Origin of the sequence: Duganella margarita, from assembly GCF_009857535.1 — a bacterium.
GTDB lineage: Bacteria > Pseudomonadota > Gammaproteobacteria > Burkholderiales > Burkholderiaceae_D > Rugamonas > Rugamonas margarita.
Window position 1 is genome coordinate 400,358 of the sequence record NZ_WWCS01000003.1, and the last position, 55,549, is coordinate 455,906.

Below are 55,549 nucleotides of genomic sequence, written 5' to 3' on the forward strand. Positions count from 1 at the left end.
AGAACCAAGGCGATCCTGGACCCGGCGCGCGCCAGTTCATGCAGCAGACATTGGATGGCAGCGGCTCGGAACTGGCCGACGCACTGCGCTACGTCGACGAGCAAATGCTGGTGGGGATGACGGATGCGCAGAAGCAGGCGATTCGTCCGATCCTCGTGCGTCCGCTGATGCAGACTTTTGCGGTGCTGATCGGCCCTGCGGAGGCGGAGATTAACAAGACGTGGGTGGCGCAGGTGTATGAGCCGTTCCAGAAAACGCTGGCGACCAAGTATCCGTTCGCGCCGGACTCCCGGAGCGAGGCTGCTAATACGGAAATTGCGCAGTTCTTTGGACCGGATGGCGCGGTCGCCAAATTTGCCACCACCACGCTTGGCACGCTGGTGCTGCGTCGGGGCGACGTGCTGGCGCCGCGCACCTGGGCTGACATGGGCATTTCGCTGTCGCCGCAGATGGTGCAGCGCTTCCCCGGCTGGATCGCGCCACTGGCGGCAGCAGGCGTGGCGTCATCGCAGTCCGCCCCGCAGACGATATTCCAGATCCAGCCGATGCCGGCGAGCGGAACGCTGGAATATACCGTGGAAATCGACGGCCAGCAGCTGCGTTACCGGAATACGCCGGCGCAGTGGGCTAACATGGTCCATCCGAGTCCGCAAGGCGCGCCCGGAGCTCGGATCACGGCGGTAGCGATGGACGGACGCAGCGTGGATGTTTTCAATGAGCCGGGGCAGTTTGGATTGAAGCGCATGATCGATACGGCAGCCAAGCAGAAACGCGATGGCGGCGTCTTTGAGCTGCGCTGGAGCAGCGGCGCGATTACCGTGGCGATGGGGCTGAAAATCATCAGCAGCCCGGAAAGCGCCGCCAGCGAGCCGCCGGACCAAGGCTTTCGCGGCATGCGGCTGCCGGAGACCATCGTCGGCGGACCGTCGGCCACCGCCACCACCACTGCGCAGCCGGCGGCTGGCGCTGCAACGGGAGCGATGCAATGAAGCGCGGGGCGCAGACCGCGCGCATCGGCTACTTCGGCAAGCTGTCCACACGCGCAGACTTCATCAAAGCGGCCGACAACCTGGCGTTGGCCAGCCTGCTGGATGGCTGGCTGGCCGAAGTCATGAACCTCCTTAGCGCCGACCCGCGCTGGAAACTCAACTACGATGCCATGCCGCCACTGGACTTCGCCTTCGTCGGCACGCGCAGCCGGCGCGCCGTCGCCGGCCACCTGGCCGCCAGCAGCGACCTGTCAACGCGCCGCTATCCTTTCCTCAGCATGAGCGCCATCGAAGTCGACGACCCGCCGCGCTTTGTCCCCAATAGCCCATTGATACTGGCGCCGCTGTGGGAGGAGCTGCACCTGCTGACTGCCGATGTCATGGACTCACTCGAGCCGGACACCCCCCTGCAAACCCTGGCCGCCACCCGCATAGACATCGACACCACTGACGACCAGCATGCGCAAAGCTTTACCGACTTCCTCGATCGCCACACCATTACGGCGCTGGAAGCCATGCTGGCCACAACCTGCATGCGCCGCACCATACTGGCCATCGGCCTGCTGTTACAGCCGATACGCCGCAGCGGCGCGCAAAGGCTGGATAAAAGCCTGGTGCTGCCACTACCGCAGTCGTCGCGCCAGCGCTACCTGGTCGCCGCCTTCTGGCTGGACTTGATCATCCCTTTCCTGCAGCAAGCCGATTTTGAACTGAGCCTGTTCCTTGCAGACCTGCGCGGAAAACCGTCGCTGATCATCGGTTTCGGCGGCGCCGCACCCGAAACACTGGCCGCCATCATCGATCCTGCAAGCGCGCCCGAACACCAGGTCAGCTTCGATTACGCCGGCTGGGTCGATGAACTGATCGCCGGCGATGCCAGCGTACAAAAGTTCTCCGCTTACCTGGAGCAAGGCCAGCTTTCCTTACGCTCGACGCAAGCGCTTTTCCATGAAACCTTTGTCTGATCAGGAGTCCCACCATGCGTAAATCGATGATGATGACCGCGCTGCTGCTGGCGGTAACTTGCGCCGCAGCGCAAACGCCAGGCCAGATCGTGGTGACCGGCGCCGTGCCGGATGAAGCCAGCAAGGCCGCGCTGCTGGCGCAGGTGCGCGCGTTGTACGGCATGGAGCGCGTAGTCGACCAAGTGAGCATCGCTCAGGTATCGCTGCCGCCCAACTGGAACGGCTATGTGCAAAAGCTGATTAGCCCCAATCTGAAATTGATCAGCAAGGGAGAACTCAAAATCGACGGCACCAACATTACGGTGCGTGGGGAAGTGGCCAACGAGGCGCAACGGCAGCAGATCGCCAGCGACATCGCTACCAGCCTCAATCCCAGCTACACCGTCAACAACGGTCTGCGTGTGAGCGCCGCAGAGCAAAACCTGCTGGACGAAACGCTGGCCAGGCGCATCATAGAGTTCGATAGCGGCAAGGCGACGCTGACGCCGTCGGGGCAAGGCATTCTGGATGACATGGCGGCCGCGCTGCAAAAGGTGAAAGGCAAAAAGGTGGAAGTCATCGGCCACACCGATAACGTCGGCCTGCGCGACAGCAACCTGGCGCTGAGCCAGGCCCGCGCCGAGGCGGTGCGCACCTATCTGGCGGGGAAGGGCATCAGCCAGGACATGGTGATGGTATCCGGCCAGGGGCCGGATCGCCCGGTGGCCGAGAACAACACGGCGGAAGGCCGCTCGCGCAACCGCCGCATCGAATTCCGCGTGGCGCAGTAGATCAAGGCAGCGTGATGGTGACGTAGGCCGGGCGTGGCGCCAGCTTCACCAGATCCGAATACCCAGCGAGCGACTCCTGTGTGCTGTGCGACAGTGACGACTCCAGTCCGATGTAAGCACCCAGGGCAATCACGCCAAACACTGCGGACACCGCCCACATCGGCGTGTTGGAGCGCAGCTTGTGCACGATCTGGTCCGGCCGCTCCGCTTGCGGCGCAAAGCCCTTGCTCTTGCCCTGCATGTGTGCGATTTCATCGCCCAGCCGCGCCGTCAGGTAGGACAGCTTGTCGCTGGCGTCCAGCGCATGCTTGCCGCGAAAGCCGATCAGCAGGCACATATGAAATACCTGCAACGCGGGCAAACGCGCACCGCCGGCGCTGCGCAGCGCTTCCAGCCGGTCGAAGAAGTGCTCACCCGCCAGCTGGTCGCCGAAGATCACCAGTTGCAGCGGGCGGCGCTCCCACGCCAGCCGCATCGGAAATTGCGACGACAGGATGATTTCATCCAGCGCCGCGCAGTAGGCGTATTTGGCGGCATCGATATCCTCGCCTTGCGCACGCATCTTGCGGGCCTCGCGGTCAAACTCGGCGAGATACGCGGTGATGGTGTCGAGGAACGGTGCTTCGCCCGGCGGCACGCTGCCGTTCTTCAGCATGAACAGCAGGTAGAAGCCCTCCTGCAGCAGATCGAGCAGCGTTTGTACATGGCCGTATCCAGGCTGGATCTGTTTGCGCTGACCGCCCATCAGCGTGGGATTGGCGCGGCGTTCGACGGGCGGCGTCATGCTGTTACCGCGATCAGGTTAAGACGCAGGTCGCGTATGCCGGATGGCACGTAGATCGAGATCGACTGCGCTTTGAGCATTTGTTCATATAGCATGCCTTTTCCCTCCAGTGCGAAATAGTAGGTGTCCGGCTGAACCGGAATCGCCGCCGGCACTTGCGGCGCGTGCGTCAACTTCACGCCGGGCATGGCCGACAGCACGCACTTCTCCACATCGTCCGGCGCGCCAACCTTGACGCGCAACGGCACAACCTCCACCAGTTCCAGCGCCGGCAGCGCGGCGCTGACGGCGAGGTACAGCGTGGTGCGCTGGTCGATTTTTCCGGAGTCGAGTTTGCCCAGGTGGTAGCTGGGCTTCTCTTCGGTCAGCGCAATCGAGAAGTATTTGGTGGAGATGACGGTGTCCAGCAGGTCGCGGATGATATGGTCGAGCGCCGCGAAGCATTGCGCCGGATCTTCGTGCAGGTAGCCCGGCAGGTCGATCAGCGAGTACTGTTTGGAGTAGGTCATCAGTGCACCTGCCAGTGCGAGCAGCGATTCGAACAAGCGCTCCGGATGCAGCTCGGGATTTCGCACATAGTGCATCAATGCGGCGGCCGAGGTGCTGACGGTGTGCAGCAGCCAGAAAGAGGACACGTCGCCGGAGCGGAATTCGATCACATTGCGGCTCGGCTCCCGCATATGGCCCTGCAGCGACTGCACTTTGGCCTGCAGCGCGTCCAGTAACCGATCCAGCATGGCTTTCAGCGCCGGCGCGCTGGCCACCGACAAGCCAGGAGGGATGAACGACGGATCTTGCTCAAAGCCGCCGGTCACCACGCGCCGCAGCCGCATCAGCGGCACGCACTCGAAGGCACCCAGCGGTTCCAGGTCGGACATCAGCCGTACCGCGCTGCGCAGGAAGCTGACGTCTGCCTCCACCGCCTGTGTGTACAGGTCTGGCACTTCGCGGCTGGCCTGGCCGTAGCGCGGGCCGGCGTGATGCTCGTCGTGTGACGCCGCATTGCCGCCGTTTGCAGAGAGCGAGGGCAGGGCGGCATACCACGTCACTTCCGGCGCGCTGGCTGGAATGCGGCTCAGGTCCACCGTCTGCGGCAGCGGCGCGCTGGCCGGCGCGTCGACAATCTCGCCATCGCGGAAGATCAGCGACAAGGCCTCCAGCCGCAGCTTGCCGGCCTTGAGCGCGTCGAAGTCCCAGCGGATATCGCGCACGCCCCACAGATACGGATGCAGCGCGCATGCAGTGTGGTAAAGGCGCGCTTCGTGATACTGGTCCTGCTGCTGGAAGTGCTGCGGCCGCAGGAACAGACCTTCGCCCCACAACACCTTGGATGGAATGCTCATGCTGTCTCCCTGCCTTGTCGTCAAACGAGACGTTCATTAGAACGAAAGCGGTGACTCGTCTTTTTGCGACGGCGCAAGCAAAGAGAAAAGAAGACCTCGCTTGAGTAAGCGCAACCGACGCCACGTGCATTTCATGAATACTGGCCATCTTCTCGCACGGTTACGCAAAAGGAGAAACCGATGATCACCTCAAGAACATGGCTGCCCTGCGTCGCCAGCCTGCTGCTACTGACAGCGTGCGCCACGGACGGCGCCCTGGTCCGCACCGATAAACCGCAAGCGCCGCCACTGGATCGCGCACTCGCCGACGCCGATTCCGCGCTCACCGCCGGCCATGTCGACAAGGCGCAAGGCATCCTGAAAAATGCCGCCGCCAGCTACCCGTCCGACAAGACGCCATGGCTGCATATGGCGCAGATTAAATTCGACCGCGCCAATTACGGTGAAGCGATCCTGAATGCACAGGAGGCGCTGCAGCGCGATCCGAACGACAAACTGGGGAACAGCATCATCGCCGTCAGCGGCTTGCGCTTGTCGACGCGGGCGCTGTCGGACCTGAGCCAACAGAATAATCTGAACGGCTCCCTGCGCTCGGAGGCGCAGGATCTGGCCAAGCTGCTGCGCACCAGCCTTGGCGAAGATGTGCTGGTGCCGACGTCGAATGCGGCGCGCAAGACGGCCACGTCCTCGTCGTCGTCGGCATCCGGCAAAAAAGCACCGCCCACCGCCACCGGCAAGAGCGGCAGTCAAACCAACGATCCCTTCGGCGGATTGAAATAAGGAGCTTGTATGGCTAAAGGTGACAGCATTCAAAAGCGCTTGACCAAGGTGCGCCCGCCGCGCGTGCAAATGACCTATGACGTGGAAATCGGCGACGCGATGGAAAACAAGGAGCTGCCGTTTGTGGTTGGCGTGGTCGGCGACTTTGGCGGCAATTCGGAAGTGGAGAAGAAGCGCCTCAAAGACCGCAAGTTCGTCAGCATCGACAGCGACAACTTCGACGAGGTACTGGGCGGTGTGGCGCCGGTGGCCCGCTTCCAGGTGCCCAATCAGCTGAAGGACGACGACACCAGCCTGAATGTCGAACTGCGTTTCAAGGCGATGGACGACTTCCGTCCGGAAGCCGTGGTGCGCCAGGTGGAGCCGCTGGCCAAGCTGCTGGAGGCGCGCACCAAGCTGGCCGATTTGCGCAACAAGCTGGCCGGCAACGACAAGCTGGAAGACATCCTGAGCGAGGTGCTGAATAACACCGGCAAGCTGGCCAGCCTCAAATCGAACAAGGGAGGCTGACATGTCCGCTCAACTCAACCAGGAAGCGCAGGCCGCGCCGCTGGCCGAAGGCGACAGTCTGCTGGACCAGATTGTCGAACAAAGCAAGGTCGCCAAGTCCAGCGTGGAGCACGACCGCGCCAAGGACATCATCACAGAGCTGGTCGACCAGGTGCTTGACGGCGCGGTCGTGGTCTCCAACAATCTGTCGGCGACGCTGGACGCGCGCGTGGCGGAATTGGATCGCCTGATCTCCACGCAGCTGAGCGCCATCATGCACGCCCCGGCGTTCCAGAAGCTGGAGCAAAGCTGGACCGGCCTGCATTATCTGGTGAAGAACTCCGCCAGCAGCTCGGGCCTGAAGATCCGCATGCTTAACGCCACCAAGCGTGAGCTGGTGAAGGACTTCCAGTCCGCGCTGGAATTCGACCAGAGCACCATGTTCAAGAAGGTCTACGAAGAAGAATTCGGCACCTTCGGCGGCGCGCCGTACGCCGCGCTGCTGGGCGACTTTGAAATCTCGCGCCAGCCGGAGGATATGTACTTCATCGAGCAGATGTCGCACGTGGCGGCGGCTTCGCACGCGCCGTTCATCAGCGCCGCCTCGCCCGAGCTGTTTGGGCTGGAAAGCTACGGCGACCTGGCGCGGCCGCGCGATCTGTCAAAGGTGTTCGACACCGTGGAATACGCCAAGTGGAAGGCCTTCCGGGAATCCGAGGACTCGCGCTATGTGGGCCTGACGCTGCCGCGTTTCCTCGGCCGCCTGCCCTTCAACCCTGTCGATGGCACCACGGTGGAAGGCTTCAATTTTGTGGAGGAAGTGGACGGCACCGATCACCAGAAATACTTGTGGTGTAACGCCGCCTATGCTTTCGGCGCCAAGCTGACCAAGGCCTTCGGCGATTTCGGCTGGTGCGCGGCGATCCGCGGCGTGGAGGGCGGTGGCCTGGTGGATGACCTGCCCACGCATACCTTCAAGACCGACGAGGGCGAGGTCGCGCTCAAGTGTCCGACCGAAGTAGCCATCACCGACCGCCGCGAGAAGGAACTGAGTGACCTCGGCTTCATTTCGCTGGTTCACTGCAAGAACACCTCGTACGCCGCTTTCTTCGGCGCGCAGTCGGCGCAGAAGGCCAAGAAGTACAGCAGCGAGGCGGCCAACGCCAACGCCGTGCTGTCGTCGCAGCTGCAATACATCTTTGCCGTCTCGCGCATCGCGCACTATATGAAGGCCATGATGCGCGATAAAGTCGGCAGCTTTGCCGCCGCCTCGAATGTCGAGGACTTCCTCAACCGCTGGCTGATGAAGTACGTGCTGCTGGACGATAACGCCAGCCAGGAACAGAAGGCGCAGTTCCCGTTGCGCGAAGCATCGGTGCAGGTGCACGAAGTGGCCGGGCGGCCGGGCGTGTACCGCGCGGTGTCCTTCCTGCGCCCGCACTTCCAGCTCGACGAACTTTCCGTTTCCCTCCGTCTGGTCGCGGAGCTGCCGCAATCGACCAACCACTAACCCCAACAACCTAGAGGAGCATGCAATGGCAATCGACGTTTATCTGTACATTGATGGCATCAAGGGCGAGTCCAATGACGACCGCCACAAGGACTGGATCGAGTGCAAATCGGTCAGCTTCGGCGTGGAGCAGCCCAAGTCCGCCACCGCCTCCACCGGCGGCGGCCACACGGCGGAGCGCTGCGAGCATCGCGACATCGTCCTCTCGAAGCTGGCCGATTTGTCCTCGCCCATCCTGCTGCAAACCTGCTCGGCCGGCCGCACCATTCCCAAGGCCCGGTTTGAATTCATGCGCGCCGACGCCCAGGGTGAGCGGGTCAAATACTTCGAGATCGAAATCGAGAATGTGCTGATCGGCGCCGTCGCGCCATCGGTGGAAGAAGGCGACATCCTGTCCGAGGACGTGGCGCTCAAATTCTCCAAGATCAAGTGGAAGTACACGCAGCAGAAAATCAGCGGCGGCGCCGGCGGCAATACCTCCGGCGGCTGGGATCTCTCCGCCAATCGCATCGTCTAAGGCTCCCCCCGCGCCCGCGACGGGCAAAATGGCGACTCGTCGCGGCGCGCTTTTTCGGCCAGGCCTCCCGGCCTGGCTTCTTTTCGAAAGCATCCGATGAATGGCTTTGCTCCCGGCCTGCTTGACCGTCTGCTCGGCGATCACGACCGCCCGATGACGCTGGAGCAGTACAAGGACAGTGTGGCGCGCGATCTGGAAGATCTGCTCAACACGCGCTGCGCGCTGCCGGATGAACTGATGCGCGCCTACCCTGAATGCACACGCTCCATCGCCAACTATGGTCTGGTGGATTTTGCCGGCATGTGCCTGAACAGCGCCGAGGACCGGGCCCGCATCTGCGCCGCACTGAAGGCCGCCATCGAGCGGCACGAACCACGGCTGCGCAATGTGCAGGCGCGGCTGGAGCGTGAATCCGGCGCCATCAACCGCGTCAGTTTTGCCATCTTCGGCACGCTGGCCGGATTGCCCATCACCGAAGCAGTCAGCTTTGACGCGGTGCTGCAACCGTCATCGCTGCATTACTCCATCAATCGCAGCGCACGCGGAGGCCGGACATGAATCTCAACCTGAAAACGCTGATCGGCAAACTGAATGACACCACCCGTTTGGCCGCCACCCGCGCTGCCAGCATCTGCGTGGCGCTCGGGCAGTACGAGGTGGAAGTTGAACATCTGTTTCTGGCGCTGCTGGAACAGGAGCGCAGCGATGTGGTGCTGATTGCGCGCCGCTGCGACGTCAACATCGAGGCGCTGGAAGCCGACCTGCATCAGGAAATCAGCCAGTTCAAGACGGGCAGCACGCGCACGCCGGTGTTTTCGCGCCATCTGCCGCTGCTGCTGGAAAACGCGTGGCTGATCGCATCGCTGGCGACGCCGCCGGCGCCGATCCGCAGCGCGCACCTGCTGGTGGCGCTGCTGACCGAACCGGAACTGGAACAGCTGGCGCAGCGCGCCTCGCAGCAGTTTGCCAACATACCCATCGACGAAGTCAAACATCAACTGGAGAAGTACACGCATGGCTCGCAGGAAGAGACGACCGCAGCCCCCGATACCGCGGCCGAACCGCTTGCCGGCATACCGCAAGCCGGCAGTCCGCGTACGCCCGCGCTGGACCAGTACACCACCAGCCTGACGCGCCAGGCGCGCGACGGCAAGCTCGATCCCGTTATCGGGCGGGAGACAGAGATTCGGCAGGTGGTGGACATCCTGCTGCGTCGCCGGCAGAACAATCCCATCCTGACTGGCGAAGCCGGTGTTGGCAAGACCGCCGTGGTGGAAGGACTGGCGCTGCGCGTGGCTGCTGGCGACGTGCCCGCATCACTGAAAGCTGTTGAGATCCGCGTTTTGGATATGGGCCTGTTGCAGGCCGGCGCCAGCGTCAAGGGCGAGTTTGAAAACCGCCTGAAAAATGTCATTGACGAAGTGAAGCAAAGCCCGCATGCCATCATCCTGTTCATCGACGAGGCGCACACGATGATCGGCGCCGGCGGCACGGCCGGCCAGAACGACGCCGCCAACCTGCTCAAGCCCGCGCTGGCGCGTGGCGAGTTGCGGACCATCGCCGCCACCACATGGAGCGAGTACAAGAAATACTTCGAGAAGGACGCCGCCCTGGCACGTCGCTTCCAGGTGGTGAAGGTGGAAGAGCCGGACGAGAACATTGCCAGCGCCATGCTGCGGGCGATGGCGCCGCTGATGGAGCAGCACTTCGCTATCCGCATCCGCGACGAGGCGGTGACCGAGGCGGTGCGGCTATCGCACCGCTATATCAGCGGCCGCCAGTTACCCGACAAGGCAGTCAGCGTGCTGGATACCGCCTGCGCCCGCGTGGCGTTGGCGCAAAGCGGCACGCCGGCCTTGCTGGAAGACGCCGCGCGCCAGATGGATCGCATCGCTGCTGAAATCTCCGCCTTGCAGCGCGAGGAAGCGGGCGGGGCGCAGCACCAGCGCGTGCAACAACGCTTGCAGCAGCTACAGGCGGAGCATGCGGCGCTGCAGGAAGAGCATGCACGTCACGCCGAACGCTGGCAGCGCGAACAATCCATCGTCGCCGCCATTACGCGTCAGCGGGCGGCCGACGGCAGCGCGGCGGAAGTGCGGGCGCTGAAAGAAGAACTGCATGCGCTGCAAGGCGAAACGCCGATGGTGCCGCTGGAAGTGGATGGCGTCACGGTAGCGGCCATCGTCTCCGGCTGGACCGGTATCCCGCTGGGTAAAATGGTCAGGGACGAAATCAACACCGTGCTGCGGCTACAGGATGCGCTGCAATCCCGCATCCTCGGCCAACCGCACGCCATGGCTGCCGTGGCGCAGCGCGTGCGCACCGCGCGCGCTAATCTTGATGATCCCAATAAGCCGAAAGGCGTGTTCCTGTTCGTCGGCCCATCCGGAGTGGGCAAGACCGAAACCGCGTTGGCGCTCGCCGATCTGCTGTACGGCGGGGAACGAAAACTCCTGACCATCAATATGAGCGAATACCAGGAAGCGCATAGCGTCTCCGGCCTCAAAGGTTCGCCGCCCGGCTATGTGGGCTACGGCCAAGGCGGCGTGCTGACCGAAGCGGTGCGCCGCAATCCCTACAGCGTGGTGCTGCTGGATGAAATCGAAAAAGCGCATCCCGACGTTCTCGAACTATTCTTCCAGGTGTTCGATAAAGGCGTGATGGACGATGCCGAAGGCCGCGAGATCGACTTCCGCAACACCATCATCATCGCCACCGCCAATGCGGGATCGGCCACCATCATGCAGGCTTGCCTGAACCAGGAGACGCCGCCGCAGCCGGAGCAATTGGAAGCGCTGCTGCGTCCACAACTGGTCAAACACTTCAAGCCAGCCTTCCTCGGCCGCGTGAAGGTGGTGCCGTATTACCCGATTCCCGATGCGGTGCTGAGCGGGATCATCATCCTCAAGCTGGCGCGCATCGCCCGGCGCATCCGCGCGCATCACCATGCCGAATTTACCTACGATGCTTCGCTGGTGAACGCCGTGCTGGCGCGCTGCACCGAAGTCGATTCCGGCGCGCGCAATGTGGACCACATCCTTAACGGCACGCTGCTGCCGGAGATCGCGCAGGCGGTGCTGGAGAAGATGGCGCAGGAAGAAGCCATCACCCAGATCAGGGTCGGCGCCAGCAGCAAGGGCCAGTTCAAATACACCGTCAAATAGGAGGCGACCATGTTGAACGTAGCGCAACTGCTGCAACCAGTCAGCGCTGAACAGCGCTGCGGCCAGGACCTGTCGTTCAGCAAGGAGGTCGACGAGATCGCGCAAGCGCGCCAGTACGACGATCCCTCGCTGGACCAGGGCGAATGGGCCACCACGCTGAAGGAAGCAGACTGGCCGCTGGTGGCCGCGCGCTGCGCCGACATGATCGCCACCCGCAGCAAGGACTTGCGCCTGGCCGCCTGGCTGGCCGAAGCCCTGGCCAAGACGCGCGGCCTGCGCGGTCTGGGTGACGGCTTCGCGCTGCTGGCCGGCTTATGCGACATGTACTGGACCGATTTGTATCCGTTAGTCGATGACGGCGACTATGATCAGCGCATCGGCAACCTGTTCTGGCTGCTTGCCCGCACCCCGGCTCTGGTACTGGAATGTGCGGCCGAAAAACCCCAGTTAAGCGATGCGGAATACTGCCTTGCCAGCCTGATTGCGCTGGAACGCGTGGTAGATACGCAACTAGGCGCAGACGGCCCCGGCTTTACGCCGGCCAAGGATGCGGTGCAGGCGGTGATCGGCAGCCTGGCGCCGTTTGGCAATGCTGTCATGGTTGCCGACGCTGGCCAAGCCACTCTTGGTAACGCTGTCACACAAACCGACACTGGCTTGCAGAATCGAACACAGGCCTTGCAACAGCTGCGTCTCGTAGCGGATTTCTTTCGCCGCACCGAGCCGCATAGTCCGGTCGCCTACCTGGCCGACCGCGCAGCAAGCTGGGGGGAGATGCCGCTGCATCTGTGGTTGAGAAGCGTTATCAGGGATCCCGCTATCCTGGCCGGAATGGATGAGTTGCTGGCCGTGCCGAAGACCGTCGAATAATGCTGCGGCGCAATGCCGAATATTTCTTTAATGCTACTTATCGCGGAGGATTAGTGCTAGCATGAATTGAACAATCCAGACTTTTAGCGAGGGAGTTGGCTATGAATAATCTCAAGATTGGTACGCGCCTCGGCTTCGGTTTTTCGCTCATTTTGTTACTCCTGGTTGCGATGACTTCGATAGGCATCCTGCGTCTGAGCAGCGCCAGTGACAAGACCGATGAGATGATCAACGTGAAGATCCGCGATGAGCGTCTGACCGCCGAATGGGGCAAGATCATCGAAGTCAACGCCGCCCGCACCACAGGCGCTTTCATGGTGCGCGATCCGGCCGATCAGAAAAAGCTGGAGGCGCTGATGGCCGAATCGTCCGGCCGCGCCACGCAGATCCAGGATCAGATTGGGTCGACCATCGACGATGACCGACTCAAGCCGCTGTTCAAGCAAGTGCTGGACACGCGCAAGGCCTACACCGAATTCCGCAAGGCGGTCTTCGCCGCCAAGAACGCCGGCGACCTGGAAAGGGCCACCAAAATCTATGAAGGCGAGATGACCCAAAGCCGCATCCAGTATCTGGGCGCGCTGAAAAACTTCGTCGATAAGCAGGCTGCGTTGCTGGACGAGTCGGCCGCCGAGATTCAACAGCAATACCGCAGCGGACGCGCGCTGCTCATCATGCTTGGGCTGGCGGCGATTGTGATGGGGGTGGTCGCCGCGTGGTGGATCACGCGCACCATCACGCAGCCGATTAATGCTGCGCTGAAGGTCGCGGAGACGGTATCGTCGGGCGATCTGACCAGCGACATCCAGGTCAACAGCAGCGATGAAACCGGCCAGTTGATGCATGCGCTGAAAACCATGAACACCAATCTGGTGAACATCGTCGGCCAGGTGCGCAATGGCACGGATTTGATCGCGACGGCGTCCACGGAAATCGCCGCCGGCAATCAGGATCTGTCTTCGCGCACCGAGGAGCAAGCCAGCTCGCTGGAGGAAACCGCTTCGTCGATGGAAGAGCTGACGTCCACCGTGCGCTTCAACGCGGAGAACGCGCGACAAGCGAATGAACTGGCGATCAACGCGTCGGAAATCGCCAGTCGTGGCGGCTCGGTAGTGGGCGAAGTGGTGAGCACCATGGGATCGATCAACGATTCGTCGCGCAAGATTGTGGACATTATTTCGGTCATCGATGGCATCGCATTCCAGACCAATATTCTCGCGTTGAACGCGGCAGTGGAAGCGGCGCGCGCGGGTGAGCAGGGACGTGGCTTCGCGGTGGTGGCGTCAGAAGTGCGCAATCTGGCGCAGCGCTCCGCGTCGGCCGCCAAGGACATCAAGAGCCTGATCGACGATTCGGTGCAGAAGGTGCAGATCGGCTCCGAGCTGGTGGACAAGGCCGGCCAGACGATGGAGGAAATCGTCCAGAGCATCAGCCGCGTCACGCAGATCATGACGCAGATTAGCAATGCCAGCGAAGAGCAGAGCATCGGCATCGCGCAGGTCAACGATGCGATCACGCAGATGGATCAGGTGACCCAGCAGAATGCCGCGCTGGTGGAGGAAGCCGCAGCGGCGGCGGAATCGATGCAGGAGCAGTCGGCCAAGCTGGCGGATGTGGTCAGCGTGTTCAAGCTTGATGCGTCGTATGCACCATCGGCGCCGGCCTTGCCGCGCGCGCCGGTGCGTGCTGCTGCACTGCCTCGCCGTACGGCGGCCGTGGCGGCGCCGGTAAAACGCGCCGCGCCGGCGGTGGGCGCTGCATCCGCGCCAGCGCGGGCTGCTCCGCGCAAAGCCGTCACCACCGGCGAGTCGGACTGGGAAGAGTTCTAAGCCGCGATACAATGGCGGGTATGAATACCGCCAGTTCCTTACCAGCCGCGCGGCGCGCCTTATGCGCCGCGTGCCTGCGCCCACAGCAGACCTGCATCTGCCGCTGGGTCACAGTGCTACCCAATCACGTGGAAGTGCTGATCCTTCAACACCCAATGGAAGTCAGCAATGCCAAAGGCAGCGCGCGGCTGCTGCATCTATGTCTGGCCAGCAGCCGCCTGGAAGTCGGAGAGAGCTTCGGTCAGGCGCAACTGCAAGCGCTACTGTCGCCCGAGCGCCGCAACGTGCTGCTGTATCCCAACACGGAAGACGCATCGCTCGGACTTGCCAGGCCGCAGCCGTTTGACGACGCCTGGCTACGCGAGCCGCTGCGATTGGTGGTATTGGACGGCACCTGGCGCAAGAGCCGCAAGATGCTGTATCTGAACCCGCTGCTGCAAACTTTGCCACGCCTGCCGCTGCGCGACACGCCGCCGTCGCACTACCTGATCCGCAAGGCGCATTTGCCAGACCAGCTGTCGACGCTGGAAGCCACCGTCTACGCGCTGGCGCAACTGGAAAACGATATAAACAAATACAATCCGCTGATCGACGCCTTCGATGGCTTTGTCGCGCAGCAGGCCAGTTACGTTACGCGATCAGTTTGAGGCCAGGCGGCAGTGCGTCGCCCAGCATGCGCTTTTCGTCGGCCTGGTCCAGCTGCACCACTTCGCGCACCATGGCGCTCCAGTTGGCCGGCGCGCCAATGCCTTGCAGTCGGCGCAGCACCTCGGCGCGCAGCGTGTCGTTGATGTCGCGCGAACGGTCGCCGGTCATGCGCGCCAGATGGGCGGCTGCAAAGCCGGCCGGCTCCACCTTCTTCCAGTCCAGCGACAGCACCGCGTCCAGCCATTGTTCGACGACCGGCGTTTCCACTACATCGTGTGCGCTGCCGTGGAATGGCTGGCGCGCTCCGACGCGGCTCAGGCCCCACAGGAAGCGGCCTTGCGTGGCTTCGGCCTTGGCCAGGTCGGCCGCGCCGGTGCGGGTTTTATTGGCGGCGGCTTTGCCGGCGGCCCTGCTGGCTTTGTGTAGCTGGTCCAGCATCCACGCGCCGATTTCGGCTTTGTAGTTGCCGGGGATGCGTTCCAGCGAAGCGCCCAGGCGCAGCATATCTTCCTCGCTACCGTTGACCAGCGTGACGGGACGGCGTCCGCGTTCCGCCGCATCGGCCTGCACGTTGAAGGCGAAATCGTCCAGCACGCGTAGTTGCGCTTCCACGCTCAAGCCGCCGGAGACGCGGCGCCACAGCGTCCACCATTCGGCGCAGACCTGGCTGTCCTTGTGATGCTGGATGCCGGTGTCGAACATCGCCCACAGTTTTTCGACGCGCCATTCGTCCAGCGTGTGGCCGAAGCCGGGACGCAGGCAGTAGCCGCTGAGATTGAGCCATGCGCGTTCGTGCTCGGATGAACGGCGGCGACCTTTGGCGCGTTCCAGCAGCGCGTCGAACAGGCGGCGCAGCAGCGGTGTCGGCCAGCTTTCGCGGCTGCCCAGCAGCTGTTCCAGTTGAGCGCGCAACTGCTTCACTTCCTTGATGTCGACTTGCAGCGCGCGGCTGCCGAAGATGCGGTCGATCTTGTCGATGGCGGCGGCCAGGCCTGCGGGCATCGGCGCTTCGTCCGACGGGGCTTCGGTGGTGGCTTCGCCGCGCAGCTGGAACTCCAGCAGCCAGCGTTGCGCATCGTCCCTGGCGACGCAATGGACCTCCAGCGTGCCGACTTCGCTGAGCGAGGTCGCCAGCTGCACCGGGATCTCCTTGCGTGCGTCGGCGCTGCTGCTGTCGCGCAGCACCGTGGCGATGGGCGGCAGTTGGACGTACTCGTCCGGTTGCAGCGTGACCACGTCGCCGGCTTGTGGCGCGTCGGCGGTGGAGGACGCGAGGTGGAAGCGCACCGGCCGGCCGAGGCGCAGCGCGAAGGTGCGGTCGGCCAGCAGGATTTCGCGGTTTTCGGCGGCGCCGCGCGGCAGGATGCAGACGGCGCGGCGTGGCTGGTCAGGATGCGTGGCGTCGTCCAGCAGCAGGAAGTAGCTGCGCGCTGAGCCGCCGCCAATCACCGGTGCCTGCCCCGATTGGCCTAATGCATAGGCCACGCCGCCACGGGCGACCGCGACGTCGGGATTGTCGTTGTGCAGGATGCGCAGTGGCTGTTGGCGCCAGCCGGCCAGTGTGGCTTCCAGCCGGCGTGCCAGCGCGTCGGCGCGGAACACGCCGCCGTTGAGCAGCAGCGTGTCCGGGATCGGCACCGTGGTGCTGTCGGCGGGCAGGCCGAGGGCTTCGCGCGTGGCGCCGGCATGTTGGCGCAGGAAGTCGGCTAGGTGGCGCGTGATGGCGGCATCGCTGGCGTAGGGCAGGCCGAATTCCACGATGGCGCCGCGTCCGCGCTTGGCTGGTGCCTGTTGTTCGTTGAGGGGGAAGAAGCCGTCCACCACCAGCGCAGAAACTTCCTCGCGCGTCAGGTCGGCGGAGCGGGAGCCGCCGATCAGCTTCGCACCGGCGCCCAGCAGCGTGACGGTGGTGCGCTCCGGCGCGTCGGCCGCCAACAGCAGCTCCTTGGCCGCGCGGCAGCGTTCCGCCAGTTGCGACAGGCGGCTGGCGGACAGCTTGGCATGCGGCTGCGCATTGCCGCTTGCTGCCGCGCTGCCGCCCGCTGATGCGCTGGCGCCTGCCGATGCGGCGTTGCTGCCCGCTGCGCCACCGGCCATGCGTGCTTCGACCAGATGGGCAAGGGCGAGGTCCATATTGTCGCCGCCGAGGATCAGGTGATTGCCGACGCCGATGCGGCTGATGGCCGGCTGGCCGTCGACGATGTCGACCTTCATCAGACTGAAGTCCGTGGTGCCGCCGCCAACGTCGCATACCAGCACCAGGCGCGTCTCCGCCAGTTCCTCGGTCAGCGTGGCGCGTTGGCGGAACAGCCAGTCGTAAAACGCTGCCTGCGGTTCTTCCAGTAATCGCAAGGACGACAAGCCGGCCATGCGCGCCGCTGCCAGCGTCAATGCCCGCGCCCCTTCGTCAAACGATGCCGGAATGGTTAAAACAATCTGCTGCCCTTCCAGGGGATGCGCCGGAAAGCGCGCATTCCACGCGCTGCGCAGATGCGCCAGATACGATGCGCTGGTCGCCACCGGCGACACCTTGGTCACATCGGCCTCCGCGCCCCACGGCAGAATCGGCGCCATGCGATCGACCTGCGGATGCGACAACCAGCTCTTGGCGCTAGCCACCAGCCGCCCCGGCACCTGTGACCCCAGCTTGCGCGCCAAACGGCCGATGACCACCTGCGACAATCCGGCTACGTCATCCGCGCGCCATGGCAGCTGCAACTCGCCATCCGCCAACTCGCCGGCAGCAGGGTGATAGCGCAAGGACGGCAGCAACGCCGCCGCACCAACCTCGCCGGGCGCGATCAACTGCTCGATCTCGAACAACTGGATCTGCGCACTGCCGGCTTCCGCAAAGGCCATCACCGTATTGGTGGTGCCCAGGTCGATGCTGACGACGTACTTGCTCATGCTCAGGCGGCGGAACGAACGTCAAACTCCACCTTCCAGCGCTGGCCATCGTTGGCCACGGCGGCCAGTTCCAGCGTGCCCGATTCCGTCGCCATCGCATGCAAGCGGACCTGCACCACATCGCCAGCCTGACGGCCTTCCGGCGACAGATTGGCCTGAATCTCGTTCATCTCGATCAGCTCATCCGGACCCCAGAAGTCCAGCAAATCGCCAATCTGGTCCTGGCGTCGCACCGATGAACCGAAGAAGCGGAACTGCACCGGCTCGCCCACCACCAGTCCAAACTCCTGATTAGGCAATTCGATCTCGCTGCCTTCTTCCATGCCGAATGGCGCCACGCACAGCGCCTGAATCGGCGGTTCCATGCCGGGAATCGCCGGCATAGCCGACTCAATCGCCACGTAATAAGAACGCGCCGTGCCGCCGCGAATGCGCACGCCACTGCCACGTCGCACGTAGCTGTAGTAAGCCGCGCCGCGCGCCACCGCCAGATCCAGATCCGCGCCGCCCAGCATGCGCGCAGGTTCCGCGCCTTCCAGGTACAGCCAGTCGTTGAGGGTGCCCATGATGCGCTGTGCCAGCAGATCCGACTTGAACACGCCGCCGTTGAATAGCACCGCGGTCGGATGCAGGAAGGTCGCATCGGCGTTTTGCTTGCCGGCGTAGCCTTCCAGTTCCGCCGTGGCGCCCAGCTGGCGCGCCAGGAACGCGGCCAGATGGCGCGTGATGCCGGCGTCCTGCGCATACGGCAGGCCAAGCTGCGTCAGGCCCGCGCGGGTGCGCACGGCCGGACGCGCGGCAGCTTCCACTTGCGGGAAGAAGCCATCGAGAATAAACGTCGTCACTTCATCGCGCGTCAACTCGGTGCGGATCGAACCGCCAATCAGCTTGGAGCCACGGCTCGGCACCACGATCGGCCAGGTGGCGATGGTGGCATCGGCCAGCAGCTTTTCCTTGGCGGTGCGGCAGCCGTAGGTGAGTGCGCGCATCTGCCACGCGTCCAGCTGCGTGCCGGCGGCGGCCAGCTTGCGCGCCACCAGATGCGCCAGCGCCAGGTCCATATTGTCGCCGCCCAGCAGAATGTGGTCGCCGACCGCGATGCGGTGCGGTTCCAGCACGCCGTCGCGTTCCAGCACGGCGATCAGCGAAAAGTCGCTGGTGCCGCCGCCCACGTCCACTACCAGGATAATGTCGCCAGGCTTGACTTCCTTGCGCCAGCGGCCTTCGCTGCCTTGAATCCAGCTGTATAGCGCGGCCTGCGGTTCTTCCAGCAGCGTGAGATTAGTGTAGCCGGCGGCGCGTGCCGCGTCGGCGGTCAGTTCGCGCGCGCCCGGATCGAAGGATGCAGGAATCGTCACCGTTACCGCCTGTTCGCCGAACGGCGCATCGGGGTAGGCCTGTTCCCACGCCTTGCGCAGGTGGCTCAGGTAACGGGTTGAGGCTTCCAGCGGCGACACGCGCGTGACTTCTTCCGGCGCGTCGTTCGGCAGCAGCGCGGAGCGGCGGTCGACGCCGGGATGGCTCAACCAGCTCTTGGCGCTCGACACCAGGCGGATCGGCGTGGTGGCGCCACGGCTGCGCGCCATTTCGCCGGCCACGCCGGTGAGTTCTTCGGCGCTTTGCTGCCACGGCAGGTTGTTCTCGCCGGGCGCCAGTTCGTCGGCGTGCGGCAGGTACAGGAAGGACGGCAGCAGCGGCAGTTCTTCGATGGTCCCCGGTGCGGTCAGTTGCGGAATCGCCAGCACGCCGTGCTCGGTCTTTTCGCCTTCGCTGGCTTGCAGATTCACATACGACAGCGCGCTGTGCGTGGTGCCAAGGTCGATGCCGATGGCGTAACGCGGGTCGCTCATAATTCCACCTCCGCCGGCGCCAGGATGGCCGCGTCATGGGCTTCCGCCAGTTTCGGCAGACGTACTTCGGCCGAACGCCAGCCACGGTGGCTCAGCGTGCCGCGGAACGGCGCCTTGCCGACCACGTTGCCGGTCAGGCGCACGGCGGCGGCGTCGAAGCCTTCCGGCAGTTCCACCCGGCTGCCCTCCGCCTCGCTGCGGATCGGCTGGATCGTGAAGTGCTCTTTCAGCACCTTGGCGCAGCCTTCGTGCACCACGCGCGCGGCGGCGCCGATGTCAGCGTCGGAATAGGCGCTCAGGTTTTCCTGGGTGAAGTCGATCAGGCGCGCTTCGCGCTGAAACAGCGACAGCAGTTGCAGGGCGGCGTCCGGCGTGGCGACGCGCAGCGTGACCGGTGCTGGAGCAGGGGCCGGCGCCGGCGCAGGCGCAGGTGGGGCGACCGGTGCGGCCGCTGGTTGCGGCGCATCGTCAATGCGCGCCAGGCGCGCAGCATAGTCGGCGTCGGACAGCGCGCGGAAGAAGGCGCCAATGGCGATGGAAATCCGGCTGAAGAAAGACGGCAGAGGTTGGCTCGAATTATTCATGTTGTGGCTCACTGTAAGGGTGCCGAGCGCTGCGCTGGGCGCGCGCTGGGGCGAAGCCCGGCATGATACCAGCTTGCCCCGGCGCTCCCCAAGGATGCAAGCGGATTTCACTTGATATGGCGGCCGTGAAGGTCTAATATACTGTGTATATATACAGTATTTCGAGCGATGCCATGTCCCATGATGAAAACAACCAGGAGCAGATAATGCTGCCGCCGCCTTCGCTCAAGGCGCAAAAAGGGCGTGGCGCGGTGTCCAATATGCAGGGCCGTTACGAACTCAACGCGCGCGAAGCCTATGACGATGGATGGGAGCGTGAAGAAGAAGAGGAGCGTCCATGGAAAACCCACGTCACCGAGGAAATCTGCAAATCCATCCTCAGCCGCAATGCGTCGCCGGATTTGCCGTTCAGCGTGTCGCTCAATCCGTATCGCGGTTGCGAACATGGCTGTATCTATTGTTTTGCGCGGCCTACGCACAGCTATCTGGGGCTGTCTCCCGGCATGGACTTCGAGAGCAAGATCTTCGCCAAGGTCAATGCGCCGGAAATGCTGCGGCGCGAGCTGGCCAAGCCGGGCTACGAGCCGCAGTCGATCGCGCTCGGCGTCAATACGGACGCCTACCAGCCGTGCGAACGCCAGTACAAGCTGACGCGCCGCGTGCTGGAAGTGCTGCAGGAATGCCAGCATCCGGTGGGCCTGATCACCAAGAATTCACTGATCGAACGCGATATCGACATCCTGTCGGCGATGGCCGCCAGGCAGCAGGCCGGCGTCGCCATTACACTGACCACGCTGGACCCGGCCATCGCCCGCACGCTGGAGCCGCGCGCGGCGGCCCCGGCGCGCCGCCTGCGCACGATACGCACGCTGACCGACGCCGGCATTCCAGTGGCGGTCAGCATCGCGCCGATCATCCCCTTCATTACCGAGCCGGACATCGAGCGGATACTGGAGGCGGTCAAGGAGGCCGGCGCCATCAGCGCGCACTACACGGTGCTGCGGCTGCCGTGGGAAGTGGCGCCGCTGTTCAAGGAATGGCTGCAAGCGCATTTCCCCGAGCGGGCGCAGCGGGTGATGAACCGCGTCCGTGAAATGCGCGGCGGCAAAGACTACGACAGCAACTTTGACACCCGCATGAAGGGCGAGGGCGTGTGGGCTGAACTGATACGCCAGCGCGTCAAGATCGCCTCGGAGCGGCTCGGGCTGACCGGCCACGGCAGCCGCTTCCACCACATGGACGCGTCGCAGTTCACCCGGCCGCTGGTGGTGCCACCGCTGGGCGCGCGCGCCAAGGCGGCGGCCGATGCGGGACAGCTGGATTTATTTTGATTGCAGCGCAGCCAGGTGGCGTTCGATCTCGAATACGTGCTGGTCGTGGCGGCCCAGTTCGCGCAGGGCGCTGGCCAGGTGGTTGAGGTAATCGCTGTTCGGGCCGCTGGGGCCGGCCGCGCCGGCGATATGGGCCGCTATCTCCTGCTCGGAGGCGGCGCCGAGGAAGGCGGTGTTGTCCGGCGTGGCGATGTAGACCAGGCCTTCGACTTCGTTCTGGTCTTCAAAGGTAATGGACAGGGGCAGCCGCAGGTAGCCGTTTTTTTCGCGGTGGTCCAGATGGGTAAACACTTCCGGCGTGATCAGGTAGGCCATGCCGTGGCAGATAGCGCCCGGTTCTTCGATCAGTGTGACCACGCGGCCCGGCGCTTCCGGCGTGCCGCGGTGGTCGTGCGAGCCTTGCCAGAAGCGCCGCGTCCAGCCGGCGATGCTGGCCGGCCGACGTTGCAGGTAGGGGAAGTCCGCCTTGTAAATCAAGGAGCCGTAGCCAAACAGCCAAACGCTGTGATGGCCGTCAAACTTGTCCATCAATTGATTGATGGCGATGGTGTCCGCAGTCATGCCGCTATTATAAAACAGCGGTAGCGCTAACATCCGCGCGCGTGTTAAAGCGCCAGTGCTGCTGGCAGATCGGCCAGTTGGCGTACCACGCGCAGGCGGCGCACGCCCATGAAATCGAAGGCTGCTTTGAGCAGCAATTCGTGTTGACCGACCAGTTCCGCTTCGGTCTGCAAGCCCATCACGGCGCAGCCGGAAGTGACCAGGATCAGGTGAGGATCGGCGAGGCCCTGGCCGGTGGCGGTATGCAGTTCCAGCAGGCGGTCGAGCCAGGCTTTCAGCGTCGACGGCACGGAAAAATTGTGCATGGGGGCGCCCAGCACCACCACGTCGGCTTCCTGGAATTCCTGCAGCAGCGAGGCGCTTTGCAGGGCTTCGGCGCGCAGTTCGGCATTCATCGGAATCTCGGCGTCCCAGCGCTGGCTGATGACTTGCAGCAGTGGTCCGCTGGCGTGCGACAGCGGCGACGCAGCAAGGTCGCGGTACAGGACGGTGGCCTGTTCGTTCGCCGCAGTCAATGCGGTGATGGCCGCCAGCGTGATCTGGCGGGAGGTGGAATTGTCGCCCAAGGCGCAGGAGTCAATGTGCAAAATATTCATCAATGAAGCATACACAGAGAGAAACCGCTTCCACAATAGATTTGTGGCAATTAGCCTTTCCTAATTGAAAGGAATTGTAAGTGTCGTAATATTTGGTGATTAAGACAATGGCCGGTTCCACTCATGTGCAGCGATAAATTCGTGCAGAAAAGCGGCAAAACTCTCGGCCGCCGGCGACAGCGCGCGGGCGTTGCGGCGGTAAATGAAGAAACGCCGGGTTAGCGCCGGCGCCGCCAGCGGCCGCATTTTCAGGCCATAAAGCTGCACCATTTTCTCGGCGTAGGGCAGGCAAACAGTGACGCCCTGGCGCGCATGCACCATCGCCAGCGCGGTGGTCATGAAGGTCACCTCATTGTGCGGACTGAGCGAAAGTTCCCTGAAAGAAACGTGAACATCGCGCAACAGCCGTTCGGTGAACTGGCCTTGCAGTGATATGAAGGGGTAGCGGTTGACGTCGCTCCAGGTGATGCGCTTGCGCTGGTCCAGTTCGTGCCCGTCGGGGTACACCACGACGAAGGGCATTTCAAACAGCGCCTGCGCTTCGATCTCGGCGGTAGCGTCGCGCTCGGGGCCGATGCCGAAGTCGACTTCGCCGCTAAAGACGCGCGCCGACACCTGCTCCAACGGGCAGTCGGTCAGCCGCACCTGCACCTCGGGATGGCGGGCGCGGTAGGCGGCAATCACTTCCGGCATCATGGTGCAGGAGAGCATCTGCGGCGCAGCCACCCGGACCGAACCCTGCTTGAGCGCCTTTCGACTGGCGATGTCGGCCATGGCACGGTCGAGGTCGTGCAGCATCTTGTCGAACAGCGGATAGAGTTCGCGGCCGAGCTCGGAAAGCTGGGTCTTGCGCGTGGTACGCTCGACCACGCGCATGCCCAGCAGCTGCTCCAGCTCCTTGATCTGGCCGCTCAGCGCCGATTGCGTCACGCTCAGATGGTCGGCGGCCAGGGTGAAGCTGCCGGTCTTGGCCAGCGCCACCAGGGCGCGCATTTGTCGCAGGCTGGGATTCATGGGAAATTCTGATAAATGACGTTATAAATACGATTTGCATGATATCTGAATCTGGCATCTAATGCGGACATCAAGATGGAGACAGCTATGAAAATCAAACAGATACACCACGTTGCTTACCGCTGCAAAGACGCCAAAGAAACCGTCGAGTGGTATGTCAAACACCTGAATATGGACTTTGTGCTGGCGATCGCCGAAAACGAAGTGCCATCCACCAAGGCGCCGGACCCATATATGCACGTGTTCCTGGACGCCGGCCACGGCAACGTGCTGGCCTTCTTCGAACTGCCGACCCAGCCGGACATGGGCCGCGACCAGAACACGCCCGCCTGGGTGCAGCACCTGGCGATGGAGGTCGAGAGCATGGATGAACTGCTGGCCGCCAAGGAGCGCCTGGTCGCTGCCGGCATCGACGTCATCGGCCCGGTCAATCACACCATCTTCAAATCGATCTACTTCTTTGATCCGAACGGCCATCGCCTTGAACTGGCCTGCAATACTGCCACGCCGGAAATGATGCAGAAGCTGGACGACGTCAAATGGGCGATGCTGGAAGAGTGGTCGCAAACCAGGAAAGCGCCGGCGCACGCGGCCTGGATGCACGCGCCGGCCGGAGACCACGCATGAAGCTGGCCACGTTAAAGGACGGCAGCCGCGATGGCCGCCTGGTGGTGGTCAGCCGCGACTTGTCGCACTACCAGCATGTGCCGAAGATTGCCGCCACGCTGCAACATGCGCTCGACAATTGGGAACTGGTCGCGCCGCGCCTGCAACAGGTCTATGCCACGCTGAACAGCGGCGAGGCCATCGATGCCAAGCCGTTCGACCAGCAGCAATGCCACTCGCCACTGCCGCGCGCCTATCAATGGGCGGATGGCTCGGCCTACATCAACCACGTTGAGCTGGTGCGCAAGGCGCGCAATGCGGACGTGCCGGCCTCGTTCTACACCGACCCGCTGATGTATCAGGGCGGCTCGGACAGTTTCGTCGGCCCGCGCGATCCGATCTACGCGCTGTCCGAAGCGTGGGGCATCGACCTGGAAGCTGAAGTGGCGGTTATCACCGGCGACGTCCGCATGGGCGCCACGCCGGCGGACGCCGCGCAAGCCATCCGCCTGGTGATGCTGGTCAACGACGTTTCGCTGCGCAACCTGATTCCGAATGAATTGGCGAAAGGCTTCGGCTTCTTCCAGTCCAAGCCGGCCAGCGCCTTCTCGCCGGTGGCGGTTACGCCGGACGAACTCGGCGCGCACTGGGCCGACAGCAAGCTACACCTGCCGCTGCTGGTCGATTTGAACCGCCAGCCATTCGGCAAGCCCAACGCTGGCGAAGATATGACCTTCAACTTCGGCCAACTGGTGGCGCATGCTGCCGCCACGCGCGAGCTGGCGGCCGGCACCATCATCGGCTCCGGCACCGTGTCCAACAAGCAGGGCGGCCTGCACGGATCGAGCATCGCCAACGGCGGCGTCGGCTACTGCTGCCTGGCCGAAGTGCGCATGTACGAAACCATCGAGACCGGCAAGCCGCAAACCGACTTCCTCAAATTCGGCGACAGCGTGCGCATCGAGATGAAAGACGATCAGGGCGCAAGCATTTTCGGCGCCATCGAACAAACCGTCACCCCGTACCAGGAGCGCGGCTGATGAAGCTTTACACCTACTTCCGCAGCTCGGCCGCCTACCGCGTGCGCATCGCGCTCAACCTCAAGGGAATCCCCTACGATGCCGCGCCGGTGCACCTGCTGCGCAACGGCGGCGAACAGCTGAGCGACGCCTACCGCGCCGTCAACCCGGCCATGCTGCTGCCGGCGCTGGAAGACGACGGCAACGTCATCGGCCAATCGCTGGCCATCATCGAATATCTGGAAGAAACCCAGCCGCAAGCGCCGCTGCTGCCGTCCGATCCTGCCGGCCGTGCCCGCGTGCGCTCGCTGGCGCTGACGGTCGCGGCCGACACCCACCCGCTCGGCAACCTGCGCGTGCTCAAATACCTGACCGGGGAACTCGCGGTGCCGGACGACGTCAAACTCTCGTGGCAGCAGCACTGGCTGCGCACCGGAATGTCCGCGCTGGAATCCTTGCTGGCGACCGACCCGTGCACCGGCCGCTACAGTCACGGAGACGCGCCGACGCTGGCCGATTGCTGCCTGGTGCCGCAAGTCTTCAGCGCCCGGCGCTTCGGCGTCGATCTGGCGCCGTACCCGACCATCGCCCGCATCCACGCCGCCTGCAACGAGTTGCCCGCTTTCCAGCAGGCACATCCTGCGCAGCAGCCGGACGCCGAATAGCCGCCTTCGGTTGGCTTGGCACGGTTGGTACGCTAAGGCACATACCGGCTGAGTCCCCTATGCCAAGATGCAGCTTTTGGCATCAAGCAGATTACACATGACTTCCGGCGACTCGCAGGCTCTGCTGCATTCAATGCAAAAAGACTCGTTCAATTATTTCTTGAGCGAGTTTAATCCGCTCAACGGCCTGGTGCGCGACAAGACCGCCGATGACTGGCCGGCCAGCATTGCCGCCGTCGGCATGGCGCTGACGGTGTACCCGATCGGCGTCGAGCGCGGCTGCATGCCGCGTGAGGATGCAGTCGCGCGCACGCTGACCACGCTGCGCTTCTTCGCCGCCAGCGAACAGAGCGATTCGCCGACCGCCACCGGCTACAAGGGTTTCTATTACCACTTCCTCGACATGAACAGCGGCCAGCGCGTGCTGGACTGCGAGCTGTCCAGCATCGACACCGCCTTGCTGATCGCCGGCATGCTGACCGCCGCCGGTTATTTCAGCGCCGACACGCCCGAGGAGCGCGAGATCCGCGCACTGGCCGACCTGCTGTACCGCCGCGTCGACTGGCGCTGGATGTGCCGCCGCAAACGCCTGATGTGTCACGGCTGGAAACCCGGCAAAGGGTTCCTGCGCTGGCATTGGGAAGGCTACGATGAAGCCCTGATCCTGTACGTGCTGGCGCTGGGCTCGCCGACCTTCCCAATCGAGCGCGACAGCTACGACGCCTGGTCCAGCACCTATGAATGGAAGTCGGTCTACGGCATCGACTACCTGTATGCCGGGCCGCTGTTCATCCACCAGATGTCGCACATCTGGCTGGACCTGCGCGGCATCCGCGACGATTTCATGCGCGCGCATGACCTCGATTATTTCGAGAACAGCCGCCGCGCGGCCCATGTACAACAGCGCTACGCCATCGACAACCCGCTCGGCTTTCCGGACTATGGCGAACTGTGCTGGGGCATCACGGCCAGCGACGGACCCGGCCCGGCCACCCGCAAGATCGACGGCATCCAGCGCAAGTTTTATGACTATGTGGGACGCGGCGCGCCGTACGGCCCGGACGACGGCACGCTGGCGCCGTGGGCGGTGGCGGCGTCGCTGCCGTTCGCGCCGGAGATCGTTCTGCCCAGTATCGAGCATTACCAAAGCCTGCATTTGTGCGAGCAGAATCCGTATGGCTTCAAGGCTTCGTTCTCGACCGTGTTTCACCACGGCCGCGGCGGCCGGCGCTGGGTGTCGCCCTACCACTTCGGCATTAACGAAGGCCCGACCGTCATCATGGTGGAAAACCACCTGCACGATTTTCCGTGGAGCCTGATGCGCCAGAACGATGCGCTACGGAGCGGACTGCGCCGCGCGGGCTTTGCCGGTGGCTGGCTGGACGAGGATGGCGGCGCGGGCTAGTTGCAGTGCAGTATCGAGCGCGGCGCCGGACGTGGTCATGCGGTCCGGTTGAACGCCCATGCTCTCCCAGTTGGCGCGGGTAATCACGTTGCTGGCGCGCGTAACGGCGATCGAGGTTTGCAACTGGCGCGAGATGCGCTGCTTAAGGCCGACCCGCGCATCGCCCAAGGTCGGCGCGCCGACCACTACCGCGCGCTTCACGTACTGCTGCAAATCGTAGGCAAAGCCTTCGGCCGCGCCATTCGTCTTCTCGTTGACCAGCACGTACAAAGGCTTGTACCCGCCGAAGCGCTTGCCGGCCAGATCCGATGTAGTCCAGTACTCGGCCGTCACGTGGCCCTCGCGGTCGATCTGGTCGTGCAGGTGCAGTTGCTTGTCCCGGAAAATATAGCTGCGCTGGTCGACCAGCAGATAGCTCGACAGCAGCGCCGCCATCGCCTGCCCATCGCCGCCGGCGTCCCGCACGTCGATGATCAGGGCAGGGCAGTCGGCCGCCTGCGCCATAAAACGGCCGGCCGCTTCGATGGACGCCCGGTCCAGCGGCCCGAAACGGGTGATTTTCAGGTAGCCGACGTTGTCGGCCAGCGTTTCGAAGCGGCGCAGGCCGAAGTTGTCGGCCGACTGTGCCGGCGGCACAGGACGCTGGCGCTCGTCGCCCAGGTCATACGGCACCCATTCCAGATACGTATGCCGGTCCGGCGCCACCGCCGCCAGGTCGCGGGTGACGCGCGCCGCCAGCGATCGCGCCGTCAGCTGCTCGTCATACTCGCCGCGCGCCAGGCGCTTGCGCAGATCGTCGGCCGCCGCCTTGGCGCGCGGACCGTCGACGTGCTGCTCGGTCAGCCGGCGCGCATATTCGTTGATGATGTGCGCGCGCGTCGGCGCGTCCAGCGCCTCGTCCAGCGCCGGGGCGGTAGCAGTCTGCGCGCCGGCGCCCGTCATCAGTAACAGCAGCGCAGCGGCAATCCAGCGTTGACGACCCATGTATTCCTCAAAGTAAGCCATTTGTCCGAAAATTATATTAACACTTTCCCATCAGAAAGTGCCATTGGGGAGCTTGGCGCGTTACAATCTCGCCTTTCCCCAAAAGCATTTTCTTCATGACGATTCCAAGCACCATCCTGGAGGCGCTGCAGCGCGCCGATGTTTCCTGGCGCCCGTTGCTGATCGAGGGGCTGGAAGCCATGATGGCCGCCACCCCCGACTATCTGCCGCAGCTGGCGCAGGACCAGTACCTGCCAACCGAGCAGCGCCTGTTTGCCGCGTTCGCACTGCCGCTCAATTCGGTGAAGTATGTACTGGTCGGCGAAGGACCATATCCGCGAGCAGAGAGCGCCACCGGCGTCTGTTTTATGGATGGGGCGGTTGGCGGCCTGTGGTCGGAGGAAGTGGGTGGCGGCTTGTCTAAACCGGTCAACAAAGCCACCTCGCTGCGCAATTTCATGAAGATGCTGCTGGTGGCCGATGGCCAGCTTCAGCTGAGCAATACCGCCGGCGACGCCATGGCGGCCGTCTCGGCCCAAGCGCGCAGCGGCGCCGGCAGCCACATCCTGACGCTGGCCGATATGCAGCGCAAGCTGACCGAGCAGGGCTTCCTGCTGCTGAACGCATCGCTGGTGTTTCGCAGCCACGTGGCGCCGGTCAAGGACGCCAAGGCCTGGCTGCCGTTCTTCCAGACCGTGATGGCGGGCCTGGCAAAACAGGCTACCACCGTGCCGACCATGGTGCTGTGGGGCAAAATCGCCGAGTTGCTGAGTAAGTTGCCGGTAATGAAAGATTTCCCGCAGATCGTCGCCGAGCATCCTTACAACCTCAGTTTCATCGGCAATGCGGCCATGCACGACTTGTTCCGCCCGATGCGCCTGCTCCAGGGCTAAAACCGAGGGCCGACCAGCAAGCTTTATTAAAGTTTGGTATACTTGACTAATTCGATCAACTAATCAGGCTTTGTGATTGGCGATGAGGTCGATATTTTAATCCAACCGAGGTAGTGATGCGTCTGACCACCAAAGGCCGTTTTGCTGTGACTGCGATGATTGACTTGGCGTTGCGCCAAGGCAAGGGCCCGGTCACGCTGTCCGGCATCAGCCAGCGTCAGGCAATTTCACTGTCTTACCTGGAGCAATTGTTCGGCAAGCTGCGCCGCCACGAAATCGTCGAATCGATCCGCGGCCCGGGCGGCGGCTACAGCCTGGCGCGCCGCGCCGATAAAGTCACCGTCGCCGACATCATCATCGCCGTCGACGAACCGCTGGACGCCACGCAGTGCGGCGGCAAGGAAAACTGTCACGGCGCCGATGCCGCCAGCGGCGTGCGCTGCATGACCCACGAGCTGTGGGCCACGCTGAACGAAAAAATGGTTGATTATCTGGATTCCGTCTCACTGCAGGATCTGGTCGATCAACAAAAGCAGAAGGACGCGGCACAGAACGTGGTGCATATGCACCGCAACGGCAACCACGCCGCAGTGTAAGCCCCTGTGCCCATACGGATAGATAACGGAGTAACCAGATGAACGCCCCAGAAAAAAACATCGCTGACGTGAAATTCCAGACCGCGCCGCATTTCCCGATCTATATGGACTATTCGGCCACCACGCCGATCGATCCGCGCGTCGCCGATGCGATGATTCCGTACCTGCGCGAGCAGTTCGGCAATCCGGCCTCGCGCAGCCACATGTATGGCTGGACTGCTGAGAAAGCCGTGGAAGAGGCACGCGCCAACGTCGCCGCGCTGGTCAATGCCGATCCGCGCGAAATCATCTGGACCTCCGGCGCCACCGAATCGAACAACCTGGCCATCAAGGGCGCGGCGCAGTTCTACAAAACCAAGGGCAAGCACATCATCACCGTGAAAACCGAGCACAAAGCTGTGCTGGACACCGTGCGTGAACTGGAGCGCCAGGGCTTTGAAGCGACCTACCTGGAACCGCAAGACAACGGCCTGATCACCATCGAGCAGCTGACCGCCGCGATTCGTCCGGACACCATCCTGATCTCGGTCATGCTGGTCAACAACGAAATCGGCGTGATCCAGCCAATCGACGCGATCGGCGAACTGTGCCGCTCGAAAGGCATCATCTTCCACTGCGACGCCGCCCAGGCGACCGGCAAGGTGGTAATCGACCTGCAAAAAACCAAGGTCGACCTGATGACCTTCACCGCGCACAAAACCTACGGCCCGAAAGGCATTGGCGCGCTGTACGTCTGCCGCAAGCCGCGCGTGCGCATCGAAGCGCAAATGCACGGCGGTGGCCACGAGCGCGGCCTGCGTTCGGGCACGCTGCCAACCCACCAGATCGTCGGCATGGGCGAAGCCTTCCGCCTGGCGAAAGTGGAAATGGACAGCGAAATCGCCCGCGTCAAGGCGCTGCGCGACCGCCTGGCCAAAGGTCTGCAAGAGATCGAAGAAACCTACATCAACGGCGACATGGACCACCGTGTGCCGCACAACCTGAACGTCAGCTTCAACTACGTTGAGGGCGAGTCGCTGATCATGGCGGTGAAAGACCTGGCGGTATCGTCGGGTTCCGCTTGTACTTCGGCCTCGTTGGAACCATCTTATGTATTGCGCGCGCTTGGTCGTAGCGACGAACTGGCGCACAGCTCGATCCGTTTCACCATCGGCCGTTTCACCACCGAAGCCGACATCGATTTCGCGATTGAACTGATGAAGTCCAAGGTACACAAACTGCGTGAACTGTCGCCGCTGTGGGATATGTTCAAAGAAGGCATCGACATCAGCTCGATCCAATGGGCAGCCCACTAATTTTTCAAGATACAGGAGCATCAAAATGGCTTACTCGGAACAAGTACTGGATCACTACGAAAACCCACGCAACGTTGGCGCCTTTGAAAAAGGCGACGACAGCGTCGGTACCGGCATGGTTGGCGCGCCAGCTTGCGGCGACGTCATGAAACTGCAAATCAAGGTCGGCGCCGATGGCCTGATCGAAGATGCCAAATTCAAAACCTACGGCTGCGGTTCGGCGATCGCATCGAGCTCGCTGGTGACTGAATGGGTCAAGGGCAAAACCCTGGATCAGGCGCTGGCCATCAAGAACACCCAGATCGCCGAAGAACTGGCGCTGCCGCCAGTGAAAATCCACTGCTCGATCCTGGCGGAAGACGCCATCAAGGCCGCTGTGCTGGACTACCAGAACAAGCACGCCACCGTAGCAGCGTAATAACCATATGTCGTTCCCGCGCAGGCGGGAACCCATGCTGAGCCGACTTCGGACGATCAGTATGGGTTCGCGCCTTCGCGGGAACGACGTCGGAGAATCAAATGGCAATCACCCTGACCGAAAAAGCAGCGAAACACATCAACCGCTACATCGAACGCCGCGGCAAGGGCATCGGTCTGCGCTTCGGCGTGCGCACCACCGGTTGCTCGGGCATGGCCTACAAGCTGGAATACGTGGACGACGTGACCGACGAAGACAGCGTCTTCGAATCGCACGGCGTGAAGGTATTCGTCGATCCGAAAAGCCTGCCGTACATCGACGGCACGGAGCTGGACTTCGCCCGCGAAGGTCTGAACGAAGGCTTCAAGTTCAACAACCCGAACGAAAAAGATGCTTGCGGTTGCGGTGAAAGCTTCCGCGTCTAAGCCGTCATGCAGAATCACTTTGAGCTCTTCAACCTGCCTTTGCAGTTTGCCGTAGACGCGGTAGCGCTGGACAGCGCTTACCGCGACGTGCAAGGCCGCGTCCATCCCGACAAATTCGTCAATGCCACCGACGCCGAAAAGCGCGTCGCCATGCAGTGGGCCACCCGCGCCAACGAAGCCTATCAGACCCTGAAAAATCCGCAGAAGCGCGCGCAGTACATGTGCGAGCTGGCTGGCGTCGATTTGCAGACCGAGTCGAATACTTCGATGCCGATGGCCTTCCTGATGCAGCAGATGGAGTGGCGCGAAGAACTTGGCGACGCCCGCGCCGGCAAGGACAGCGACGCGCTGGAGTCGCTCGACAAGCAGCTGCGCAACGCCCGCAAGGAACAGCTGACGCAGATCGAGCAGCAGATCAACGCCGCCGACTACGCCGCCGCCGCACAAGGCGTGCGCGCGCTGATGTTCCTCGAAAAATTCGGCGAAGAAGTCCGCTTCGCCTTTGAAGCAATCGAAGCTTGAAGCCCGGCGCCGCATGCCGGCGCCGCCTCAGCTGATTACATAAAAATACAGGTCTCACCCATGGCACTTCTGCAAATTTCCGAACCAGGCATGTCGACCGCACCGCACCAGCACCGGCTGGCGGTGGGTATCGATCTGGGCACCACCAATTCGCTGGTGGCGACTGTGCGCAACAGCATTCCAGAAGTGCTGAACGACGAGGACGGCCGCGCGCTGCTGCCGTCGGTGGTGCGCTATCTGCCTAACGGTCACGCCAACATCGGCTACAAGGCGCAGGCTGCGCAGACCACCGATCCGAAAAATACTATCGTCTCGGTAAAGCGCTTCATGGGCCGCGGCCTGGCGGATATCGCCTACGCGGAAAACCTGCCGTACGATTTCCAGGACACGCCTGGCATGGTGCAGCTGAAGACCGTCGCCGGCGTAAAAAGTCCGGTCGAAGTGTCGGCGCAGATTCTGGCAACGCTGCGCCAGCGCGCCGAAGATTCGCTGGGCGATGACCTGGTCGGCGCGGTGATCACCGTGCCAGCTTACTTTGACGACGCGCAGCGTCAGGCCACCAAGGATGCGGCCCAGCTGGCCGGCCTGAATGTCCTGCGCCTGCTGAGCGAGCCGACTGCGGCCGCCATCGCCTACGGCCTGGATAACGGTTCGGAAGGCATCTACGCCGTCTACGATCTGGGCGGCGGCACCTTCGATATCTCGATCCTCAAGTTGAGCAAAGGCGTGTTTGAAGTGCTGGCCACCGGCGGCGATTCCGCGCTGGGCGGCGACGATTTCGATCACCGCCTGTTCTGCCATATTCACCAGCAGGAGAAACTGGCGCCGCTGTCGGACGAAGACACCGCCGTGCTGCTGGTGAAAGCGCGCGAAGCCAAGGAGCTGCTGTCGACCAAGGACGAAGTGACGGTGGACGCCGCGCTGAAGTCGGGCGAGCAGGTGCACATCACCATCACCGCCGAGACCTTCCAGGAGATCACCAAACACCTGATCGACAAGACCATGAAGGCCATCAAGAAAGCGCTGCGCGACGCCAATGTCGATGCGGACGACGTCGATGGCGTGGTCATGGTCGGCGGCGCCACGCGCATGCCGCACGTGCACCGTGCGGTAAGCGAGCATTTCCACACCACGCCGCACGCCAATATCGATCCGGACAAGGTGGTGGCGCTGGGCGCCGCCGTGCAGGCTAATCTGCTGGCGGGCAACCGCGCAGCCGGCGACGACTGGCTGCTGCTGGACGTGATCCCGCTGTCGCTGGGCATCGAGACCATGGGCGGCCTGGTAGAGAAAATCATCCCGCGCAATTCGACCATTCCATGCGCTCGCGCGCAGGAGTTCACCACCTTCAAGGATGGCCAGACCGCGTTGGCGGTACACGTGCTGCAAGGCGAGCGTGAACTGGTGGCAGATTGCCGTTCGCTGGCGCGCTTTGAGCTGCGCGGCATTCCGCCGATGTCGGCCGGCGCTGCGCGCATCCGCATCACGTATCAGGTGGATGCGGACGGCTTGCTGTCGGTGTCCGCGCGCGAACTGCGTTCCGGCGTTGAGGCGTCGATCACCGTCAAGCCATCGTATGGCCTGGGCGATGACGATGTCGCGCGCATGCTGATGGAGTCGCACGCGTCGGCCGATGTCGACATGAAGGCGCGTGCGCTGCGTGAAGAACAGGTGGAAGCGGAACGCATTCTGCTGGCGACCCAGGCGGCGCTGGACGAAGACGCGGCGCTGCTGTCGGACGAAGAGCGCGCCGCCGTCGATGCCGTCATGGCACACACCCGCGACATCGTCGCGCAATCGCAAACCGGCGCGGTGGGCCATCTGGCCGTGAAAGCGGCGGTGGAAGCACTGGCCCACGGCACTGAAGAATTTGCGTCGCGTCGTATGGACCGCAGCGTGCGCAGCGCGCTGGCAGGCAAAGCGCTGGACCAGGTAGTTTAACCGCGTGTCGTTCCCGCGCATGCGGGAATCCATGCCGAGTACATTGAATCGCGCCCTATGGGCTCCCGCTTCCGCGGGAGCGACGGTGGGGCTAACAGAGAGCTTTAACCATGCCACAAATCGTATTCCTGCCCCACGCAAAACTGTGCCCGGACGGCGCCGTAATCGACGCCCCAGCCGGCAAGACGCTGTGCGACATCATGCTGGAGAATGACATCCACATCGAGCACGCCTGCGAAAAATCCTGCGCCTGCACCACTTGCCACGTGCTGGTGCGCGAAGGTTTCAATTCGCTCAACGAAGCCAGCGAAACCGAAGAAGACCTGCTGGATAAAGCCTGGGGCCTGGAAGCCGTGTCACGCCTGTCGTGCCAGGCCGTGGTGGCGGACGAAGACCTGGTCGTCGAGATTCCTAAGTACACCATCAATCACGCGAGCGAAGGCGGTCACTGAGACCAAGCGATGAAGCAGCCCAAGAAACCCGTCCAGAAGATCGGCGCCACCGTCACCAGCGCCGACAACATGCCCGAGATCCGCGAAGGCCAGACCGTAGCTCTGTTACAGGAACTGCACATCCTCACGCGCGACGGCAAGATGAACCAGGATAGCCGCCGCAAGCTGAAACAGGTCTATCACCTGTATCAGTTTATCGAGCCGCTGCTGAAGGAAGTGCTGGCCAAGAAGGACAACGTGTCGCTGGTCGATCACGGCGCCGGCAAGTCCTACCTCGGTTTTATCATCTACGACCTGTTCTTCAAGGCGCTGCAGAACGATTCGCATATCTACGGTATCGAGACGCGCGAAGAGCTGGTGGCGCGTTCGCAGGAACTGGCCAAGCAGTTTGAATTTCCCGGCATGTCCTTCCTGCCGCTGTCGGTGGCCGAGTCCACGGAATCGAAGCTGCTGCCGGAGCAGATCGACGTCGTCACCGCGCTCCACGCCTGCAACACGGCGACCGATGACGCCATCCAGTTCGCGCTGAAGAAGAAGGCCAGACACATCGTGCTGGTGCCGTGCTGCCAGGCCGAAGTGGCTTCGGTCCTGAAGAAGAACAAAGGCCAGTCGCTGGGCAAGTCCGCGCTGACCGAAATCTGGCGCCACCCAATTCACACCCGTGAATTCGGCAGCCAGATCACCAACGTGCTGCGCTGCCTGCAACTGGAAGCACATGGCTACGACGTCACCGTGACCGAACTGGTAGGCTGGGAGCACTCGATGAAGAATGAACTGATCATCGCCACCTACAAAAACCTGCCGCGCAAGCGTCCGTCCGAACGCCTGAAAGAGGTGCTGGAGACGGTTGGCCTGCAAGAGATGAACACCCGTTTCTTCGCCGAAGAAGAGGTAGCGTAATGGAGAATTGGCTCGACCTGCGCAGTGACACCGTCACGCGTCCCAGCGCCGCCATGCGCGCTGCCATGAACGTCGCCGAAGTGGGCGACGATGTCTACGGCGACGATCCCACCGTCAATCGCCTGCAGGAATATGCAGCCGATTTGTTCGGCTTTGAAGATGCGCTGTTCGCGCCATCCGGCACGCAGAGCAATCTGCTGGCGTTGCTGGCGCACTGCGGCCGTGGCGACGAATACCTGGTCGGCCAGGAAGCCCATACCTACCGCTACGAAGGCGGCGGCGCTGCGGTGTTGGGCAGCATCCAGCCGCAGCCGATCATCAATCAGGCCGACGGCAGCATCGCGCTGGACGATATCGCCTCGTACATCAAGCCGGATGATTTCCATTTCGCCCGCACCAAGCTGCTGGCATTGGAGAACACCATCAACGGCCGCGTGCTGCCGATGGAATACGTGCAGCAGGCAACCACGCTGGCGCACGATCGCGGCCTGGCCACGCACCTTGACGGCGCGCGCGTCTGCAATGCGGCGGTCAGGCTGGGTGTGAGCCCGCGCGCGATTGTCAAAGGCTTCGACTCGGTGTCCGTGTGCCTGTCCAAAGGGCTCGGCGCGCCGGTCGGCTCGGTCCTGTTGGGTACCAAGCCGCTGATCAAGGAAGCCAAGCGTTGGCGCAAGATGCTGGGCGGCGGCATGCGCCAGACCGGCGTCATTGCGGCCGCAGGCCTGTACGCGCTGGAGCACAACATCCCGCGTCTGGCCGAAGATCATGACAACGCTGCCTACTTCGCCGGTGAGCTGGCGAAGATGCGCGGCCTCAAGGTCAGCACGCCACAGACCAATATCTTCTATGTCGACATTCCGCAATTTGTTCAGCAGGGTCTGAGCGATGTGCTGGAACTGACGCGTATCCGCGTGTCGATGGCGCCGCGCCTGCGCATCGTCACCCACATGGACGCGTCGCGCGACGACATCGACCGCGCCATCACCGTGTTTGGAGACTTCTTTGGATAATGATGACAACACCGTCCGCCTGTCCAAGCGCGTGATGGAAGAACGCCAGTGCTCGCGCCGCGAGGCGGAGCTGTACATCGAAGGCGGCTTTGTCAGCGTCGATGGCAAGCTGGTTGAGGAAGCCGGCGCGCGCGTCGCGCCGGATCAGCAGATCGCCATCGCCGAGAACGCGACGCTGCTGGAGATCGTGCCGGTCACCATTCTGCTGCACAAGCCAGCCGGCGTGGCGCAGCCGCTGCATCTGTTGAAGGAAGAGACGTTGACGCGTTCCTCGCCGGGCCAGCGCTTCCTCAAGCGCCACATCACCGGCCAGGAGCAGATGGTGCCGCTGGACGCCAAGGCCAGTGGCCTGGTGGTCTTCACGCAGGACTTCCGCGTCAACCGCAAACTGTCCGAAGAATCGCTGGAGCAGGAGATTATCGTAGAAGTCTCCGGCGCCATCATCGAAGGCGGCTTGCAGCAGCTGAACCAGATCAACGGCAAGGTAAGCTGGCAGAACGAAACGCGTCTGCGCTTCGCCATGAAGAACGCCAAGCTGGGATTGATCGAAAAGCTGTGCAAGGAAGTCGGTCTGACGGTGGTGTCCATGAAGCGCATTCGCGTCGGACGCATCTCCATGGCCAGCCTGCCGTCAGGCGAATGGCGCTACCTGCAAGGCTACGAGCGCTTCTGATTACTTCGCAGCGGCGCCCGCCGTTTGCGACAGGATGAAGGCGTAGGTGTCGGCAGCTTCCGCATCCTGCTGCGCGCGGGTTGATCCCATGCCGTGGCCCGCATCAAAGTCCACCCGCAGCAGCACCGGCTTGCCACTCGCGGTGGCGGCCTGCAAACGCGCCGCCATCTTCGCCGGATGGAACGGCGCCACGCGCGGATCGGTCACGCCAGTGGTCAGCAGCACCGCCGGATACTTGGTGCCATCCACCACCTGCTGATAGCTGTCGATGCTCTTCAGTGCCTTGAAGCCGGCCGGATCGGCAATCGCACCCCACTCAGGTTCCTCGCCATAGCCATTCTGCTCGGCCACGTAGCGCAGCGGGTTGTGCCAGCCGACCCCGGAGATCACGGCCGCAAACAGGTCCGGACGTTCTTCCAGCGCGCGGCCCATGGTGATGCCGCCGGCCGAACGCCCGCCAATGGTCTGGTACGCCGGCGAGGTGTAGCCCTTGGCCTGGATCTCTTCACACACGGCGATCAGATCGCGCCAGGTATTCGGCTTGTTTTCCAGCTGGCCGGCGCGATGCCATTCGCGGCCAAACTCGCCGCCACCGCGCACATTCGCATAGCCGACCACCGCGCCTTGATCCACCAGCGCCAGCGTGCGTCCCGCAAACGATGGCGTGTAGGCCGCCGCGCCGTAGCTGCCATAGGCCGAGATAAAGGCGGGATTTTTGCCATCCAGCTTCAGGCCTTTTTTGTAGATCAGTGAATACGGAATCTTGGTGCCATCCTTGGCGGTGGCGAAGCGGCGCTCGCTGGTGTAGGCGCTAACGTCGATCGCCGGCTTTGGCGTGATGCCGGTGTCGGCCAGCTTGCCGTCCGCGCTTACCGACCAGATGCCGGTCGGCTGCAACCAGCCGGACAGGATCACCAGCGCGCCCGGCGCATCGGCGTCGGCGTCGATCGAGCCTAGCGTGCCGTCGAAGGGCAGGGCGATGTTGGTCACTTTTCCGTCTGTGCCGAGGCGCTGCAGCTTGCCGATGCCGCCATCCATGGCGCGGATGTACAGACCGTCCTTGGCGCGTGCCAGGCCTTGCAGCACCAGGTCGGATTCCGACAACACTTCCTGCGCGCCGGCCAGCGCTGGCGCTTTCGCCGAGGTTTTCAGCAGGCGTCCACGCGGATGGCCTTTCGTCGAAAGCAGATAGAGATCGTCGCCGTGCAAGTCGACAGCGGTCACTTCATCAGCAAAGTCGGCGACCTGTTGCCACTTCGCCTTGCCCGTCAGGACGTCCCTCAGCGGCGCGGTGTAGATGCGCTTCTCCTGCCGCACGTCGGACAGCAGCAGCAAGGCGCTGTCGGAATGCTGGAAGACTTCGATGTATGGCGACTGGATTTTTTCATACTGGACGGCGGCATCTAGACCTCGCTTCATCAGCACAGGGTCTTTAGCGGCATCCGTGCCGATCTTGTGGAAGCGCGCCTGCGCGTTGAGATAGCGCTCGGGCGTGTTCACCTTGCCCGTCAGCTGGTTGTAGAAGAAGCCGGAACTGTCGGCCAGCCAGCTGGGTTCCGCGCCTTCGGTGTTGGCGATGCGCTCTTTCAGTATCTCGCCGGTGCGCACATCCATGATGTACAAGACCGAATCCTCGCTGCCGTCTTTGGACAGGCCATATACCAGTTTGCTGCCATCGGGCGACGGATGCCACCAGTCCAGCGAGGTATGGCTGGTCTTGGTATCGAGTTTGGTCGGGTCGACCAGCACGCGGTCCTTGCCGCTGTTTTTGCCTAACTCGCGCACGAACAGTTTGAAGTTGTTGGAGCCGGCCGGGCGCTGCTGGTAGAACAGGCGCGTGCCGCTTTTCTCCACGCGCGCCGGCGCGGCGATGTCGCCGGACAGTTGCTGGATGCGCTTTAGCAGTTCGTCGCGCTTGGGCAGCGTGTCGAGGATGGCGCGGGTGTGGGCGTTCTGCTGTTTGAGAAAGGGCAACCAGTCCGGGTCCTTGTCGTTCTCCATCCAGCGATAGCGGTCGGTGATAGTTTCGCCGAAGTAGGTATCGGTGACGGGGGCGACGCGGGCGACTGGGGCCGGCGGGATGTCGGCGGCAAAGGCGGAGGAAGCGGCGAAAGCAAATGCGACGCCGTAGACGACAGGTTTCATTTTCGGTCCTTCATGGCAGAAAAATCCTATTCTGCCACGGAAGGTTGAAAAAAATACACCTGCGCCACAAATCGCCGTCCTTCCCGCGACAGCGGGAACCCATACAGCGCTGGCATGCACAAGCACCATGGATTCCCGCTTTCGCGGGAATGACGGCGGGTGATTATACCGGCGCTGCGGCTTTCTTTTTCTTTGGCAGCGGTGGCAGTTGCATCAGGCGGGTGCCGGCCAGCTTGTCGTGCAGGAACTGGCGGTCTTTGTCGAGGAAAGCAGTTAGCGACCACAGCAGGATGCCGGCCAGGATCGCGCCCAGCGCCGGCCAGCGATGCAGGTCCAGCGCCAGCGCCACCAGCAGCGCCGGCAAGATCCACATCCAGCTCAGCAGGTAGCGCACGGCGGCTGCGCGCGGCGACACCGGGCCGCCGTTTGCGCCCACCAGCTTCATGCGCCAGGTTTTCATGGCCAGCGTCTGGCCGTCGCGGGTCCACTGGTGGATGAAGTAGAAGCCCAGCACCACGAAGGCCAGCGCCTGCCGCATGTGCTCGATCAGCGGCGCATGGCTGGCGTGGGTGGCGATTTCGAAGATCAGGAACGGCAGGAACAGCACGGCAAAGCCGAGCAGCGATTCGTACACCATCGAAATCAGGCGGCGCTTGACGGTCGGGCAGGTGGCAACCACGTTATTTGACATCGGCTGGCGTGCCCTGGGTTGGCGGCGTGGAGGTTGGCGGAATCGGCGTCACATTGGACGCGTTCGGCAGCGGCGCATTCGGATCGGTCACCGGCGCGGCGGCGGGTGTCACCGGCACAATCACCGGTGCGGCGGGCGGCGCGGCCGGCTTGACCGGCGCCGGCGAGTGCATCTTGGCCTGCGCCGGCGTCGGCAGATTGACCACCTGCTTGCGGGTGGAGGCGCGCGCGGCCAGCTCCTTCTTCTGCTCGTCCGACAGCGTCTGGTACTCTTCCCAGGACACCGCCTTCTGCGACGGATTCAGCTTTTGCGCGCGGGCATAGTTCTGACGTACCTGGCGGCGTTCTTCCGGCGTCATGCGCACCCACTCGCGCATGCGCTCCTGCACGCGGACCTGCTCATCCGCCTTCATCTGCGCATAACGCTTGGCGATGCCCAGCCATTTTTGACGGCGAATCGGCTCCATCCGGTCCCACTCGCCGGCGAGCGGCTCCAGCGCCTGCTGCTGGGCAGGCGACAGATCTTTCCACAATACTTTTTCAGGGGGCTTGCCGGCCAGCTTGCCGCCGGCCACCGCCGCCACCGGCGCCTTGACCAGCTCCGGCGCATCCGGCTGGCTACCCAGCCAGGCCGCGCCACCCAGTGCGACCACCGCCACTGCTACCCCTGCGCCCAGCTTGGCGCGACCGCTCCATGCCATTGCTTACTCGCTTTGCGACAGATAGGCGTTGAAGCCGTGGTCCAGATAGGCGTTCAGCGGCAATTCATCCGACAGCACGGCGGCGTCGATTTCCGCCAGATCGGCGATGCGTTCCTGCTGTTCGTACTGATAAATGCCGACCATGCCGATCACCAGTGCCAGCGCCGGCACCGCCATGCTCCAGCGGCCCAGCCAGTTAAATTGCGACAGGAAGCCGCCGCCGGCCGCCGCCAGTTCGGTCTTGGCCACGCGCACTGCCAGCGGCACTTCCACGTGGGCTTTCTTGCGGGCCAGCGCCATCTTGCGCGCCTGCGCCAGGCGGTCGGTCGTCGAGGCCGGCAGCTCGTCCAGCCGTTCATTGAGCGCGTGGCGCACTTTGTAAGCGAAATTCAGATCGTCGGTGTTCATAATTTAAGTCCCTTGGCTGCCAGCGCCTCGGCCAGCGCATGTGTTGCACGAGAGCAATGCGTTTTGACGCTGCCTTCTGAGCAGCCCATGGCCGCCGCAGTTTCAGCTACATCCATATCCTGCCAATAACGCATCAGGAACGCTTCGCGTTGACGTGCCGGAAGCTTTTGTACTTCGGCATCGATGAGTGCCAGGGTTTGCTGGCGTTCGAGCTTGTCGGCGCCGGACTCGGCCGCTTCGCTACCGGCCTCTGCGGCATAGGATTCGAGTATATCAAAATCCTCGTGGTCCTCTCCCGCCGGGCCCATGCCCGAAAACAGGCTGACCCAGGTGTTGCGCACCTTTTCGCGGCGGAAGTAGTCGAGGATGGTGGTCTGCAGGATGCGCTGGAACAGCATCGGCAGCTCGGCGGCCGGTTTGTCGCCGTATTTTTCGGCGAGCTTGATCATCGCGTCCTGCACGATGTCCAGGGCGGATTCGTCCTTGCGTACTGCGTAGACGGCTTGCTTGAAGGCCCGGCGTTCGACGTTTTCGAGGAAGTCGGATAATTCTTTGTCTGTGGCCATGCGTCGGAGGAGGGAGGTGCCGGGTGTTTTGAACTGAGGCGCATGCTAGCAAAAAACGTCGTGTTTTGCATGGTTTTACGTCAAAACTGATCAATTTCCGAATTATCCCTTGCCCAAACGGGGGCGGCGGGTGTAACTTATAGGACGCTTTGAACAACCCCGAAGCTCTATGGTCTGGTCGCAGCAGGCACACAACGCCGCAACGACACGACGCGCTTTCATATGTAGGCAGTTTGCTCTCGCCCGTACCACAAGTACGAGAGGTACACATCGCCACTACGGAAAACCCGGCCAAACGAGAGTTTGCGCTAGCACCGCTTTGCACGTCACTACGGTTGACGGAAGAGGCAGTGCGACCGCATAAATAAAGGGACGCTGGGCAGAGCTGTAGCGGTATTGGTACTTCGTCAGGACAGAGCATCCGATCAATCTCCTATGGACCTTGAAAGGAATGTTTCATGAATACCGAAGCATCTTCACTTAGCAGTAATCAATTGACTGGCGCAGAAATACTGGTGCGCTGCCTGGCGGAAGAGGGCGTGGAACACGTCTTTGGCTATCCGGGCGGAGCCGTCCTGTACATCTACGACGCCATCTTCAAGCAAGACAAATTCCAACACGTTCTGGTACGCCACGAGCAGGCTGCGGTGCATGCTGCCGATGCTTATTCGCGCTCGTCGAACAAGGTCGGTGTTGCGCTGGTGACGTCCGGTCCGGGTGTCACCAATGCCGTGACCGGTCTGTCTACTGCGTACATGGATTCCATCCCGATGGTGGTGATCTCCGGCCAGGTGCCGAGCCACGCGATCGGCCAGGATGCGTTCCAGGAATGCGACACGGTCGGCATTACCCGTCCGGTGGTCAAGCACAATTTCCTCGTCAAGGACGTCAAGGACTTGGCTGAGACCGTCAAGAAAGCCTTCTTCATCGCCCGCACCGGCCGTCCCGGCCCTGTGCTGGTCGATATTCCGAAGGATATCTCGATGCACAAAACGACGTTCTCGTACCCGAAAGAGGTCGAGATGCGTTCGTACAAGCCGGTCGACAAAGGTCACTCCGGCCAGATCCGCAAGGCAGTGCAGCTGCTGCTGCAAGCCGAACGCCCGATGATCTACACCGGCGGCGGCGTGATCCTGGCCAGTGCGGCGCCGGAACTGAACAAGCTGGTGGACAAGCTCGGCTTCCCGGTCACCAATACGCTGATGGGCCTGGGCGCGTACAAAGCGTCGAGCGAAAACTTCGTCGGCATGCCCGGCATGCACGGCACCTACGAAGCCAATATGGCCATGCAGCACTGCGACGTGCTGATCGCCATCGGCGCCCGTTTCGACGACCGCGTGATCGGCAACCCGAAACATTTCGCCTCCCATCCGCGCAAGATCATCCACGTGGACATCGATCCATCGTCGATTTCCAAGCGCGTGAAAGTGGATATTCCCATCGTCGGCAACGTCAAGGACGTGCTGATCGAGTTCCTGGCGCAGCTGGACGCGTCGGACGCCAAGCCGAATGCGCCGGCGCTCAAGGACTGGTGGAAGCAGATCCAGGAATGGCGCGGCAAGGACTGCCTGAAGTTCGCCACCTCCGACCTGGTGATCAAGCCGCAATCGGTGGTGCAGAAGCTGTGGGAAGTGACCAAAGGCGACGCCTTCATCACCTCCGACGTCGGCCAGCACCAGATGTGGGCGGCGCAGTACTACCCGTTCGACAAGCCTAAGCGCTGGGTCAACTCGGGCGGTCTGGGCACCATGGGGGTCGGCCTGCCGTACGCCATGGGCGTGCAGATGGCCAATCCGGACGCCACCGTTGCCTGCATCACCGGCGAAGGCTCGATCCAGATGTGCATCCAGGAACTGGCGACCTGCAAGCAGTACCACCTGACGCCGAAGATCATCATGCTGAACAACCGCTTCCTGGGCATGGTCCGCCAGTGGCAGCAGATCGACTACGGTTCGCGCTACTCCGAGTCCTACATGGATTCGCTGCCGAATTTCGAGAAGCTGGCCGAGGCCTATGGCCACGTCGGCATGCGCATCGAGAAACCGGGCGACGTCGACGGCGCACTGCGCGACGCGTTTGCGATGAAGGACAAGCTGGTGTTCATGAACTTCATTACCGATCAATCGGAAAACGTCTGGCCGATGGTTAAAGCAGGCAAGGGTCTGTCCGAAATGCTGCTGGGTTCGGAGGATCTCTAACATGCGACACATTATCTCTGTATTGCTGGAAAACGAAGCCGGCGCGCTGTCGCGCGTGGTGGGCCTGTTCTCGGCCCGCGGCTACAACATCGAGACGCTGACCGTGGCGCCGACCGAAGACCCGACCTTGTCGCGGATGACCATCGTCACCTCCGGTTCGGATGACATCATCGAGCAGATCACCAAGCACCTCAACCGCCTGATTGAAGTGGTGAAGGTGGTGGACCTGACCGAAGGCCATCACATCGAACGCGAACTGATGCTGATCAAGGTGCGGGCGGTGGGCAAGGAACGGGAAGAGATGAAGCGCACGGCGGACATCTTCCGCGGCCGCATCATCGACGTCACCGAAAAGAGCTACACGATTGAACTGACCGGCGCCAAGAGCAAGCTCGACGCGTTTATCGACTCGATCGACCGCGCCTCGATTCTTGAAACGGTCCGCACCGGCGGTTCCGGCATTGGACGCGGCGAACGCATCCTGAAAGTGTAATCGTCGTTCCCGCGCAGGCGGGAACCCATACTTCGCCGGATTGGCTACGCGCCATGGATTCCCGCTTGGGCGGGAATGACGGAAGTGCCGCCGGTATTAAAAAATTTTATTTAGGAATGAACATGAAAGTTTTCTACGACAAAGACGCTGACCTCTCCCTGATCAAAGGCAAAAACGTGGCCATCATCGGCTACGGCTCGCAGGGCCACGCGCACGCACAAAACCTGAGCGACTCCGGCGTCAACGTCACCGTCGGCCTGCGCAAAGGCGGCGCTTCGTGGACCAAGGTGGAGAAAGCCGGCCTGAAAGTCGCTGAAGTGAACGAGGCCGTCAAAGCTGCCGACGTCATCATGATCCTGCTGCCGGACGAGAATATCGCCCAGGTCTACAACGAAAACGTCGCGCCGCACGCCAAGCAAGGCGCGGTGCTGGCCTTCGCCCACGGCTTCAACGTGCACTACGGCCAGGTCGTGCCACGCGCCGACCTGGACGTGATCATGGTCGCGCCGAAAGCCCCAGGCCACACCGTGCGCGCCACCTACACCCAGGGCGGCGGCGTGCCACACCTGATCGCTGTGTACCAGGACAAATCCGGCGTGGCGCGTGACATCGCCCTGTCGTACGCGTCGGCGAATGGCGGCGGCAAGGCCGGCATCATCGAAACCAACTTCCGCGAAGAAACCGAAACCGATCTGTTCGGCGAACAAGCGGTGCTGTGCGGTGGTGCGGTCGAGCTGATCAAAGCCGGCTTCGAGACCCTGACCGAAGCGGGCTATGCACCGGAAATGGCGTACTTCGAGTGCCTGCACGAACTGAAACTGATCGTCGACCTGATCTACGAAGGCGGCATCGCCAACATGAACTACTCGATCTCGAACAACGCCGAATACGGCGAGTACGTGACCGGCCCGAAAGTCGTGACCTCGGCGACCAAAGATGCGATGCGTCAGTGCCTGAAGGACATCCAGACCGGCGAATACGCCAAGTCCTTCATCCTGGAAAACAAAGCCGGCGCACCGACCCTGATCTCGCGTCGTCGTCTGACCGCCGAGCACCCGATCGAAGAAGTTGGCGCCAAACTGCGCGCCATGATGCCTTGGATCGCCAAAAACAAAATGGTCGACCAGTCGAAGAACTAATCGACTCCCCCCCCAACGAAAAGCCGGCTCGCGCCGGCTTTTTTTACGTTATGCTAGTGCAATGATAACATTCGACTGGCACGGCGCCGCCATCTCGCGCGCGACGGTGGTGGACGCCACCTACAAAAACACCCAGAACGTGCGCCGTTTCCTGATCGGGCAATGCGGCCCCGATTTCAAGTTCGACCGCGCCCTGATGGCATGGATACGCAGCGGCGCCGCCCATACTATCGGCGACATTGCCGACGAATGGCAGCGCCGTCGCAGCTGAGTGGCTGTCAGCGTGCCAAAGCGAACCACAGCAGCAGCGCACTCCACATTGTCAACCCGCCAACCAGCGACGCGCCGCCGGTAGAGATCAGCATCTGGCCGGTTTGCTCGTCATAGTGCACCAGCTTCGCCCTGAAGAATTCCTTTGTATGGATCGCACGCGCCTTTCCCAGCGAGATGATGGGAATGACCGCGCGCCCAATGGTGTACAAGATGACTTCCATCAACAGGTAAAACGCCAACTCTATCAAAATCGCCATCGCACGGCCCTCCGTCATTAATCCCTAATCATAGCAACCCGATAATTAGAAAATACTTAATTTGTTACAAACACTCACCATGTCTTACAGGTATGTTTTGTAAATTCATGTACAGTGCGGCTTGTCGTAATCTCAACTTTGGAGCCGTAATGAACTTGATGAAAAAACTTGCCTCCGCTGCTGCCGTATCCTTCGCGCTGGGCGCGCACGCCGCTCCGACTGATGCGCTGCCCACCACCGGCACGCTGGTGGTGGTGCCGGCCTATGGTGAAGTCAAACACGCCAATGACCAGGCCGTCGTGCTGCTGGCGATTGAGGAAACCGACAAGGACAAGGCCGCTGCGGCCTCGCGCGTCAACACCAAGATGAAGCATGGCCTGGAGATCGTCAAGAAAGAAGATCCGCAAGCCAGCCTGAAAACCCAGGGTTATTACACCTACCCGGTCTATCCGGACGAAATCGTGCTGGCCAACGGCCGCCCCGCCAAACAGCCGCGCGTGCCGGTGTCGTGGCGTGTGGGCCAGTACCTGGAAGTGACCACCACCAGCCTGGACAAACTGCCGAAAACTGTGGCCGCCGCGCAGAAGATCCTGACGCTCAACAGCATCAACTTCGGCCTGACCTCGGACACCACCAAGAAGCTGGATGACCAGCGCATCGCCGCCACCTACAAAAACCTGAACGAGCGCATTGCCTCGATCGCCAACGCCATGGGCCGCAAAGTCGGCGACGCCGTGCTCGATACGGTCGATTTTGAAGGCTCGGGCAATTACACGGAGTCGCGCGCTGCTGCGGCGCCGATGATGATGCGCATGAAGAGTGCCGACACGGCGGACGTGGCCGAGCCAAGCTTCGAGCCAGGTGAGACCACCTTGCAGATGCAACTGGTCGGCAAGGTCCGCTTCAAATAGGGATCACCTCCCCGGGATGGCTTGCAGTTTGCAATCGATAATATTAATTTGATAATCACATCAAATAATATATTATTAATTTGAAAACAATCTGTTTTCGTTCCATTCTGGGGAGATTTATGCGATCCATTAAATTTCTGCTCGCCATTTCTTTGGCGGCCGCATCCACCCTCGTCAGCGCGGCGGTGGATTTTTCTACGCTGAAGCTCACTGCCGGCCAATTCACGCCGTGGCAAGTGGCGCAAACCGCCACCTTCGACAGCGCACCGCCAGCCGACGTGTATTACACCGGCGGCGAATACGTCACCGGCACGGCGCCCGACCAGCGCTACACCGCGCCTGATTACGACCACACCCAATATCTGATCGTCGGCGCCAATGAGCCAACCTCGCGCATCACCTTTGGCTACCGCCTGGGCACGACGTATTTCGGCTTCTATTTCAGCACCATAGACCTCTACAACTCGGTCACGTTTCACGGTTCCGACGGCAGCCTGACCACCATCACCGGCCAGCAGATACAGGACCTGGTGCCGGGCTTGCGCGCGTCTTACTATTTCAATGTGTTTGCCACTGGCGGCACCACATTCGACTGGATCGAACTGCGTTCCCCGGACAACTCGTTTGAAACGGACAACCACGCTTTCATCGTGTCGGAGGTGCCGGAGCCGGAAACCTGCGCGATGCTGCTGGGTGGCCTTGGCCTGTTGGGCGCCATGGCGCGTCGCCGTCGCGCGCGCGGCTGACAGTGCGGTACAGTGAGGGCTTATCCCTTACTGGAGTCCGCAATGAAATACCTCGCTGTTGCCGTCCTGACGACGTTTGTTATTGCCGCCCAAGCGCAATCCCTGCCCACAGCCGGGACGCTGGTGGTGGTGCCGGCCATTGGCGAAGTCACCCACGTCAATGACCAGGCCACCGCCACGCTGTCGATCGAGGAAAACGATAAAGATAAAGCCGCCGCGGCCTCGCGCGTCAACCAGAAGATGAAGCAGGGCGTGGAATTGCTCAAGAAAGCCGATCCGCAAGCGATCCTGAAAACCCAGAATTACTATACCTACCCGGTCTATCCGGAAGAGGTGCAGGCGCCACCGGGCCAGCCGCGCAAGCCGCGCGTACCGACCTCGTGGCGTGTCGGCCAGTCGGTGCAACTGGTCACGACCAACCTGGACAGCCTGCCGAAAACCGTGGCCGCCGCGCAGAGCGTATTGAGCCTGAACCAGCTGCGCTTCGGCCTGTCGCCGGCCACCAGCAAAAAGCTGGACGACCAGCGGATTGCCGCCACCTATCTCAACTTGAATGAGCGCATCACTTCGATCGCTGCCGCCATGGGCCGCAAGGTCAGCGACGCCGTGCTCGATACGGTGGATTTTGAAGGCTCCGGCAATTATGCCGAACGGGTCCAGGTGACCGGCTCGAGCGTGGCAGCGTTTGCCCGCGCCGCTCCGGAGCCGGTGACGGAGCCGAGCTTCGAACCGGGCGAAACCACGCTGACGATGCGCCTGGTGGGCAAAGTGCGCTTCAAATAAGCAAACATGGGCACAATAGGGGATGGCGCGCCATCCCCTTTTTTATAGTCGGCTCCTCTATAATGATGGCGCACACACAATAACCAGAACGGATCACCATGCCCAATTTTCCCCGCCGCCGCGCCAAGAACGCGGCCATCGCCAAACTGCCCAAAACGTCCCGTTTCAGCCGTTTTGCGCGTCGCGCCCGCGGAGAGGATCTTGACCGGCCGCGCCATCGCGGCATTTACCTGCTGCCCAACGCCTTCACCACGGCGGCGCTGTTCTGCGGCTTCTACGCCATCGTCATGGCGATGAACCAGAAATTCGAGCACGCCGCCTGGGCCATCTTCATCGCCATGGTGCTGGACGGCCTGGATGGCCGCGTCGCCCGCCTGACCAACACGCAGAGCGAATTCGGTGCCCAGTACGACTCGCTGTCGGACATGGTGTCCTTCGGCGCCGCGCCGGCGCTGGTGATGTATGAATGGTCGCTGCGCGGCCTGGGCAAGCTCGGTTGGATCGCCGCGTTTGTCTACTGCGCCGGCGCCGCCTTGCGCCTGGCGCGCTTCAACACCAATATCGAAGTGGTGGACAAGCGCTACTTCCAGGGCATGCCGTCGCCGTCGGCCGCCGCGCTGATCGCCGGCTTTATCCTGATGATGCTGGACCTGGAAGTGTCCGGGCTGGAAATGGCCTGGGTCTCGTGGGGCATCGCCTTGTTTGCCGGCCTGACGATGGTCAGCAACGTGCCGTTCTACAGTTTCAAGGACGTCAACTTCCGCAAGCCGGTGCCGTTTATCGGCGTGTTCCTGATCGCGCTGGGACTGGCGCTGATCGCCATCAAGCCGGCAGCCACCTTGTGGCCGCTGTTTGCGATCTATGGCATCTCTGGCTATGTGGTCGCCGCCTGGCGCGCGGCCAAAGGCAAGAAGGTCAGCCTGATCCAGACCGACATGCACAGCGACGATCCGAGCGAACGGCGCTAAACACCGGGCGGTAGGCCCTGAGAAGATTAAGCAACGAAGCATTAGCCACGGAGCGATCATGAACAACTCATCCAACCGCCTCATCATCTTCGATACCACGCTGCGCGACGGCGAGCAATCGCCCGGCGCCTCGATGACGAAGGACGAAAAAGTCCGCATCGCCAAGCAGCTGGAGCGCCTGCGCGTAGATGTCATCGAAGCCGGCTTCGCGGCCGCTTCGCCGGGCGACTTTGAATCCATCAAGGCGATTGCCACGGTAGTGCGCGAATCGACCATCTGCTCGCTGTCGCGCGCTAATGACCGCGACATCGCCCGCGCCGCCGAAGCGCTGGCGCCGGCCGAGCGCAAACGCATCCACACTTTTATCGCCACCTCCAAGCTGCACATGGAGGCCAAGCTGCGCATGCTGCCGGAGCAGGTGCTGACGCAGGCCTGCAACGCGGTGCGCTTCGCCCGCCAGTACACCGACGATATTGAATTCAGCCCGGAAGACGGCAGCCGCTCGGACGAGGACTTCCTGTGCCGCGTGCTGGAAGGCGTGATCGCCGAAGGCGCGACCACCATCAACTTCCCCGACACGGTGGGCTACGCGGTGCCGGAGATTTTCGGCGAAACCATCCGCCGCCTGCGCGAGCGCATTCCCAATTCCGACAAGGCCGTATGGTCGGTGCACTGTCATAACGACCTGGGACTGGCGGTGGCCAACTCGCTGGCCGGCGTGATGATCGGCGGCGCGCGCCAGGTCGAGTGCACCATCAATGGCCTCGGCGAACGCGCCGGCAACACCGCGCTGGAAGAAGTGGTGATGGCGCTGCGCACGCGTGGTGGTTACTACAATTTGGAATGCGGCATCGACACCACGCAGATCGTGGCGGCGTCCAAGATGGTGTCGCAGATTACCGGCTTTGCGGTGCAGCCCAATAAAGCGGTGGTGGGCGCGAACGCGTTTGCGCACGCTTCCGGCATCCACCAGGATGGCATGCTGAAGTCGCGTGAGACCTACGAGATCATGCGCGCCGAAGACGTCGGCTGGGCGGCGACCAAGATCGTGCTGGGCAAGCTATCCGGGCGTAACGCCTTCAAGCAGCGCTTGCAGGAGCTGGGCATCGATCTGGAATCGGAGACCGAAGTCAATGCGGCGTTCGGGCGCTTCAAGGAGCTGGCCGACCGCAAGGCCGAGATTTTTGACGAGGACATCCTGGCGCTGGTGTCGGACGAGCAGCAGTCGCAGGAAAGCGAGTTCTATCGCTTCGTCTCGCTGGAGCAGCGTTCTGCCAGCGGCGAGACGCCGGCGGCCAAAATCGTGTTCGTCATTGACGGCGAAGAACATGTCAGCGAAGGCCGTGGCGATGGCCCGGTCGACGCCACCGTCAACGCCATCGAGGGAGAGGTCGGCAGCGGCGCTGAACTGGTGCTGTTCTCGGTCAACGCCATCAGCACCGGCACGCAGTCGCAGGGTGAAGTGACGATGCGCTTGTCGAAGGAAGGCCGCATCGTCAACGGCGTCGGTGCGGACCCGGATATCATCGTGGCCTCGGCCAAGGCCTACCTGTCGGCGCTGAACAAACTGCATTCGAAAATTGAACGAGTCAATCCGCAACCATGAGTGAGCAATTTGATGTGGTGGCGCTGGGCGAGGCCATGGTGGAATTCAACCAGGCCAACGCCAGCGAACCGTTGTACCGCCAGGGCTTTGGCGGCGACACCTCCAACGCCGTGATCGCCGCCAGCCGCCAGGGCGCGCGCGTGGCCTACCTGAGCCGCGTGGGCGAAGATCATTTCGGCCGCATGCTGCTGGATCTATGGCAGGCCGAGGGCGTGGACGTCAGCGCGGTGGCGCGCGATCCACAGGCGCCAACCGGGCTGTATTTCGTCAACCACGGACCACGGGGCCACAGCTTCAGCTATCTGCGCGCCGGCTCGGCGGCCAGCCGCATGCAGCCGCAGACCATGGATCTCAGTGCGGCAGGGCGCACGCGCTGGCTGCACGTCTCCGGCATCTCGCAGGCGATATCGGCCAGCGCATGCGATACCGTATTTGCCGCCATCGAAACCGCGCGCGCGGCGAATGGCAAAGTGAGTTTCGATCCGAACCTGCGCTTGTCCTTGTGGCCATTGGCGCGCGCTCGCGCCACCATCTGTGCGACGATCGCGATGACCGATCTGTTCCTGCCCAGTCTTGACGAAGCGGTGGCGCTGGCCGGCACTGACGATGTGCCGGCGATCTTCGCCTGGGCCCGCGCGCACGGCGCCCACACGGTGGTGCTGAAAAGCGGCCCGGCCGGCGCCTGGTATGCGGAGCAGGGCGCGCAGCCGCAACTGGCCGCCGCCCGCGCAGTGCAGGCGGTGGATGCCACCGGCGCCGGCGACTGCTTCGACGGCAGCCTGCTGGCACGCCTCGCCGCCGGCGATACGCTGGCCGACGCGGTGCGCTACGCCAATGCCGCCGCCGGCCTGTCCACGCTGGGGCATGGTGCAGTGGCGCCGATTCCGACTGCCGCGCAAGTCCGCGCCGCGCTGGGCTGATACTTCGCTCCACACCGAAGTATTTGCGCAGCCGGGTGAATATCCTGATGTTTCCTGAAGACGGCGCAGCGCACCTGCGCGGATGATTGGCTGAGGCGCTAAGTCACCAGGGTTTATTGCAGTGTAATGGCCTGGCTGCGCAACTGCTCCGCTTTGGCAGCATCTTTCGGCACGCCCTGGCCGTTGTCATAAAGCCGCGCAAGCGCTAGCAGCGCATTGGAGTTATTCGCCAGGGCCGCGCGCTGGTACAGCGTGGCCGCCTGCGCATAATCTTGCGTCACGCCCAAGCCCTTTTCATAGCAGGTTCCCAGCGCTACCTGCGCCAGAAGTTCGTTCTGCGCTGCTGCCTTGGTTAGCAAGGCAATCGCTTCCGGCCGGTCTTCTTCTTTGCCAGTGCCCAGCAATTGCGAGCCCAGCATGGTCTCCGCAGGCGCGTAATTTTGTGCAGCCGCCTTGCGTAGCCATTCCCGGCCGTCATCGTTTTGCCCTTGTTTGGTCAAAAGCATGGCAAGGAAGAATTGGCTTTGGGCCTTGCCTTGCGCGGCTGCGAGACGGAACCAGGCGATGGCCTGCGAGGGATCGCCGCCATAGTTGGGCCGTGGGGCGTTAATCAATCCCAGGGCCTCCTGCGCGTCGGCGGACCCTTGCTCAGCTGCTTTTTGCAGCCACTTGCTGGCCTCGTCCCGATCCTGTTTGATGCCTTGGCCATTCAGGTAAATCATCCCGAGCTTGTATTGGGCGGCCGCGTCGCCGCGTTCAGCGCCTTCGCGCGCCGCCGCCAGTGCGGCAGCCATTTGTTGCGGCGATAGTCCTTCTAGTCGCCAGACATACTGCATTTGCGTCCAGCTTTCCACGGCCTGGCCATCATGGATGGCAGGTTTGAATTTACACTTGGCGAGGGAGTCTTTCGCCGCGCCGCCGCGAGGGACGCGGCGAGATATTTCGTCATGTTGACACCCTCCAGGTAGAGGGTATCAATTTAACATGCTTGTCGATTTAGAAGCGAACTTTGACGTAAGCCGCCGGACCGTTTAAGCGAATATTCAGGTCGGTGTTGTCGCGCTGACGGTTCAGGCTGATCTTGCTGGCGGTGTATTCCGCCACCACGCCCACCGACTTGGCCGGGAACCATTCAACACCGATAGCGCCGCCATAGATATGGCCTTGAATGCTGCCGCCGTTTTTCTTGATGCCGGAAGCGTCAGCGTAGACGCGGACGTTTTCCGAAATCGAATGACGCCAGCCCAGTTCCAGCAATGGCGCCCAGGCACTTTCTTTCTCTTCATACGAACCGCTGCCGGCTACGCCATTCAGCACGCCACTGGCGGTGCCTTTCAGGCTAGCCTGGTAGTAGGCGGCGCCGACGCCGACGCCGAACACGTCGCTGCCGCTGCCGATCCACCATTTGTAGGCCAGATTGGCCAGATCCAGCTTCAGCTTGGCGTCCAGCTTGCCGTTGCCGGTCAGCGGCACGCCGTTGTAATTGGTGGCGCCGCTCAGGGTCGGGCTGTAGGTTTTGTCGTAGCGGTAGTAGTCAAAGTCCAGGCCTTGCGAGTCGCCCAGCAGCATCGAAGCTTTGACGCGCGGCAGCGTCACGTGGTCGGTCTTGTAAGTGCCGGTGTCGATGCGGCCGTAGTTGGTGTCGCCTTCGTAATTGATGCGCGGTTCGGTGTAGAACGCGCCGACCGACAGGCTGGCGCGGTCCAGCGCCGGCGACGGGTCTGCCCAGGCGATGGCACTGACAGTGCTCAGTGCCATCAGAGTGGCGGCGTAAATGGCGTGACGGGCAGGGGGCGTACGGAAGGACATGAATTCTCCATGGGTTGCAATATTGATGGGAAGATAATAGCAATCACAACCTGCAAATCACGTCGGCGCACGTCCACAGTTCTCGTGGGAATGATCCTACTTAACGCCGCCGCACTTCGCGCTCCTCGTCTGGCCCGTTGACCATGGCCTGCACCACGCCCTGGCGGTTGAATTCCACCGACATCATCGAATTCCACACATCCTGCTCTTTATAGCGGTATAGCCAGACGTCGCCGTCGACGCTGGCATAATGCGTCACCTGGGTCGGCCGGCCGAAGGTGCGCAGGATGCTGGCCTTGTCGTCCTTGCCCAGCTTGACGGTGCCGAACTTGGCGCTGGTTAGCACCTGTTCGTAGGACGCCAGCCGGCCGTCGGCGCCGATGCGCGCCATCCAGGTGTATTGGCCCATCGGGCCGGTGGCGTATTCCAGCATGGTGTCGGCGCCGTCGGCGTAGACATTGGTCGGCTGCCCGAGGCGCTGCTTGACCGCCGCCAGCGTCGCGCCCGGCTGCGGCGGCGGCTCGCCGAAGTGGGCGCAGGCGCTGACGGCCAGCGCCAGAATTGTCAGAACCATAGCGTTTTTCATGTTTATCTCCTGAAAAAGCACCAAAAATAGCGCATGCGGGATTTTTTCCGTTATACTTCCGGGTCTGGTCTTTTCGGCCAGGCTTCATTGTAATCACGGTGGGTGGGGTTATGACTCCGCGCACCGCATGTTAAAGGTAAATATCATGACCGTAGAAAATATCAACAAAGCAGCGATCATCGCTGACAACGCCCGTGGCCAAAAAGACACCGGCTCGCCAGAAGTGCAAGTTGCACTGCTGACCGCACGCATCAACGAGCTGAACGGCCACTTCAAAGCCCACAGCAAAGATCACCACTCGCGTCGTGGTCTGATCATGATGGTTAACCGTCGTAAGAGCCTGCTGTCCTACCTGAAAAACAAGGACGCCACCCGTTATCGCGATCTGATCGCTAAACTGGGCCTGCGTAAGTAATTCTTGCGTCGTCCGGCTTAAATCAAAATGCCTGCGCCAGTTTGCTGTCGCGGGCATTTTGTCTTTCTGGACGTTAAAAAATTGCTAATTTGTAGCATGTAGTGAATGTAGTAAAGGTGGCTTCGCGGCTGCCTGTGGTGAGGTGAACGACAGCCCCTGAAAATCTGTCGGCAAATAGAAAGGGATTACCCATGTTTAATAAAGTTACGAAAACCTTCCAGTACGGTCAACACACCGTCACGCTGGAAACTGGCGAGATCGCTCGTCAGGCCTCCGGCGCGGTGATGGTGTCGATTGAAGACACCGTAGTGCTGGCTACCGTGGTGGCGCGCAAGGACGCGAAACCCGGCCAGGACTTCTTCCCGCTGACCGTCGACTACCTTGAGAAAACCTATGCTGCCGGTAAAATCCCGGGCGGTTTCTTCAAGCGTGAAGGTCGTCCTTCGGAAAAAGAAACGCTGACATCCCGCCTGATCGACCGTCCGATCCGTCCTCTGTTCCCAGAGGGCTACATGAATGAAGTGCAAGTCGTCATTCACGTGCTGTCGGTCAACCCAGAAATCGACCCGGACATCGCCGCGATGATCGGCGCTTCGGCCGCGCTGTGCGTGTCGGGCGTACCGTTCAACG

At 62.4% G+C, this 55,549-nt stretch carries 58 protein-coding genes (2 of these 58 cut by a window edge); 40 read left to right on the top strand and 18 right to left on the bottom strand.

Features of this window, described 5'->3' with window-relative positions:
• The 3 genes in view from tssM to GTP55_RS06635 are tightly spaced (at most 14 nt apart) and all read left to right on the top strand, a layout consistent with a single transcriptional unit that may run on beyond the window.
• A protein-coding gene (tssM, locus tag GTP55_RS06625; RefSeq protein WP_202423601.1) for a type VI secretion system membrane subunit TssM crosses the window boundary here: on the top strand, positions 1–989 show its end. Its footprint begins 2,734 nt before the window's first position; the window shows 989 of its 3,723 coding nt (coding positions 2,735–3,723); its start codon lies beyond the left edge, outside the window; it ends in the stop codon at positions 987–989.
• On the top strand, positions 986–1,954 hold the full coding sequence (gene tagF / locus GTP55_RS06630; protein WP_161044137.1) for a type VI secretion system-associated protein TagF: 969 nt from the start codon (positions 986–988) through the stop codon (positions 1,952–1,954). The genes tssM and tagF overlap by 4 nt, the downstream gene beginning before the upstream one ends.
• A 14-nt stretch (positions 1,955–1,968) precedes the next feature.
• The gene (locus GTP55_RS06635) at positions 1,969–2,724 is read left to right on the top strand and encodes an OmpA family protein (protein ID WP_161044138.1); all 756 of its coding nucleotides are present in this window, start codon (positions 1,969–1,971) and stop codon (positions 2,722–2,724) included.
• Position 2,725: 1 nt separating this feature from the next.
• Here GTP55_RS06635 and icmH read toward each other — a convergent pair whose 3' ends face one another.
• Both icmH and tssK read right to left on the bottom strand, forming a co-directional pair.
• A complete protein-coding gene (icmH, locus tag GTP55_RS06640; protein ID WP_161044139.1) occupies positions 2,726–3,508 on the bottom strand; it encodes a type IVB secretion system protein IcmH/DotU in 783 nt (260 codons plus the stop codon).
• Complete coding sequence (gene tssK, locus GTP55_RS06645; RefSeq protein WP_161044140.1) at positions 3,505–4,851, bottom strand: type VI secretion system baseplate subunit TssK; 1,347 nt, start codon at positions 4,849–4,851, stop codon at positions 3,505–3,507. The genes icmH and tssK overlap by 4 nt, the downstream gene beginning before the upstream one ends.
• 180 nt (positions 4,852–5,031) lie before the next feature.
• Here tssK and GTP55_RS06650 point away from each other — a divergent pair, with 180 nt between their 5' ends.
• The 9 genes from GTP55_RS06650 to GTP55_RS06690 all read left to right on the top strand — a co-directional run bounded on the left by GTP55_RS06650 (position 5,032) and on the right by GTP55_RS06690 (position 14,657).
• The gene (locus GTP55_RS06650) at positions 5,032–5,631 is read left to right on the top strand and encodes a tetratricopeptide repeat protein (protein ID WP_161044141.1); all 600 of its coding nucleotides are present in this window, start codon (positions 5,032–5,034) and stop codon (positions 5,629–5,631) included.
• 9 nt (positions 5,632–5,640) lie between these two features.
• Positions 5,641–6,141, top strand: coding sequence for a type VI secretion system contractile sheath small subunit (gene tssB / locus GTP55_RS06655; protein ID WP_161044142.1), 501 nt, complete (start codon positions 5,641–5,643; stop codon positions 6,139–6,141).
• 1 nt (position 6,142) lies between these two features.
• Complete coding sequence (gene tssC, locus GTP55_RS06660; protein ID WP_161044143.1) at positions 6,143–7,630, top strand: type VI secretion system contractile sheath large subunit; 1,488 nt, start codon at positions 6,143–6,145, stop codon at positions 7,628–7,630.
• Positions 7,631–7,655: 25 nt separating this feature from the next.
• Entirely contained in the window at positions 7,656–8,147 is a 492-nt protein-coding gene (locus GTP55_RS06665) for an Hcp family type VI secretion system effector (RefSeq protein WP_161044144.1), read from the top strand.
• 96 nt (positions 8,148–8,243) lie between these two features.
• Positions 8,244–8,705, top strand: coding sequence for a type VI secretion system baseplate subunit TssE (gene tssE, locus GTP55_RS06670; RefSeq protein ID WP_161044145.1), 462 nt, complete (start codon positions 8,244–8,246; stop codon positions 8,703–8,705).
• Entirely contained in the window at positions 8,702–11,311 is a 2,610-nt protein-coding gene (gene tssH / locus GTP55_RS06675) for a type VI secretion system ATPase TssH (protein ID WP_161044146.1), read from the top strand. Before tssE ends, tssH begins: the two co-directional genes overlap by 4 nt.
• A 9-nt stretch (positions 11,312–11,320) precedes the next feature.
• Positions 11,321–12,181 carry a type VI secretion system protein TssA gene (gene tssA / locus GTP55_RS06680; protein WP_161044147.1) on the top strand — a complete coding sequence of 287 codons (861 nt, stop codon included), beginning with the start codon at positions 11,321–11,323 and terminating at the stop codon, positions 12,179–12,181.
• 101 nt (positions 12,182–12,282) lie between these two features.
• Positions 12,283–14,010: a methyl-accepting chemotaxis protein gene (locus GTP55_RS06685; protein ID WP_161044148.1), complete on the top strand. Its 1,728-nt coding sequence runs from the start codon at positions 12,283–12,285 to the stop codon at positions 14,008–14,010.
• A 20-nt stretch (positions 14,011–14,030) separates the two neighbouring features.
• The gene (locus GTP55_RS06690) at positions 14,031–14,657 is read left to right on the top strand and encodes a tRNA-uridine aminocarboxypropyltransferase (RefSeq protein WP_161044149.1); all 627 of its coding nucleotides are present in this window, start codon (positions 14,031–14,033) and stop codon (positions 14,655–14,657) included.
• Here GTP55_RS06690 and GTP55_RS06695 read toward each other — a convergent pair.
• From GTP55_RS06695 to GTP55_RS06705, 3 genes are read right to left on the bottom strand one after another with little or no spacing between them, the layout of a single operon-like run.
• On the bottom strand, positions 14,641–17,565 hold the full coding sequence (locus GTP55_RS06695) for an Hsp70 family protein (RefSeq protein ID WP_161044150.1): 2,925 nt from the start codon (positions 17,563–17,565) through the stop codon (positions 14,641–14,643). The genes GTP55_RS06690 and GTP55_RS06695 overlap by 17 nt on opposite strands.
• Before the next feature lie 2 nt (positions 17,566–17,567).
• Entirely contained in the window at positions 17,568–19,415 is a 1,848-nt protein-coding gene (locus GTP55_RS06700) for an Hsp70 family protein (protein WP_161044151.1), read from the bottom strand.
• Positions 19,412–19,999 (bottom strand): DUF2760 domain-containing protein, encoded by a 588-nt coding sequence (locus tag GTP55_RS06705; protein WP_161044152.1) that lies wholly within the window; start codon positions 19,997–19,999, stop codon positions 19,412–19,414. The genes GTP55_RS06700 and GTP55_RS06705 overlap by 4 nt, the downstream gene beginning before the upstream one ends.
• Positions 20,000–20,172: 173 nt before the next feature.
• Here GTP55_RS06705 and GTP55_RS06710 point away from each other — a divergent pair, with 173 nt between their 5' ends.
• A complete protein-coding gene (locus tag GTP55_RS06710; protein ID WP_161044153.1) occupies positions 20,173–21,330 on the top strand; it encodes a PA0069 family radical SAM protein in 1,158 nt (385 codons plus the stop codon).
• Here GTP55_RS06710 and GTP55_RS06715 read toward each other — a convergent pair.
• From GTP55_RS06715 to GTP55_RS06725, 3 genes are all read right to left on the bottom strand, one after another.
• Entirely contained in the window at positions 21,322–21,891 is a 570-nt protein-coding gene (locus tag GTP55_RS06715) for a gamma-glutamylcyclotransferase (protein WP_161044154.1), read from the bottom strand. The two genes, GTP55_RS06710 and GTP55_RS06715, sit on opposite strands and share 9 nt — an antisense overlap.
• A gap of 44 nt (positions 21,892–21,935) precedes the next feature.
• Positions 21,936–22,487 carry an NAD(P)H-dependent oxidoreductase gene (locus tag GTP55_RS06720; RefSeq protein WP_161044155.1) on the bottom strand — a complete coding sequence of 184 codons (552 nt, stop codon included), beginning with the start codon at positions 22,485–22,487 and terminating at the stop codon, positions 21,936–21,938.
• Between the two features lie 99 nt (positions 22,488–22,586).
• Positions 22,587–23,501, bottom strand: coding sequence for a LysR family transcriptional regulator (locus GTP55_RS06725; protein WP_161044156.1), 915 nt, complete (start codon positions 23,499–23,501; stop codon positions 22,587–22,589).
• A gap of 87 nt (positions 23,502–23,588) precedes the next feature.
• On the opposite strand from GTP55_RS06725, the gene GTP55_RS06730 reads away from it, so the two are divergent.
• The 4 genes from GTP55_RS06730 to GTP55_RS06745 all read left to right on the top strand — a co-directional run bounded on the left by GTP55_RS06730 (position 23,589) and on the right by GTP55_RS06745 (position 27,196).
• The gene (locus tag GTP55_RS06730; protein WP_161044157.1) at positions 23,589–24,128 is read left to right on the top strand and encodes a VOC family protein; all 540 of its coding nucleotides are present in this window, start codon (positions 23,589–23,591) and stop codon (positions 24,126–24,128) included.
• Positions 24,125–25,147 (top strand): fumarylacetoacetate hydrolase family protein, encoded by a 1,023-nt coding sequence (locus GTP55_RS06735; RefSeq protein WP_161044158.1) that lies wholly within the window; start codon positions 24,125–24,127, stop codon positions 25,145–25,147. The genes GTP55_RS06730 and GTP55_RS06735 overlap by 4 nt, the downstream gene beginning before the upstream one ends.
• A complete protein-coding gene (gene maiA, locus GTP55_RS06740) occupies positions 25,147–25,791 on the top strand; it encodes a maleylacetoacetate isomerase (RefSeq protein ID WP_161044159.1) in 645 nt (214 codons plus the stop codon). The genes GTP55_RS06735 and maiA overlap by 1 nt, the downstream gene beginning before the upstream one ends.
• A 97-nt stretch (positions 25,792–25,888) precedes the next feature.
• Entirely contained in the window at positions 25,889–27,196 is a 1,308-nt protein-coding gene (locus GTP55_RS06745) for a glucoamylase family protein (RefSeq protein WP_161044160.1), read from the top strand.
• Here the strand turns inward: GTP55_RS06745 and GTP55_RS06750 are convergent.
• Positions 27,128–28,180: a S41 family peptidase gene (locus tag GTP55_RS06750; RefSeq protein ID WP_161044161.1), complete on the bottom strand. Its 1,053-nt coding sequence runs from the start codon at positions 28,178–28,180 to the stop codon at positions 27,128–27,130. The two genes, GTP55_RS06745 and GTP55_RS06750, sit on opposite strands and share 69 nt — an antisense overlap.
• A 116-nt stretch (positions 28,181–28,296) precedes the next feature.
• Between GTP55_RS06750 and GTP55_RS30510 the strand changes: the two genes are divergently transcribed.
• The 11 genes from GTP55_RS30510 (at position 28,297) to GTP55_RS06805 (ending at position 37,305) form a co-directional block, all read left to right on the top strand.
• Positions 28,297–29,073: a uracil-DNA glycosylase family protein gene (locus GTP55_RS30510; RefSeq protein ID WP_229257768.1), complete on the top strand. Its 777-nt coding sequence runs from the start codon at positions 28,297–28,299 to the stop codon at positions 29,071–29,073.
• 116 nt (positions 29,074–29,189) lie between these two features.
• A complete protein-coding gene (gene iscR, locus GTP55_RS06760) occupies positions 29,190–29,669 on the top strand; it encodes a Fe-S cluster assembly transcriptional regulator IscR (RefSeq protein WP_110849022.1) in 480 nt (159 codons plus the stop codon).
• Positions 29,670–29,707: 38 nt separating this feature from the next.
• Entirely contained in the window at positions 29,708–30,964 is a 1,257-nt protein-coding gene (locus tag GTP55_RS06765) for an IscS subfamily cysteine desulfurase (RefSeq protein WP_161044162.1), read from the top strand.
• A gap of 25 nt (positions 30,965–30,989) precedes the next feature.
• Positions 30,990–31,382: a Fe-S cluster assembly scaffold IscU gene (gene iscU, locus GTP55_RS06770; protein ID WP_110849020.1), complete on the top strand. Its 393-nt coding sequence runs from the start codon at positions 30,990–30,992 to the stop codon at positions 31,380–31,382.
• Between the two features lie 101 nt (positions 31,383–31,483).
• On the top strand, positions 31,484–31,807 hold the full coding sequence (gene iscA / locus GTP55_RS06775) for an iron-sulfur cluster assembly protein IscA (protein WP_154358990.1): 324 nt from the start codon (positions 31,484–31,486) through the stop codon (positions 31,805–31,807).
• Between the two features lie 6 nt (positions 31,808–31,813).
• A complete protein-coding gene (hscB, locus tag GTP55_RS06780; protein ID WP_161044163.1) occupies positions 31,814–32,329 on the top strand; it encodes a Fe-S protein assembly co-chaperone HscB in 516 nt (171 codons plus the stop codon).
• Positions 32,330–32,389: 60 nt separating this feature from the next.
• A complete protein-coding gene (hscA, locus tag GTP55_RS06785) occupies positions 32,390–34,270 on the top strand; it encodes a Fe-S protein assembly chaperone HscA (RefSeq protein WP_161044164.1) in 1,881 nt (626 codons plus the stop codon).
• 110 nt (positions 34,271–34,380) lie between these two features.
• Positions 34,381–34,722, top strand: a complete 342-nt coding sequence (fdx, locus tag GTP55_RS06790) for an ISC system 2Fe-2S type ferredoxin (protein WP_110849016.1) — start codon at positions 34,381–34,383, stop codon at positions 34,720–34,722.
• A gap of 9 nt (positions 34,723–34,731) precedes the next feature.
• Positions 34,732–35,622 carry a class I SAM-dependent methyltransferase gene (locus GTP55_RS06795; RefSeq protein WP_161044165.1) on the top strand — a complete coding sequence of 297 codons (891 nt, stop codon included), beginning with the start codon at positions 34,732–34,734 and terminating at the stop codon, positions 35,620–35,622.
• Entirely contained in the window at positions 35,622–36,632 is a 1,011-nt protein-coding gene (ltaE, locus tag GTP55_RS06800; protein ID WP_161044166.1) for a low-specificity L-threonine aldolase, read from the top strand. Before GTP55_RS06795 ends, ltaE begins: the two co-directional genes overlap by 1 nt.
• 34 nt (positions 36,633–36,666) lie before the next feature.
• The gene (locus GTP55_RS06805) at positions 36,667–37,305 is read left to right on the top strand and encodes an RNA pseudouridine synthase (protein WP_161044267.1); all 639 of its coding nucleotides are present in this window, start codon (positions 36,667–36,669) and stop codon (positions 37,303–37,305) included.
• Here the strand turns inward: GTP55_RS06805 and GTP55_RS06810 are convergent, their stop codons facing one another.
• The 5 genes from GTP55_RS06810 to GTP55_RS06830 form a co-directional block, all read right to left on the bottom strand.
• Positions 37,306–39,450, bottom strand: coding sequence for a prolyl oligopeptidase family serine peptidase (locus GTP55_RS06810; protein ID WP_161044167.1), 2,145 nt, complete (start codon positions 39,448–39,450; stop codon positions 37,306–37,308). It lies immediately after the preceding gene.
• A 163-nt stretch (positions 39,451–39,613) separates the two neighbouring features.
• Positions 39,614–40,141, bottom strand: coding sequence for an RDD family protein (locus GTP55_RS06815; RefSeq protein ID WP_161044168.1), 528 nt, complete (start codon positions 40,139–40,141; stop codon positions 39,614–39,616).
• Positions 40,131–40,841: a DUF3106 domain-containing protein gene (locus GTP55_RS06820; RefSeq protein ID WP_161044169.1), complete on the bottom strand. Its 711-nt coding sequence runs from the start codon at positions 40,839–40,841 to the stop codon at positions 40,131–40,133. Before GTP55_RS06820 ends, GTP55_RS06815 begins: the two co-directional genes overlap by 11 nt.
• A gap of 3 nt (positions 40,842–40,844) precedes the next feature.
• Complete coding sequence (locus tag GTP55_RS06825) at positions 40,845–41,249, bottom strand: DUF3619 family protein (RefSeq protein ID WP_161044170.1); 405 nt, start codon at positions 41,247–41,249, stop codon at positions 40,845–40,847.
• Complete coding sequence (locus GTP55_RS06830) at positions 41,246–41,815, bottom strand: RNA polymerase sigma factor (protein WP_110849009.1); 570 nt, start codon at positions 41,813–41,815, stop codon at positions 41,246–41,248. Before GTP55_RS06830 ends, GTP55_RS06825 begins: the two co-directional genes overlap by 4 nt.
• A 458-nt stretch (positions 41,816–42,273) precedes the next feature.
• Here GTP55_RS06830 and GTP55_RS06835 point away from each other — a divergent pair, with 458 nt between their 5' ends.
• The 4 genes from GTP55_RS06835 to GTP55_RS06850 all read left to right on the top strand — a co-directional run bounded on the left by GTP55_RS06835 (position 42,274) and on the right by GTP55_RS06850 (position 45,916).
• Positions 42,274–44,013: an acetolactate synthase 3 catalytic subunit gene (locus GTP55_RS06835; protein ID WP_161044171.1), complete on the top strand. Its 1,740-nt coding sequence runs from the start codon at positions 42,274–42,276 to the stop codon at positions 44,011–44,013.
• Position 44,014: 1 nt separating this feature from the next.
• The gene (gene ilvN / locus GTP55_RS06840; protein WP_110849007.1) at positions 44,015–44,506 is read left to right on the top strand and encodes an acetolactate synthase small subunit; all 492 of its coding nucleotides are present in this window, start codon (positions 44,015–44,017) and stop codon (positions 44,504–44,506) included.
• A gap of 122 nt (positions 44,507–44,628) precedes the next feature.
• Positions 44,629–45,645, top strand: coding sequence for a ketol-acid reductoisomerase (ilvC, locus tag GTP55_RS06845; protein ID WP_161044172.1), 1,017 nt, complete (start codon positions 44,629–44,631; stop codon positions 45,643–45,645).
• A gap of 61 nt (positions 45,646–45,706) precedes the next feature.
• Entirely contained in the window at positions 45,707–45,916 is a 210-nt protein-coding gene (locus tag GTP55_RS06850) for a DUF6434 domain-containing protein (protein WP_161044173.1), read from the top strand.
• 7 nt (positions 45,917–45,923) lie between these two features.
• Here the strand turns inward: GTP55_RS06850 and GTP55_RS06855 are convergent, their stop codons facing one another.
• On the bottom strand, positions 45,924–46,175 hold the full coding sequence (locus GTP55_RS06855; RefSeq protein ID WP_161044174.1) for a hypothetical protein: 252 nt from the start codon (positions 46,173–46,175) through the stop codon (positions 45,924–45,926).
• Positions 46,176–46,324: 149 nt separating this feature from the next.
• On the opposite strand from GTP55_RS06855, the gene GTP55_RS06860 reads away from it, so the two are divergent.
• From GTP55_RS06860 to GTP55_RS06885, 6 genes are all read left to right on the top strand, one after another.
• Positions 46,325–47,086, top strand: a complete 762-nt coding sequence (locus tag GTP55_RS06860; protein WP_161044175.1) for an SIMPL domain-containing protein — start codon at positions 46,325–46,327, stop codon at positions 47,084–47,086.
• A 119-nt stretch (positions 47,087–47,205) separates the two neighbouring features.
• On the top strand, positions 47,206–47,832 hold the full coding sequence (locus tag GTP55_RS29785) for an Npun_F0296 family exosortase-dependent surface protein (protein WP_161044176.1): 627 nt from the start codon (positions 47,206–47,208) through the stop codon (positions 47,830–47,832).
• A 42-nt stretch (positions 47,833–47,874) separates the two neighbouring features.
• The gene (locus tag GTP55_RS06870; protein ID WP_161044177.1) at positions 47,875–48,615 is read left to right on the top strand and encodes an SIMPL domain-containing protein; all 741 of its coding nucleotides are present in this window, start codon (positions 47,875–47,877) and stop codon (positions 48,613–48,615) included.
• Between the two features lie 98 nt (positions 48,616–48,713).
• The gene (gene pssA / locus GTP55_RS06875; protein ID WP_110848999.1) at positions 48,714–49,583 is read left to right on the top strand and encodes a CDP-diacylglycerol--serine O-phosphatidyltransferase; all 870 of its coding nucleotides are present in this window, start codon (positions 48,714–48,716) and stop codon (positions 49,581–49,583) included.
• A gap of 58 nt (positions 49,584–49,641) precedes the next feature.
• The gene (locus GTP55_RS06880) at positions 49,642–51,189 is read left to right on the top strand and encodes a 2-isopropylmalate synthase (RefSeq protein WP_161044178.1); all 1,548 of its coding nucleotides are present in this window, start codon (positions 49,642–49,644) and stop codon (positions 51,187–51,189) included.
• The gene (locus tag GTP55_RS06885; protein WP_161044179.1) at positions 51,186–52,109 is read left to right on the top strand and encodes a sugar kinase; all 924 of its coding nucleotides are present in this window, start codon (positions 51,186–51,188) and stop codon (positions 52,107–52,109) included. Before GTP55_RS06880 ends, GTP55_RS06885 begins: the two co-directional genes overlap by 4 nt.
• A gap of 113 nt (positions 52,110–52,222) precedes the next feature.
• On the opposite strand, the gene GTP55_RS06890 is transcribed toward GTP55_RS06885, so the two are convergent.
• The 3 genes from GTP55_RS06890 to GTP55_RS06900 form a co-directional block, all read right to left on the bottom strand.
• Positions 52,223–52,903: a tetratricopeptide repeat protein gene (locus GTP55_RS06890; RefSeq protein ID WP_161044180.1), complete on the bottom strand. Its 681-nt coding sequence runs from the start codon at positions 52,901–52,903 to the stop codon at positions 52,223–52,225.
• Positions 52,904–53,105: 202 nt separating this feature from the next.
• Positions 53,106–53,918 (bottom strand): hypothetical protein, encoded by an 813-nt coding sequence (locus tag GTP55_RS06895; protein WP_161044181.1) that lies wholly within the window; start codon positions 53,916–53,918, stop codon positions 53,106–53,108.
• A 100-nt stretch (positions 53,919–54,018) separates the two neighbouring features.
• A complete protein-coding gene (locus tag GTP55_RS06900; protein WP_161044182.1) occupies positions 54,019–54,504 on the bottom strand; it encodes a hypothetical protein in 486 nt (161 codons plus the stop codon).
• 145 nt (positions 54,505–54,649) lie between these two features.
• On the opposite strand from GTP55_RS06900, the gene rpsO reads away from it, so the two are divergent.
• Both rpsO and pnp read left to right on the top strand, forming a co-directional pair.
• Complete coding sequence (gene rpsO / locus GTP55_RS06905) at positions 54,650–54,919, top strand: 30S ribosomal protein S15 (protein ID WP_026637007.1); 270 nt, start codon at positions 54,650–54,652, stop codon at positions 54,917–54,919.
• 191 nt (positions 54,920–55,110) lie between these two features.
• On the top strand, positions 55,111–55,549 hold the beginning of the coding sequence (pnp, locus tag GTP55_RS06910) for a polyribonucleotide nucleotidyltransferase (RefSeq protein WP_161044183.1). 1,682 nt of this gene lie beyond the right edge of the window; only the first 439 of its 2,121 coding nucleotides appear in the window; its start codon is at positions 55,111–55,113; its stop codon lies beyond the right edge, outside the window.

Coding starts and splice junctions, on each gene's coding strand:
- GTP55_RS06825 (WP_161044170.1), bottom strand. CDS start 41,249: ATGAACACCGACGATCTGAATTTCGCTTACAAAGTGCGCCACGCGCTC.
- GTP55_RS06685 (WP_161044148.1), top strand. CDS start 12,283: ATGAATAATCTCAAGATTGGTACGCGCCTCGGCTTCGGTTTTTCGCTC.
- GTP55_RS06765 (WP_161044162.1), top strand. CDS start 29,708: ATGAACGCCCCAGAAAAAAACATCGCTGACGTGAAATTCCAGACCGCG.
- GTP55_RS06830 (WP_110849009.1), bottom strand. CDS start 41,815: ATGGCCACAGACAAAGAATTATCCGACTTCCTCGAAAACGTCGAACGC.
- GTP55_RS06710 (WP_161044153.1), top strand. CDS start 20,173: ATGTCCCATGATGAAAACAACCAGGAGCAGATAATGCTGCCGCCGCCT.
- tssA (WP_161044147.1), top strand. CDS start 11,321: ATGTTGAACGTAGCGCAACTGCTGCAACCAGTCAGCGCTGAACAGCGC.
- GTP55_RS06665 (WP_161044144.1), top strand. CDS start 7,656: ATGGCAATCGACGTTTATCTGTACATTGATGGCATCAAGGGCGAGTCC.
- ilvN (WP_110849007.1), top strand. CDS start 44,015: ATGCGACACATTATCTCTGTATTGCTGGAAAACGAAGCCGGCGCGCTG.
- GTP55_RS06650 (WP_161044141.1), top strand. CDS start 5,032: ATGATCACCTCAAGAACATGGCTGCCCTGCGTCGCCAGCCTGCTGCTA.
- GTP55_RS06820 (WP_161044169.1), bottom strand. CDS start 40,841: ATGGCATGGAGCGGTCGCGCCAAGCTGGGCGCAGGGGTAGCAGTGGCG.
- iscU (WP_110849020.1), top strand. CDS start 30,990: ATGGCTTACTCGGAACAAGTACTGGATCACTACGAAAACCCACGCAAC.
- GTP55_RS06860 (WP_161044175.1), top strand. CDS start 46,325: ATGAACTTGATGAAAAAACTTGCCTCCGCTGCTGCCGTATCCTTCGCG.
- GTP55_RS06900 (WP_161044182.1), bottom strand. CDS start 54,504: ATGAAAAACGCTATGGTTCTGACAATTCTGGCGCTGGCCGTCAGCGCC.
- GTP55_RS06690 (WP_161044149.1), top strand. CDS start 14,031: ATGAATACCGCCAGTTCCTTACCAGCCGCGCGGCGCGCCTTATGCGCC.
- icmH (WP_161044139.1), bottom strand. CDS start 3,508: ATGACGCCGCCCGTCGAACGCCGCGCCAATCCCACGCTGATGGGCGGT.
- rpsO (WP_026637007.1), top strand. CDS start 54,650: ATGACCGTAGAAAATATCAACAAAGCAGCGATCATCGCTGACAACGCC.
- GTP55_RS06720 (WP_161044155.1), bottom strand. CDS start 22,487: ATGAATATTTTGCACATTGACTCCTGCGCCTTGGGCGACAATTCCACC.
- GTP55_RS06890 (WP_161044180.1), bottom strand. CDS start 52,903: ATGGCTGCCGCACTGGCGGCGGCGCGCGAAGGCGCTGAACGCGGCGAC.
- GTP55_RS06700 (WP_161044151.1), bottom strand. CDS start 19,415: ATGAGCGACCCGCGTTACGCCATCGGCATCGACCTTGGCACCACGCAC.
- GTP55_RS06855 (WP_161044174.1), bottom strand. CDS start 46,175: ATGGCGATTTTGATAGAGTTGGCGTTTTACCTGTTGATGGAAGTCATC.
- GTP55_RS06835 (WP_161044171.1), top strand. CDS start 42,274: ATGAATACCGAAGCATCTTCACTTAGCAGTAATCAATTGACTGGCGCA.
- pssA (WP_110848999.1), top strand. CDS start 48,714: ATGCCCAATTTTCCCCGCCGCCGCGCCAAGAACGCGGCCATCGCCAAA.
- GTP55_RS06715 (WP_161044154.1), bottom strand. CDS start 21,891: ATGACTGCGGACACCATCGCCATCAATCAATTGATGGACAAGTTTGAC.
- GTP55_RS06735 (WP_161044158.1), top strand. CDS start 24,125: ATGAAGCTGGCCACGTTAAAGGACGGCAGCCGCGATGGCCGCCTGGTG.
- hscA (WP_161044164.1), top strand. CDS start 32,390: ATGGCACTTCTGCAAATTTCCGAACCAGGCATGTCGACCGCACCGCAC.
- GTP55_RS29785 (WP_161044176.1), top strand. CDS start 47,206: ATGCGATCCATTAAATTTCTGCTCGCCATTTCTTTGGCGGCCGCATCC.
- GTP55_RS06750 (WP_161044161.1), bottom strand. CDS start 28,180: ATGGGTCGTCAACGCTGGATTGCCGCTGCGCTGCTGTTACTGATGACG.
- tssE (WP_161044145.1), top strand. CDS start 8,244: ATGAATGGCTTTGCTCCCGGCCTGCTTGACCGTCTGCTCGGCGATCAC.
- GTP55_RS06885 (WP_161044179.1), top strand. CDS start 51,186: ATGAGTGAGCAATTTGATGTGGTGGCGCTGGGCGAGGCCATGGTGGAA.
- GTP55_RS06880 (WP_161044178.1), top strand. CDS start 49,642: ATGAACAACTCATCCAACCGCCTCATCATCTTCGATACCACGCTGCGC.
- GTP55_RS06815 (WP_161044168.1), bottom strand. CDS start 40,141: ATGTCAAATAACGTGGTTGCCACCTGCCCGACCGTCAAGCGCCGCCTG.
- tssK (WP_161044140.1), bottom strand. CDS start 4,851: ATGAGCATTCCATCCAAGGTGTTGTGGGGCGAAGGTCTGTTCCTGCGG.
- GTP55_RS06795 (WP_161044165.1), top strand. CDS start 34,732: ATGAAGCAGCCCAAGAAACCCGTCCAGAAGATCGGCGCCACCGTCACC.
- GTP55_RS06705 (WP_161044152.1), bottom strand. CDS start 19,999: ATGAATAATTCGAGCCAACCTCTGCCGTCTTTCTTCAGCCGGATTTCC.
- tssH (WP_161044146.1), top strand. CDS start 8,702: ATGAATCTCAACCTGAAAACGCTGATCGGCAAACTGAATGACACCACC.
- GTP55_RS06805 (WP_161044267.1), top strand. CDS start 36,667: ATGGAAGAACGCCAGTGCTCGCGCCGCGAGGCGGAGCTGTACATCGAA.
- GTP55_RS30510 (WP_229257768.1), top strand. CDS start 28,297: ATGACGATTCCAAGCACCATCCTGGAGGCGCTGCAGCGCGCCGATGTT.
- GTP55_RS06810 (WP_161044167.1), bottom strand. CDS start 39,450: ATGAAACCTGTCGTCTACGGCGTCGCATTTGCTTTCGCCGCTTCCTCC.
- GTP55_RS06725 (WP_161044156.1), bottom strand. CDS start 23,501: ATGAATCCCAGCCTGCGACAAATGCGCGCCCTGGTGGCGCTGGCCAAG.
- GTP55_RS06695 (WP_161044150.1), bottom strand. CDS start 17,565: ATGAGCAAGTACGTCGTCAGCATCGACCTGGGCACCACCAATACGGTG.
- tagF (WP_161044137.1), top strand. CDS start 986: ATGAAGCGCGGGGCGCAGACCGCGCGCATCGGCTACTTCGGCAAGCTG.
- GTP55_RS06850 (WP_161044173.1), top strand. CDS start 45,707: ATGATAACATTCGACTGGCACGGCGCCGCCATCTCGCGCGCGACGGTG.
- iscA (WP_154358990.1), top strand. CDS start 31,484: ATGGCAATCACCCTGACCGAAAAAGCAGCGAAACACATCAACCGCTAC.
- fdx (WP_110849016.1), top strand. CDS start 34,381: ATGCCACAAATCGTATTCCTGCCCCACGCAAAACTGTGCCCGGACGGC.
- GTP55_RS06745 (WP_161044160.1), top strand. CDS start 25,889: ATGACTTCCGGCGACTCGCAGGCTCTGCTGCATTCAATGCAAAAAGAC.
- GTP55_RS06730 (WP_161044157.1), top strand. CDS start 23,589: ATGAAAATCAAACAGATACACCACGTTGCTTACCGCTGCAAAGACGCC.
- iscR (WP_110849022.1), top strand. CDS start 29,190: ATGCGTCTGACCACCAAAGGCCGTTTTGCTGTGACTGCGATGATTGAC.
- maiA (WP_161044159.1), top strand. CDS start 25,147: ATGAAGCTTTACACCTACTTCCGCAGCTCGGCCGCCTACCGCGTGCGC.
- hscB (WP_161044163.1), top strand. CDS start 31,814: ATGCAGAATCACTTTGAGCTCTTCAACCTGCCTTTGCAGTTTGCCGTA.
- GTP55_RS06895 (WP_161044181.1), bottom strand. CDS start 53,918: ATGTCCTTCCGTACGCCCCCTGCCCGTCACGCCATTTACGCCGCCACT.
- ltaE (WP_161044166.1), top strand. CDS start 35,622: ATGGAGAATTGGCTCGACCTGCGCAGTGACACCGTCACGCGTCCCAGC.
- ilvC (WP_161044172.1), top strand. CDS start 44,629: ATGAAAGTTTTCTACGACAAAGACGCTGACCTCTCCCTGATCAAAGGC.
- GTP55_RS06870 (WP_161044177.1), top strand. CDS start 47,875: ATGAAATACCTCGCTGTTGCCGTCCTGACGACGTTTGTTATTGCCGCC.
- tssC (WP_161044143.1), top strand. CDS start 6,143: ATGTCCGCTCAACTCAACCAGGAAGCGCAGGCCGCGCCGCTGGCCGAA.
- tssB (WP_161044142.1), top strand. CDS start 5,641: ATGGCTAAAGGTGACAGCATTCAAAAGCGCTTGACCAAGGTGCGCCCG.
- GTP55_RS06635 (WP_161044138.1), top strand. CDS start 1,969: ATGCGTAAATCGATGATGATGACCGCGCTGCTGCTGGCGGTAACTTGC.